This window comes from Streptococcus sp. S784/96/1, assembly GCF_902729355.1.
In the GTDB taxonomy this organism is placed as follows: Bacteria; Bacillota; Bacilli; order Lactobacillales; family Streptococcaceae; genus Streptococcus; species Streptococcus caledonicus.
Genome location: NZ_CACVCC010000012.1, coordinates 1 through 57,671, shown reverse-complemented (window position 1 = coordinate 57,671; position 57,671 = coordinate 1). Strand labels below are relative to the sequence as shown.

At 39.5% G+C, this 57,671-nt stretch carries 56 protein-coding genes and 2 pseudogenes (1 of these 58 running past the window's edge); 9 read left to right on the top strand and 49 right to left on the bottom strand.

Annotated elements, in window-relative coordinates:
* The 12 genes from GZ996_RS05840 to GZ996_RS05785 all read right to left on the bottom strand — a co-directional run.
* A protein-coding gene (locus GZ996_RS05840) for a YeiH family protein (protein ID WP_162011566.1) crosses the window boundary here: on the bottom strand, window positions 1–998 show its 5' portion. Its footprint begins 28 nt before the window's first position; the window shows 998 of its 1,026 coding nt (coding positions 1–998); its start codon is at window positions 996–998; its stop codon lies beyond the left edge, outside the window.
* Between the two features lie 104 nt (window positions 999–1,102).
* Window positions 1,103–1,810 (bottom strand): YjjG family noncanonical pyrimidine nucleotidase, encoded by a 708-nt coding sequence (locus tag GZ996_RS05835; RefSeq protein WP_162011565.1) that lies wholly within the window; start codon window positions 1,808–1,810, stop codon window positions 1,103–1,105.
* Between the two features lie 34 nt (window positions 1,811–1,844).
* Window positions 1,845–2,183 (bottom strand): type II toxin-antitoxin system RelE/ParE family toxin, encoded by a 339-nt coding sequence (locus tag GZ996_RS05830; protein WP_156805286.1) that lies wholly within the window; start codon window positions 2,181–2,183, stop codon window positions 1,845–1,847.
* A complete protein-coding gene (relB, locus tag GZ996_RS05825) occupies window positions 2,176–2,469 on the bottom strand; it encodes a type II toxin-antitoxin system RelB/ParD family antitoxin (protein ID WP_156805287.1) in 294 nt (97 codons plus the stop codon). Before relB ends, GZ996_RS05830 begins: the two co-directional genes overlap by 8 nt.
* Window positions 2,470–2,863: 394 nt before the next feature.
* Complete coding sequence (locus GZ996_RS05820; RefSeq protein WP_162011564.1) at window positions 2,864–4,078, bottom strand: MFS transporter; 1,215 nt, start codon at window positions 4,076–4,078, stop codon at window positions 2,864–2,866.
* 38 nt (window positions 4,079–4,116) lie between these two features.
* The gene (locus GZ996_RS05815; RefSeq protein WP_162011563.1) at window positions 4,117–5,406 is read right to left on the bottom strand and encodes a hypothetical protein; all 1,290 of its coding nucleotides are present in this window, start codon (window positions 5,404–5,406) and stop codon (window positions 4,117–4,119) included.
* Window positions 5,399–6,046, bottom strand: coding sequence for a class III lanthionine synthetase LanKC N-terminal domain-containing protein (locus GZ996_RS05810; RefSeq protein WP_162011562.1), 648 nt, complete (start codon window positions 6,044–6,046; stop codon window positions 5,399–5,401). Before GZ996_RS05810 ends, GZ996_RS05815 begins: the two co-directional genes overlap by 8 nt.
* Window positions 6,039–6,212 carry a hypothetical protein gene (locus tag GZ996_RS05805; RefSeq protein WP_162011561.1) on the bottom strand — a complete coding sequence of 58 codons (174 nt, stop codon included), beginning with the start codon at window positions 6,210–6,212 and terminating at the stop codon, window positions 6,039–6,041. The genes GZ996_RS05810 and GZ996_RS05805 overlap by 8 nt, the downstream gene beginning before the upstream one ends.
* A 285-nt stretch (window positions 6,213–6,497) precedes the next feature.
* On the bottom strand, window positions 6,498–7,358 hold the full coding sequence (locus tag GZ996_RS05800) for a helix-turn-helix domain-containing protein (RefSeq protein ID WP_162011560.1): 861 nt from the start codon (window positions 7,356–7,358) through the stop codon (window positions 6,498–6,500).
* Between the two features lie 513 nt (window positions 7,359–7,871).
* Window positions 7,872–12,548 carry an IdeS/Mac family cysteine endopeptidase gene (locus tag GZ996_RS05795; RefSeq protein ID WP_162011559.1) on the bottom strand — a complete coding sequence of 1,559 codons (4,677 nt, stop codon included), beginning with the start codon at window positions 12,546–12,548 and terminating at the stop codon, window positions 7,872–7,874.
* Between the two features lie 281 nt (window positions 12,549–12,829).
* Window positions 12,830–14,158: an NtaA/DmoA family FMN-dependent monooxygenase gene (locus tag GZ996_RS05790; RefSeq protein ID WP_162011558.1), complete on the bottom strand. Its 1,329-nt coding sequence runs from the start codon at window positions 14,156–14,158 to the stop codon at window positions 12,830–12,832.
* Between the two features lie 34 nt (window positions 14,159–14,192).
* Window positions 14,193–15,173: an NAD(P)H-dependent flavin oxidoreductase gene (locus GZ996_RS05785; RefSeq protein WP_162011557.1), complete on the bottom strand. Its 981-nt coding sequence runs from the start codon at window positions 15,171–15,173 to the stop codon at window positions 14,193–14,195.
* Between the two features lie 124 nt (window positions 15,174–15,297).
* On the opposite strand from GZ996_RS05785, the gene GZ996_RS05780 reads away from it, so the two are divergent.
* A complete protein-coding gene (locus GZ996_RS05780) occupies window positions 15,298–15,864 on the top strand; it encodes a TetR/AcrR family transcriptional regulator (protein WP_161978474.1) in 567 nt (188 codons plus the stop codon).
* Between the two features lie 17 nt (window positions 15,865–15,881).
* Here GZ996_RS05780 and GZ996_RS05775 read toward each other — a convergent pair whose 3' ends face one another.
* Window positions 15,882–16,862 (bottom strand): alpha/beta hydrolase, encoded by a 981-nt coding sequence (locus GZ996_RS05775; protein ID WP_162011556.1) that lies wholly within the window; start codon window positions 16,860–16,862, stop codon window positions 15,882–15,884.
* A gap of 148 nt (window positions 16,863–17,010) precedes the next feature.
* On the opposite strand from GZ996_RS05775, the gene GZ996_RS05770 reads away from it, so the two are divergent.
* Window positions 17,011–17,529, top strand: coding sequence for a TetR/AcrR family transcriptional regulator (locus GZ996_RS05770; RefSeq protein WP_162011555.1), 519 nt, complete (start codon window positions 17,011–17,013; stop codon window positions 17,527–17,529).
* A 164-nt stretch (window positions 17,530–17,693) separates the two neighbouring features.
* On the opposite strand, the gene GZ996_RS05765 is transcribed toward GZ996_RS05770, so the two are convergent.
* From GZ996_RS05765 to GZ996_RS05730, 8 genes are all read right to left on the bottom strand, one after another.
* Window positions 17,694–18,902, bottom strand: coding sequence for an ATP-binding protein (locus GZ996_RS05765; RefSeq protein ID WP_161980714.1), 1,209 nt, complete (start codon window positions 18,900–18,902; stop codon window positions 17,694–17,696).
* Between the two features lie 273 nt (window positions 18,903–19,175).
* A complete protein-coding gene (locus GZ996_RS05760) occupies window positions 19,176–20,015 on the bottom strand; it encodes an alpha/beta fold hydrolase (RefSeq protein ID WP_162011554.1) in 840 nt (279 codons plus the stop codon).
* Between the two features lie 3 nt (window positions 20,016–20,018).
* The gene (locus GZ996_RS05755; protein ID WP_162011553.1) at window positions 20,019–21,023 is read right to left on the bottom strand and encodes an NADP-dependent oxidoreductase; all 1,005 of its coding nucleotides are present in this window, start codon (window positions 21,021–21,023) and stop codon (window positions 20,019–20,021) included.
* A gap of 140 nt (window positions 21,024–21,163) precedes the next feature.
* Entirely contained in the window at window positions 21,164–21,592 is a 429-nt protein-coding gene (locus GZ996_RS05750; RefSeq protein ID WP_162011552.1) for an Rrf2 family transcriptional regulator, read from the bottom strand.
* A 183-nt stretch (window positions 21,593–21,775) separates the two neighbouring features.
* Window positions 21,776–22,618: an aldo/keto reductase gene (locus tag GZ996_RS05745; RefSeq protein WP_162011551.1), complete on the bottom strand. Its 843-nt coding sequence runs from the start codon at window positions 22,616–22,618 to the stop codon at window positions 21,776–21,778.
* A 546-nt stretch (window positions 22,619–23,164) separates the two neighbouring features.
* Window positions 23,165–23,749, bottom strand: a complete 585-nt coding sequence (locus tag GZ996_RS05740) for an NAD(P)H-binding protein (RefSeq protein WP_162011550.1) — start codon at window positions 23,747–23,749, stop codon at window positions 23,165–23,167.
* Between the two features lie 70 nt (window positions 23,750–23,819).
* Window positions 23,820–24,641, bottom strand: a complete 822-nt coding sequence (locus GZ996_RS05735; protein WP_162011549.1) for an SDR family oxidoreductase — start codon at window positions 24,639–24,641, stop codon at window positions 23,820–23,822.
* Window positions 24,642–24,657: 16 nt separating this feature from the next.
* On the bottom strand, window positions 24,658–25,164 hold the full coding sequence (locus GZ996_RS05730) for a nuclear transport factor 2 family protein (RefSeq protein WP_443255849.1): 507 nt from the start codon (window positions 25,162–25,164) through the stop codon (window positions 24,658–24,660).
* 106 nt (window positions 25,165–25,270) lie between these two features.
* Between GZ996_RS05730 and GZ996_RS05725 the strand changes: the two genes are divergently transcribed.
* A complete protein-coding gene (locus tag GZ996_RS05725; protein WP_162011548.1) occupies window positions 25,271–26,158 on the top strand; it encodes a LysR family transcriptional regulator in 888 nt (295 codons plus the stop codon).
* Window positions 26,159–26,439: 281 nt separating this feature from the next.
* Here the strand turns inward: GZ996_RS05725 and GZ996_RS05720 are convergent, their stop codons facing one another.
* The 4 genes from GZ996_RS05720 to GZ996_RS05705 are packed head-to-tail and all read right to left on the bottom strand — an operon-like array spanning window position 26,440 to window position 28,982.
* Window positions 26,440–27,447, bottom strand: coding sequence for an alpha/beta hydrolase (locus GZ996_RS05720; RefSeq protein WP_162011547.1), 1,008 nt, complete (start codon window positions 27,445–27,447; stop codon window positions 26,440–26,442).
* 21 nt (window positions 27,448–27,468) lie between these two features.
* Complete coding sequence (locus GZ996_RS05715) at window positions 27,469–28,038, bottom strand: DapH/DapD/GlmU-related protein (protein ID WP_162011546.1); 570 nt, start codon at window positions 28,036–28,038, stop codon at window positions 27,469–27,471.
* Complete coding sequence (locus GZ996_RS05710) at window positions 28,031–28,534, bottom strand: cyclophilin-like fold protein (RefSeq protein ID WP_238386405.1); 504 nt, start codon at window positions 28,532–28,534, stop codon at window positions 28,031–28,033. The genes GZ996_RS05715 and GZ996_RS05710 overlap by 8 nt, the downstream gene beginning before the upstream one ends.
* On the bottom strand, window positions 28,518–28,982 hold the full coding sequence (locus GZ996_RS05705) for a cyclophilin-like fold protein (protein WP_162011575.1): 465 nt from the start codon (window positions 28,980–28,982) through the stop codon (window positions 28,518–28,520). The genes GZ996_RS05710 and GZ996_RS05705 overlap by 17 nt, the downstream gene beginning before the upstream one ends.
* A 208-nt stretch (window positions 28,983–29,190) precedes the next feature.
* Here GZ996_RS05705 and GZ996_RS12135 point away from each other — a divergent pair.
* A pseudogene (locus GZ996_RS12135) lies at window positions 29,191–29,238 on the top strand (hypothetical protein); the annotation flags it as partial.
* 96 nt (window positions 29,239–29,334) lie between these two features.
* On the top strand, window positions 29,335–29,985 hold the full coding sequence (locus GZ996_RS05700; RefSeq protein WP_238386404.1) for a LysR family transcriptional regulator substrate-binding protein: 651 nt from the start codon (window positions 29,335–29,337) through the stop codon (window positions 29,983–29,985).
* Window positions 29,986–30,155: 170 nt separating this feature from the next.
* Here GZ996_RS05700 and GZ996_RS05695 read toward each other — a convergent pair whose 3' ends face one another.
* From GZ996_RS05695 to GZ996_RS05655, 9 genes are all read right to left on the bottom strand, one after another.
* On the bottom strand, window positions 30,156–30,470 hold the full coding sequence (locus GZ996_RS05695; RefSeq protein ID WP_018163693.1) for a carboxymuconolactone decarboxylase family protein: 315 nt from the start codon (window positions 30,468–30,470) through the stop codon (window positions 30,156–30,158).
* 1 nt (window position 30,471) lies between these two features.
* Entirely contained in the window at window positions 30,472–30,891 is a 420-nt protein-coding gene (locus tag GZ996_RS05690; protein WP_162011545.1) for a cupin domain-containing protein, read from the bottom strand.
* 134 nt (window positions 30,892–31,025) lie between these two features.
* Complete coding sequence (locus tag GZ996_RS05685; RefSeq protein ID WP_162011544.1) at window positions 31,026–31,658, bottom strand: putative quinol monooxygenase; 633 nt, start codon at window positions 31,656–31,658, stop codon at window positions 31,026–31,028.
* A gap of 2 nt (window positions 31,659–31,660) precedes the next feature.
* Window positions 31,661–32,581, bottom strand: coding sequence for an amidohydrolase family protein (locus GZ996_RS05680; RefSeq protein ID WP_162011543.1), 921 nt, complete (start codon window positions 32,579–32,581; stop codon window positions 31,661–31,663).
* Window positions 32,565–33,023: a MerR family transcriptional regulator gene (locus GZ996_RS05675; protein ID WP_156805313.1), complete on the bottom strand. Its 459-nt coding sequence runs from the start codon at window positions 33,021–33,023 to the stop codon at window positions 32,565–32,567. The genes GZ996_RS05680 and GZ996_RS05675 overlap by 17 nt, the downstream gene beginning before the upstream one ends.
* Before the next feature lie 51 nt (window positions 33,024–33,074).
* A complete protein-coding gene (locus tag GZ996_RS05670; RefSeq protein WP_156805314.1) occupies window positions 33,075–33,593 on the bottom strand; it encodes an NAD(P)H-dependent oxidoreductase in 519 nt (172 codons plus the stop codon).
* Between the two features lies 1 nt (window position 33,594).
* Window positions 33,595–33,885, bottom strand: a complete 291-nt coding sequence (locus tag GZ996_RS05665; protein WP_161978491.1) for a YciI family protein — start codon at window positions 33,883–33,885, stop codon at window positions 33,595–33,597.
* 10 nt (window positions 33,886–33,895) lie between these two features.
* Window positions 33,896–34,846: an aldo/keto reductase gene (locus tag GZ996_RS05660; RefSeq protein WP_162011542.1), complete on the bottom strand. Its 951-nt coding sequence runs from the start codon at window positions 34,844–34,846 to the stop codon at window positions 33,896–33,898.
* Between the two features lie 556 nt (window positions 34,847–35,402).
* Entirely contained in the window at window positions 35,403–35,696 is a 294-nt protein-coding gene (locus GZ996_RS05655; protein WP_161980738.1) for a GTP-binding protein, read from the bottom strand.
* Window positions 35,697–36,523: 827 nt separating this feature from the next.
* On the opposite strand from GZ996_RS05655, the gene GZ996_RS05650 reads away from it, so the two are divergent.
* From GZ996_RS05650 to GZ996_RS05640, 3 genes and pseudogenes are all read left to right on the top strand, one after another.
* On the top strand, window positions 36,524–38,686 hold the full coding sequence (locus tag GZ996_RS05650) for an ABC transporter substrate-binding protein/permease (protein WP_162011541.1): 2,163 nt from the start codon (window positions 36,524–36,526) through the stop codon (window positions 38,684–38,686).
* On the top strand, window positions 38,686–39,426 hold the full coding sequence (locus GZ996_RS05645; RefSeq protein WP_156805319.1) for an amino acid ABC transporter ATP-binding protein: 741 nt from the start codon (window positions 38,686–38,688) through the stop codon (window positions 39,424–39,426). The genes GZ996_RS05650 and GZ996_RS05645 overlap by 1 nt, the downstream gene beginning before the upstream one ends.
* A gap of 255 nt (window positions 39,427–39,681) precedes the next feature.
* Window positions 39,682–40,889, top strand: a pseudogene (locus GZ996_RS05640) (IS110 family transposase).
* 299 nt (window positions 40,890–41,188) lie between these two features.
* Here GZ996_RS05640 and recR read toward each other — a convergent pair.
* The 4 genes from recR to GZ996_RS05620 all read right to left on the bottom strand — a co-directional run bounded on the left by recR (window position 41,189) and on the right by GZ996_RS05620 (window position 45,830).
* A complete protein-coding gene (gene recR, locus GZ996_RS05635; RefSeq protein ID WP_156805320.1) occupies window positions 41,189–41,785 on the bottom strand; it encodes a recombination mediator RecR in 597 nt (198 codons plus the stop codon).
* Window positions 41,786–41,797: 12 nt separating this feature from the next.
* Window positions 41,798–43,873, bottom strand: coding sequence for a penicillin-binding protein PBP2B (pbp2b, locus tag GZ996_RS05630; protein ID WP_156805321.1), 2,076 nt, complete (start codon window positions 43,871–43,873; stop codon window positions 41,798–41,800).
* Window positions 43,874–43,962: 89 nt separating this feature from the next.
* Complete coding sequence (locus GZ996_RS05625; RefSeq protein ID WP_162011540.1) at window positions 43,963–44,727, bottom strand: formate/nitrite transporter family protein; 765 nt, start codon at window positions 44,725–44,727, stop codon at window positions 43,963–43,965.
* A gap of 407 nt (window positions 44,728–45,134) precedes the next feature.
* A complete protein-coding gene (locus GZ996_RS05620) occupies window positions 45,135–45,830 on the bottom strand; it encodes a phosphoglycerate mutase (RefSeq protein WP_156805323.1) in 696 nt (231 codons plus the stop codon).
* Window positions 45,831–46,508: 678 nt separating this feature from the next.
* Between GZ996_RS05620 and GZ996_RS05615 the strand changes: the two genes are divergently transcribed.
* On the top strand, window positions 46,509–47,444 hold the full coding sequence (locus GZ996_RS05615; protein ID WP_162011539.1) for a dihydroorotate oxidase: 936 nt from the start codon (window positions 46,509–46,511) through the stop codon (window positions 47,442–47,444).
* A 67-nt stretch (window positions 47,445–47,511) separates the two neighbouring features.
* Here GZ996_RS05615 and GZ996_RS05610 read toward each other — a convergent pair whose 3' ends face one another.
* From GZ996_RS05610 to GZ996_RS05560, 11 genes are all read right to left on the bottom strand, one after another.
* Window positions 47,512–48,348, bottom strand: a complete 837-nt coding sequence (locus GZ996_RS05610) for a DNA/RNA non-specific endonuclease (protein ID WP_156805325.1) — start codon at window positions 48,346–48,348, stop codon at window positions 47,512–47,514.
* 60 nt (window positions 48,349–48,408) lie between these two features.
* On the bottom strand, window positions 48,409–48,597 hold the full coding sequence (locus tag GZ996_RS05605; protein WP_156805326.1) for a DNA-directed RNA polymerase subunit beta: 189 nt from the start codon (window positions 48,595–48,597) through the stop codon (window positions 48,409–48,411).
* A 116-nt stretch (window positions 48,598–48,713) separates the two neighbouring features.
* Window positions 48,714–49,982 (bottom strand): UDP-N-acetylglucosamine 1-carboxyvinyltransferase, encoded by a 1,269-nt coding sequence (gene murA / locus GZ996_RS05600; RefSeq protein ID WP_156805327.1) that lies wholly within the window; start codon window positions 49,980–49,982, stop codon window positions 48,714–48,716.
* Window positions 49,983–50,321: 339 nt separating this feature from the next.
* Window positions 50,322–50,717: an SMI1/KNR4 family protein gene (locus tag GZ996_RS05595; RefSeq protein WP_162011538.1), complete on the bottom strand. Its 396-nt coding sequence runs from the start codon at window positions 50,715–50,717 to the stop codon at window positions 50,322–50,324.
* A 43-nt stretch (window positions 50,718–50,760) separates the two neighbouring features.
* The gene (locus GZ996_RS05590) at window positions 50,761–52,299 is read right to left on the bottom strand and encodes an ABC-F family ATP-binding cassette domain-containing protein (RefSeq protein ID WP_156805329.1); all 1,539 of its coding nucleotides are present in this window, start codon (window positions 52,297–52,299) and stop codon (window positions 50,761–50,763) included.
* A gap of 272 nt (window positions 52,300–52,571) precedes the next feature.
* On the bottom strand, window positions 52,572–53,012 hold the full coding sequence (locus tag GZ996_RS05585) for a GNAT family N-acetyltransferase (RefSeq protein WP_162011537.1): 441 nt from the start codon (window positions 53,010–53,012) through the stop codon (window positions 52,572–52,574).
* Window positions 53,013–53,018: 6 nt separating this feature from the next.
* Window positions 53,019–54,440, bottom strand: a complete 1,422-nt coding sequence (locus GZ996_RS05580; RefSeq protein ID WP_162011536.1) for a DUF2130 domain-containing protein — start codon at window positions 54,438–54,440, stop codon at window positions 53,019–53,021.
* 161 nt (window positions 54,441–54,601) lie between these two features.
* On the bottom strand, window positions 54,602–55,564 hold the full coding sequence (locus GZ996_RS05575; RefSeq protein WP_162011535.1) for an aromatic acid exporter family protein: 963 nt from the start codon (window positions 55,562–55,564) through the stop codon (window positions 54,602–54,604).
* Between the two features lie 69 nt (window positions 55,565–55,633).
* On the bottom strand, window positions 55,634–56,506 hold the full coding sequence (locus GZ996_RS05570) for a CPBP family glutamic-type intramembrane protease (RefSeq protein ID WP_162011534.1): 873 nt from the start codon (window positions 56,504–56,506) through the stop codon (window positions 55,634–55,636).
* A gap of 17 nt (window positions 56,507–56,523) precedes the next feature.
* Window positions 56,524–57,279 (bottom strand): HAD hydrolase family protein, encoded by a 756-nt coding sequence (locus GZ996_RS05565; protein WP_162011533.1) that lies wholly within the window; start codon window positions 57,277–57,279, stop codon window positions 56,524–56,526.
* 236 nt (window positions 57,280–57,515) lie between these two features.
* A partial coding sequence (locus GZ996_RS05560) for an IS3 family transposase (RefSeq protein WP_443255814.1) occupies window positions 57,516–57,671 on the bottom strand: 156 nt, incomplete at its 5' end.

The following is a 57,671-nucleotide window of genomic DNA, read 5'->3' as shown; positions in this document are numbered from 1 at the left end:
TACAAACTGGTAAAGGTTATGATAGTCCAGCAAGTGGCACCAACACCGATAGCTTGACCACCTGTTTTGACTAATGTGACGATGCCTGTATTTAAGCCAATAGCTCCCATGGCCATGACGATAAAGAATTTTGATAAGATTTTAAATTGGTCAAAGAATTCTACTGTCATTCCCAGACTACTAACTAGGGTTGTTAACAGCGAAGCAAATAGGAAATAAAGGAGAAACATCGGAAAAGCTCGCTTAAAGCTAAAAGTTGACTGAGCAGCTCCGCCATTTTTCAAAAACTGATAACTCCGATAAAAGGACAAGCCTAGTGTAATCGGAATAATGGCTAAGGTACGGGTTAATTTGACAATGGTTGCGCCATCTAGGGCGTTGCTACCGTGAATGGCGTCCCAAGCTGTCGCTGTCGCTGTTACAGAAGAGGTATCATTGACTGCCGTTCCCGCAAATAGGGCAAAACCTTCATTAGAGAGGCCAAACACCTCTCCCAACGTTGGAAAAGTAAGCGCAGCTAAGATATTGAACAGGAAGATGACGGAGATTGCCTTAGCAACTTCTTCATCTTTGGCTTCAATAACTGGCGCTGTCGCGGCAATAGCAGAGCCTCCGCAGATAGAAGACCCCACACCGACTAGAGTTGTGGTATTCACATCCAGTTTGAGCCACTTCTGCAAGATATAGGCAGTCAGTAGTGCAGTTACAATAGTGCTGATGATAATCGGTAACGACGTTAATCCAACAGCCCAGACTTGGGAAAGGTTCAAACCAAAGCCTAAGAGTACCACCGCTGTCTGTAACAGGTATTTTGATGTGAAAGTGATTCCTAAACGGGTTTTTTCACGATTTTGATGGAAACGTCCTGCTAACATACCAAGAAAAATCGCAAAAACAGGTGCCCCAACTAAAGGAAGCCACTTCCCAAGCAACCAAGCTGTTATAGCAAGTCCGATACAAAGTAACAAGCCAGGTAATTTTTTCTGTAGTCCAAACATATATTCTCCTTATCTTGTGACCATTATAGACTTTTTTAAAGGCGTTGTAAAACGACAAAAGAATGGAACTAATCCACTCTTTTTGATTGATGTGCCATTGGTGACTAGTGTGTTTTCGCTTCAGCAGCTTGTAAAATGTCCACGATTTGGTCATAAGTCTCAACAATATAGGTTGGAATGACTGTACTATCGTTGACTAACCGAAGTGGATTAAACCAAATCGTATCAATCCCAGCATTGCTACCGCCTTGAATATCTGCTGAAAGACTATCTCCAATCATGACGGCTTTTGATACTTCAAACCCGTCCACCTGCTCTGCTATGGTTTCAAAAAACGCTTTGTCAGGTTTATGATGGCCAACTTCATCAGAAATGAAAATCTTCTCAAAGTACGTGGCAAGTCCTGAGTGTGCTAAGCGACCTTTTTGGATAAAGGTCACCCCATTGGTTGCTCCAAAAAGGCGGTAGCCCTGCTGACATAAGATCTCCAAAAACTCTGGAACCCCATCAAACACCTGTCCCTGCTGACTGAGGTGGTGCTGGTAACGTTCTGCCATGTAAGCACCGTCCACCTCTTGATCGAAGTGGGCAAATAACTTAGCAAAGCGCGTGCGGATGAGTTCGGGCTTACTGATTTCCCCAGCAGCCAAATCCTCCCACATGGCCTTATTCATAGGCACATAGTAATCTTTATAAGCTTGAATGTCAGTCACTCCAGCTGCGACTAATAATGCTTCTAAAGCCACATCCTCAGCCGCATCAAAATCAAGAAGCGTGTGATCAAGGTCGAATAGTAGAAATTTGTAATACAATTTAGGGAGTTTCCTTTCTAGGGTAATACGACAGTCACTTATTAAATAACTTAGCCCAATTTTGCTTAGAACTTAGAATTCTAGCAACGTAGACATTATAGTTCTCAATATAGTAAAAGGCCAAGTAATGCTCAATTGGCATGTAACGATAGCGTTTACCATCATTTGTCAGTTCACCATAGCCTCGTCTAGAAACCAACGGACAGGCTTCTGGAAAAGATTCCAAGGTTTCAAGAGCTGTTAGAACAAGGTCAAGTTTCCCATCAGCCGATTGTTGACTATAAAAATTGAGTAGAATATAGTCGTGAACTTCTCGTAAATCTTTCTTTGCTTGATCTGTAAGAGAAACATGATAACGTTTATGATTAGTCAAGACCAAATTCCTTTCTCACATCCGCTAAAGCAGTCAGCTTACCTTGCTCGATTTCTTGATGACCAATCAGAATCTCCTTTTTCAAATCCTCAAAAGCAACTTGATACTGCGTCTCCTGAGAATCGCTGGTGACGAACTCTTTTGGATCAACTGCTCCAGTCGCAATTTTACGAAGGGCTGCATTGAGCACATCAGACATGGTCACGTTCTCATCCGCCAATATTTGTTTTGTTTGTTGGTAAAAAGCAGAATCTGCTCTGAAATTTACTGGTTGAGTGCTTGCCATAATAATCATCACCTCTTTGTAAAGATATTTCGTAAATACATTTTAACACACACTGTGCTACAAAACAATCAAAACTGACTATGCTATAGTACTAAAGTTCATCACATTACTAAAACATCAAACGATTTGAAACAATCCAAACGATTACCTATTTCAATCAAAATTGCTAATCTGTCATTATGCTAAGAACTACTTCCTCTAGATATTTATCTTTCAACCATATACGAAAAGCCCTTGAAACCAAGCACTTTCAAGAGTTTTAACTGCTTGGATGCATCGCTTACTTCAACTGATTTCAAAAAAGAGAAGACCAATTTGGTCCTCTCGAGATGTTAGCTGACATCTACCCACTACAGTTGACAATGAGCCGAAATTTCTAAAAATTTCTGTACTCTCAGTCCTGCGCTAGCTTTTTCTTCACAGAAAGTAATAATACACTCACTGCAGCTATTAACGTGTAAAGAATCCACGTAGCTGTTTCATTCCAGACCAGTAGCCCTGATAGGAGGAAGCCTCCAACAGGAATGGCTAATTGAGTAATGGTGGATATAAGCCCCATAACCTGACCAAAGTAATCTTCGGGTATCGCGATTAGCAATTCACTGGTTAGTTTAGGACTTGATTTGGCAAAAATATAGCCGGTCATAAACAAGAGAACCAGCAAAAAATAGCCTTGGTAATTCAAGAGACAGAGAAAACCAAAGAGAGCTACCAAAAGACCATTGCAGATGAGCAAGAAAGGATGGGTTTGCCGGCTAAACCAGTCATTTGGCGTCAAATCACCAGCAACGAGACCTGCTGTTGAGACGAGGTTGAGGGCTATCAAAATCTGCTCATAGCTTAAAATCCCTATGGGATGAGAGAGAAAGTACATGTTAAACATGACATTTTCAGCTCCAGCAAGGGTAAATTGTAAGGTCAAAGCTAAAAGAAGCCGCTTAACTGAAATACCACTGCCTACAGTTTCAAAAGCGCCTTGCAAAACTTTCCAAGCCCCTTTTAGAGACTGTTTCTTAGACTTTTCTGGCTCCTCTTGACTGTTCTGTGCTTCTTTTTCAACTAAGCTATCGTAGTCTTTGAAGATACCGATGAGTAACACTGTTGATAAGAAAAAGGTCAGAGCATTAAGAAAAGCAACCAAGCCATAGTTGTTATGACTAATCGTCAGTAGCCAAACTCCTAGGAATTGCCCTCCGATATTTGAAAGGATTCTAACAAAATGATTGAAAGAAAAGGCTTCGCGTAATTCCTCTTCTCCTAGAAATCGCTTAAAAAGTGGCAGACGTAAATTACTGCTGTAGAGGGCAAGCATATCGCTGATAACATTAATAAGACAGATAAGAGAAAAGGTGACAAAGGTAGCGTTTTGTGTCAACCATGCCACTCCGATAAAAAGCAGAGCTTGGACATAACCTGAAATCAAAAGAGCTCTTGACTTGTTTTTAGTCTTGTCCGATTGAAACCCTACAAAAATCTGGAAATAAATAGGCAACATCATGATGTTGTTAGCGATGAAAAGCATGGTTTTGGAATGGTAGACCTCCGCCACATAGATGACAAAAACCAGATTATAAATGGCACTACCAAGATTGTTTAAAAAGTTAGACATAACCATTCTTCGGAAGAAATGATTTTTTAAGACAAGTTTCATACGCTAGTTTTCTTTCTAAGTCTTTGATACTGATAGATAAAGTCAGCGACTTCCAATTGATCATGAGTTAAATAGATGGAGCAAATCGTCAGTTGCTTCTTGGCAAATTCCAGATACTTAGGATTAGCAGACCATTCATAAACATCTAGTAGTGCATCTATACAGCCAAGCATACCATCTAAAAATCTTGGTCCTTGGGCAAAGTCAAAGCAAAGTGCATCAGCCATCGCCAAGATTTCTTTATCAAATCTCTCACAGTCAATAGTCATCAAAACTTTTATGGCGCCAGCACTGCCATTTATCAGATAGGGTGAGCAGTAACCTGGCTTAAATTGTAAAGATTTTCCTCTATCTACTTCTCTGAGAGCAGCTAGCAATTTTGAAATAGCATACTCGCAGATCTCTTCACTAAAATAGTGTTTTTTTAATTGAAATAATAAACCTGCAATGCCGTCTAATCCAATATGTTTTTCTTTATCCAACAAACAATAAAGCATTTGCTTATTCTGAGCATTGGCTTGATATAAACTGAATTGTGGACACAAGTGCTCAATCAAATCAGATAAACCTTTGAAATGAACAATGTTTTCTTCTTGGATATCCTCCAGAGTTATTGAGTTATCATGGCTTTTTACTTGGACTTGTCTCAATAATTTTTGAGCAACTTTAATATCTGCATCTGGCCTTAGAAGATATAAAATAACATCTCCAATAGTTGATTCTATTCCAAAATAATAGGCAACCTCTTCCAAGATAGAAATATTACTTTCCCAATCTTTGGAAGTATGTAATTTACCAGCAAGATATAAAATCATATTAGCAACTTTATGGCAATCGGCAACTTTTCCATCTAATTTATTCCAAGACGGTAAAGCAATTTCTGATTGAATAGGAATATAAGATTCCCCATAGGGATAAATCATTTCTAAATCAATTAAGAAGGGTTCCCCTTTTTCGTCAAACCGAAAATTATCTGGATGGATATCATGAATCACATCATTTTTATCATGAAAATAAGACACCAAGTCAAAGATTTTTTCAATGATGTTTAAAAAGATTTTAAATTTTAGGACGTTATCACTCCTATCACTTGCTTCCATACCAAATAGGGAATATCGAGTAGAATGCTCATATAATTTATCGCCACCAATATAGTGGTAAATATAATAATCATTTATCCACTCAGACATCTTTTCTATCGGTTGCGGAATAAAACGCTCGAAGTGATGTGATCGTTGAAATTCCCTATTTCTTAGTTCCGCTTTGGTGATTTCTTTATTAAACATAATATGAGGTACAGCTTCTTTGACGATAATTTTTTGCGAGTCTGATAGAAGCTCTCCTTGATAGACATTGCCACCGTTCTGTTTTTTTCAAAACTTCTGTGACTTTCAAGCGCTTGGCGAGATGACTGGATGTTTTTATAAGTGGTTCTTGTATATCTTCTACGTCAATAGGCAAATCAAAATAAGATTTTTGGTAATCTTGCCAAATACTTCCGTCACCCCCTTTGATGGTCATTAATCCCTCTTCAGGATAATCTAAGGATTCTTTAAAAGTTCCATATCGGTAAAAAATCAGTTTTGAGTCTTTATAAGGGCGATCACTTAAAATGTAAATCCCATCCTCATCTCTTGGAAGATAGTCATAGAGTTCTTCTAACAAGGCTATGCACTCTACTCTAGTTTTTGGGTACAAGGTAAAGAGTTTTCCTGATTCTGCTGTGGTTTCTTCTGTAGAAAAATTAGTTAAAACATTTTTTGCCTCTTTTATGTATTTGTAAGTAATGTTCCTAGTGGACAAAAATTCTAGCATTAAAGCAGTTATGTTTTGATAATTACCCCATGTTGCGGAGATGTGAATTTTAAAACCAAAAATTGGCAGTTTATCAGTCGATCTGACATGAGTAAAAAATGTCTTATCCATGCCATTTTTCCTTTAAGTGAGACATTTTTTCTCTTAATTTTTTGAATTTCGCTTCCATTTCTTGGAGTTTTTCTTCATCAATCACTTCAAATAATTCCAAATCATCTCTACTGGAATCAAAATTTTCAACAGTTTTACCGTTAATCACACACGATTTAGTTTGCATCTTACTTAACCCTCCAATGTCCTAAAAGATATGGGACAGATATTATGCTATCCGTCCCACTCTCATAAATAATTACTGCTAGAAAACTATTCTAACAGTCAGCTAATTAACAAGAAATTGTAACAACATCACATTTTCTTGTTTCACACATTTTCTTGTTTCAATACTAGAAGTTGTATCAACAGATTTCTTGTTGAGTTCTTCGATAAAATCAGTCATGAGTCTTTCCTCCTTATTTTGATAGTTTAATGATAACAAAAAAGTCCTTTTCAGAACTTTTTTTGACTATTTGCAATTTTGAAGAATCTTGTCAATCTCCCTGCGATAATATTGAGCAAAATCGCTAGCGTCAAGCTTAATGAGTGTCTCAATCAAGTCATCAATCTCCTGCTTAGCTTCTGTGCCACCTTGACAATATTCCAAAGTGGCTTGTGCTAATTTAAGGACAATACGCAGATACAATTCTCTATCATCGTCAAAATACTGGTTAATCTGCTTTTCAAAATATTGAGCATCTGAAAATCGTCTTCTTTCAATGCTAATAAATAGGGCAGTCAAAAAAATAGAATGCATGAGTAAACGATTATTGTAATGCTTATCTAAAAAATCCATGCGGTGCAAGAGTTCACGGCAGTAGGTTACCATTAAATCAGATGGGAAAAGGTTGATACTTCTGACAAAAATGTAAAGCTCGTACTGTCCCCAGATACCGTTTTTGAACAGATAATCTTCCACCTCTTTTAACTCTGCCCTCGGCATTTTCTTTCCAAAATCTTCATCCAAAATCGTTGAAATTACCAACTGATTCAAGCGATGGTATTGCTTTTTGCCATCTTTAGTGATAGCCTGCGCTTCTTCCTCCTGAAGTCGGAGAAGAGCATCCATGTCCTTATTATCTCTGTATCTGTTAACTTGCATTTGAAAACGTTGAAAATCAGACATATGAAATCCTCGCAACAGGTGCAAAAATTCCTCGGGATCCAGATAAATATTGTCCAAGGCTTGAAAGAGTTTTTCAGCTGAAATATCCGTCTGCCCATTTTCAAAACGTGATAACATCGAAGTTGAAAATTGATTACCCGTCGCTTCTTTCAACGTAATTCCTCGTTCCTTTCGAAACATGGAAAAAAGTTCTCCAATATGCATGCTCTACTCCTCCATATTGCAAATATTCAATAATGCAAAAATTATTATAACAAAAAAGTACAGAAATTTATAAAAACTTCGAATAGTAGAAATTTATAATACAATTTAAGAATTTTCCTTTCTAGGTGATGAATCATTTAGCGGTTCTGTTCGTTACATTATACCACAATGAAAAAACAACATTAAGATAAGCCATATTTCTCTTTCAGATTATTTCTGTCTCCTTATGTTCCACCACGTCTAGTGTAAACTTCTCCTGTATCTTTACGTCTTGTCTTATAGGATAATTTCTGTCCTCAGGGTAGTCACGTGATGAATATAGAGAGACCTTCATCAATACTATTATTTTCATTTTCCCTAACTACGTTCTTTCTGTCACTTCCCAAACCTACACCAACAATTGACTTAGCTCTATCAACGAATCTAGGTAGCCCTGCTCCCACTGTTCTTTTTACCATATAGTTGGTGCATTTTATGAAACTGAATTTCTAGAATACATTTCATCAGTGATGTCTATCTATTCCTTTTATTGCCTCTTCTCAGATAAACCATGGTAAAGAGTAAAATACCTACCAAGATAGTTGGTATAATAAACCCAGCCGTTGACCCTTGCCCATTTCTAGTTTTCTTTTGGGAAAGTTTTTCGACTCTCTGAGAAACTCCTTGGGTAGATTTGGGTGTTTTCTCAGGTAATTTTTCTATCTGCTCGGTCTTCTTATCTGTCCCTTCCAGATTTTTATCACTTGTCTTGAGTGTCACCTCTTTTGGCTTATCCTCGGCCAAAGCTTGGGGAACAGCCGATTGCTGGCTTGTTATTACTGGCGCCACCAATAAAACTTGAGGCTCTTTTTGCTCACTTTCTGCTGTCAGTCGACTTTCAACATTAGACAGACTCTTCGCGTTAATTGAGCTTTCTAAGCGATCTATTACTCTATCGCCCTGGCGAGTAAGATTCTCATTTTGAACTTCTTGCAATCCATTATCTATTTCAGCTAGTTTCATGGGAGTATGCTTACGATTGACCTTCACTTTGGAGGCTACAGTTTGGTTTCTCTGTGCTTTCTCCTCTTTGGCTTTGCGGTCAGCTTCAGCCTGCTTCGCAATTTCTTCTTGCTTGCGTTTGGCTTCTTCTTGACGAGTTTTTTCTTCAGCAAGTGCACGGTCGCGTTGGGCTTGATCTTCCTGGGCTTTGCGCTTAGCTTCGGCTTGACGTTGGGCTTCCACTTGTTTCGCCTTTTCTTCTTGCTCACGCTTCACTTGTTCTTGACGCGCTTTTTCTTCAGCAAGTGCACGATCGCGTTGGACTTGCTCTTCTTGCGCTTGGCGCTCAGCTTCGGTTTGTTGAGCCTTTTCTTCTTGCTCACGCTTCGCTTGTTCTTCAGCAAGTGCACGCTCACGTTTTGCTTGTTCTTCTTGCGCTTTGCGGTCAACTTCAGCCTGACGTTGAGCTTCAGCTTGGCGCTCAGCCTCGGCTTTGCGTTCAGCTTCTGCTTTGCGTTCTGCTTCAGCTTGGCGTTGGGCTTCCACTTGTTTCGCCTTTTCTTCTTGCTCACGCTTCGCTTGTTCTTCAGCAAGTACACGGTCGCGTCTAGCTTGTTCTTCCTGAGCTTTACGTTCAGCTTCGCGTTTAGCTTGTTCTTCCTGAGCTTTACGTTCAGCTTCGCGTTTAGCTTGCTCTTCCTGAGCTTTACGTTCAGCCTCGCGTTTGGCTTGTTCCTCTTGGGCTTTACGCTCAGCTTCAGCTTTGCGTTCTGCTTCGGCACGAAGGATATCCATTTCTGAAAATTCCGGTTTAGCTGGTGCTTCTTCTGGCGCTACTAATTTTCCTGTTTTAATCTCTTCATTTTTGAAGTACTTTTTCCAGTCTTCCGTACCTTGAGATAAGGTGTTGATGAATCCAATATAAGAACCGAAACCTTCTTGCTTATGGCTAGTTAATCTGAGCTTACCTCCATGTTCCTCAACTCGATAGCGCCGGAGTCCTACCTGGCTCTTTTGGTCTCCTGGCACAGGCTCGCCACCATCATCCGAGTCTGAAACATAGATAGCTATAACTTTTCCAGATTCATCGAAATCTGCTCCCCATGCGGTTACGATATGGCCGGTAGCGTCAGGGTTATGATAATAAGCAACACCTATGGCTTTTCCTTGCTCTAAAGCTGTTTTGATGCTCTCGCTAAATTGACTATGACTATGGATGCTTTCGTAATGTGTCAGCGGTTTTCCTCCAAAAACCTTTCTGAAGAAATTGATTTGACTTGTTAATTTCTCCTTCTCTACAGGGGGGTTCTGCATGTAGGAACTTTGATTATAGCCATACCCATTTATGTATAGGTCCAATATTTTATTTGTCCATACAGAACTGTGAGGAAAGGCTTGTTTTACAATGTCAAAGAATCGACTTTGGTCACTATATCCTTTCTCACCTGTGTAGACCTGGCGAGCTTCCCGAAAATCAAACTTGGTATTTTGAACAGTATATGTGCCGTTGTCTTTATTTTCATTCAAATAGCGATCAATGTAATCTTTATTTCGGTCAACCCACCAGTGTAACATATTCGTTGCAACGGCACCGGCACAAAGGTCGCCATCATCATGACCGTTCTTATTGATGTCATACCATCCTTGTCCAGCGGACTGCTTAGTGACAAAGTATTCTACGTCCTTGTCCGTTTCTGTGATCTTAACAAACTCGTGGTCTTCAACATTGACACCCTGTACCCATTTTGTTTCTGTCACTTTTTCGGCAGCTTTTGCTTTAGCTAACTCATTGTTTTGCTTTTGCGCTTCTACTGTCTGTTGTTCAGACTCAGTGTGGCGTTTTTTGCGTGTTCTCTCTGTTTGCTTTGATTTATCTTCTTGAGCAAGATTTTTTTGTTCACGTTTCGCTTGTTGTTCTTCCGCTTTGCGTTGTATTTCCTGAGCTTTGGCTTGTTGTTTGGCTAGTGCTTCTTCTGTTTCAGCCACGCTGTTGGTTAAGTTTACTATCGTGATCTCAGAAGCTAAATAATTGGCATTTGCCTTAGTGCGAATCTCATATTCCCCGTTGACTAAGCCAGTGATATAGTTGCCCTGACAATCAAACCACTGGTTCGTGTTTTTTCGACGGTATTCCATAGATCTGTTAACACCGATTATTTTACCATCTTTTGAGCTTGCTTTAACATTGCTATTTTTTTGAACAATCAAGCGTTGTACAGGAGAGGCGTAGGTGTTTTTAGTTTCTGCAACTCGGACATCAATATCCGCCAATCCAATGTTATTTAATATAACGGAATTGCTGCCTATTTTTTCCCATGCCCCATAGTTCAAGCGATATTCCATGCTAGAGTCAACATGTATTAACATCCCTTCGTTCTCACCCGTTGCTTTAAATGATGCAGATGGGATTGACGCCCTGTTTACTTGAATTGCCACTTTGGATGGAGCTTGTTTTCTGTGATAGCCACGTTTATTAACAGAGATTTCAACATCTCCTCCGACTACAGTTCTAGGCGTATCTAATTTAAGCCTGTAGACTTTTCCGTCATTATCTACTTTTGTAACCTCAGAGAGTCTGGCACCAGTCACAGTAAAGTTAGACTTACTTAACTCAACAGATGTATTTAAAGTAACTAAAACGCTGGACATCTTTTCTGTATTATCAGGGGCCGTAGCTTTTAGACTATCAATTTTGAGTTCTGGTTCGCTCTTTCTATCATTCCAGCGAGGATATAGCTTTACATTAAAACGATAAAATATATAATCGCCATATGAAGTCTTTTGTGTTTCGAACCGAGAGTGAGTCAGGATATTTGCCAGCCTACTATGAATATTAGCCTCTGGTTCACTAGATGGGACCAACAGTTCTAAAACAGCAGATGTTTCCTTGAATGCAATTTTATGATATTGCCGCTCTAAAACTTCGGATACTTCTTCAATATTTTTGGCTAAAACCCCTTGTTTAACAACCTTGCCATCTTTGTCCTTGAGTACCCCTTCGTGTTCAAAACCATAAAATCGATAGTTTTCCCCCATATTGTCTTCGTGTGCTTTGTGATATTTGCGTTTTACAACTGTTGTGGGATTAAAGTCTTTATCACTGATAAGAAAATACTCGTAGCGATGGTAGTTTAGGTGCGTATGCCCCAAATCATCCCAAGTAGCGTCCACATGATACCATTTACCATCAAGTTCAATCATATTCCACAAATGATTCTGACTACCAACGATTCCACCTTGCTTGGTGTGACATGGGATTCCCATTTTATCCATGAGTAGTTTGAAGGCTTTTGCGTAACCAGCACAAACGGTTTTGTTTTCAACCAAGGCAGAATAAGCACTTTGATCTTTGCCTGGTCGGTCAACATATTGGACGTTATCAACTAGCCAATCATGAGCGGCTTTGGCCTTTTCAACATCTGATAAATTTTCGAATGCTTTGACGATTTCGTCTGCTTTTTTATTAGCCTCCTCATCTTGGCGAATAGCTTCCATCTCCATAGTTCCTGGCAATTTGACTAAGGCACGATACAGATGTTTATTGTGTTCAGCCCAAAGTTCTACTGCCTGTGACTTTTCATGTGTATTAAGTGAAGTGACTGTCCCATCCTTATCAAGACGAAGAAGCTCCTTTTTATCCTCCCCTATAATAGTCTCCTCAGAATTGTAGACCTCTGTTTGTGGATAATCAGTTCGAACATACCAATTGATTTCCTTAACTTCTTCGTTAGTTGTAATATTTGTCAATTTCAACTGTACTTTCTCGTCTTTTTTGACTAGTACTTCAGCCTGAGACAACTGATATCTTTCATCTTCGTAATAGTTCGGAGCAGGAGTTTCTAAAATAGCTTTTTTAACTTCTTCAGGAGATGTGCCAGTTACTTTAGGAGTTTCTTCAGCTGTCATCACACTATCAGCTACAAGAGGCTCATTAGAAACTTTTTCGTCTACTACCACTGGGTTCGTTTGGGGTGTTTCAATAAGCTGATCAATCTCTTCACTAGCCACTGTTTGGCCAAGGCCATCTTGATCTACTGTCGCATTTGAATGTGAGATAAGAGCGACTGTTTCAGGAGCGTTTTCTGCCGCCTGAACAGTCTGCATATTTCCAGCTAAAAAGAAAAAACCAATCAAAACTGATCCAACACAGGCACTCGTTTTTCTAATGGCATAGCGTCTCTGAGGGTCAGCTTTTTGATAAAAATTCATTGAATACTCCTAATCTACTTTCTATATCTTTGAGAATCAAAATTCCTTAATTATTATACCTCTTTTTAGTAAGTCCCAAGCCATCTATATCTATTTTTTATCTATTTTTTCTCCTCATCAAAAAAAACGATGAATTCAAACTAACCAACCTTTTCGCTTTCTGCCCTATCTTGTTTTTAGAGCAATGAAATTTCCTTAAATGACTCTGGTATTAATTTGTTCTTAGAAAATACTTTTTCCAAAAAACAGAGACACCTCTTAAGGCATCTCTGTGCATATCATTATACTTCTTCCCTCACCCCATACTGATAAGGAATTCCAAGGTTTTCACGGAGGGTCTCCCCTTCATAATCTGTATGAAAAATACCACGCTCTTGAAGGATCGGAACAACTTCCTCAACAAAACGTTTTAAATCTGATTCATAAACGTCTGGCATGACCCAGAAACCATCAGCTGCGCCGCTTTCAAACCATTCTGTCAAGTGATCTGCAATGTCCTCTGGTGTACCGACTGCGGCTGGGTGATAGTCAATGACTGAATGATAGACCACTTCTCGTAAGGTCCAACCTTCACGCGCTACTCGAATGATGTTTTCTGTCCGTGGGTCACTATATGGAGTAATCGTTACGCTGTCAAGAATTTCAGCAGCAATAGTTTTTTCAATATCCGCCATGGTAAATTGAACACCCAAAGCATAACCGATATGAGCTACCCGTTGATAAAAAGTATCTTCATCAATAAACCTTGCATGGCGCTCTAGGGCATCCTTTTTACTATCTCCAATGAGAGGCATGACACCAGCGATAAAGGCAACAGACCCTGGCTGACGACCATTTTTAACAGCTGCTTGACTAAGTGCTTGGCGCATGTCTTGTCCCTGCTCAATGGTCCAGACTTCACCGACATAGACATCTGCATGCTGACCAGCAAAGGCAACGCTATTACTTGAACCTCCTGAGTGGAAAATTGGCGGCTGACCTTGTTTTGATGGTGGAATTGGCAGAGTTCCTGACGTTTCAACATACTGACCTTTTACAGTAACAGACTTGACTTTCTCATAATCCGCAAAAATCTGGTTGTCATGATCAAGTTTAAGCGCCTCTTCTTCCCAAGTTGCCCATAAGGCTTGGACTGCTTGCGTAAATTCTGCCGCCTTGCCATAACGGTCAAAACTAGATGGGAGGTGCACGCCGTAAGCATTAGCACTGACTCCATTAGCACCAGTTACGGCATTCCAAGCCACACGGCCTTTACTAATCGCATCTAGCGTCTTGAATTGGCGAGCAACTTCGTAGGGATTGTTCCAAGACGTCGCTCTAGTAATCCCTAAACCAATATGCTTTGTCTGGCTAGCAATGACTGTCGCAATCAATAAAGGATCCAAGCCCATGGTCTGCATATCAGCATCTGCTACTGCTTTTGTTCCTGGAAAATCACCAAAGAACATGAATTGGAATTTTCCTTTTTCAGCTAGTTGTGCCGCTTTGACATCCACTGAAATATCTGGATACTCAGAAAGCCTAACTTCTGGAGCCAACCAAGATTTAAAATTTAAACCAGCGGCTCCAAACATGGCAAGACCGAGTTTCATTTGTTTCTTTTCTGTCATGATAGTTTCCTCATTTTCATCTATATTAAAGAGTTTAGATTAAATCTTCAATACCTGACATGAGTTTGTCCATGATTACTGAGACAGGCTCAATCTTGTCAATCATTGAAATGCCAAGACCAAATGAGGCAAAGCCCTTGCTGAGGTCTCCAAAAAGCATGCCGTTTCTCATACCATTAAATCCAGATTGAGCCTTATGAATTTCCTCAAGACTCGCGCCTTCATTACTAAGTTGCAATAATTTATTTGGCAACTCGCCGGGCAAAGAGCGGTAATAAACAGGTACTGCCCTGTAAAATAAAAGGTCTGAAGCATTTGCTTTAGTAGCCTCTTGCTTGATATTTTCTGCCAAAATTGACTCTTGACTCATCAAAAAAGCTGTACCAATAAAAAGACCTTCTGCACCGAGGGCGAAAGCTGCACGGGCAGTTCGTTCATCTGCGATACCACCAGCTGCCATTACAGGGACACGTCCCTTAGCTGCATCGACAATCATAGGGACAATAGAAAACGTTCCTATGATTTTTTCAGGGACAGAACCTCCTTCATCAAATCCAGTCGCGACAATAACATCTGCACCACCTTGGATAGCTTCTTCAGTATTTTCAACAGTTGGGGTATCTGCTCGAAAGACAACCTTTATTCCTTTGGCATGAAATTTCGCAGTCCATTCAGCTGAAAATTTCCCTACCATTATTGCCACTTGAACACCTTCTTCAACCATTAAATCCAACATTGGTTGCGTAAAACGGTCTGTTTGAGGATGACCAGGTGCTACGTTGATCCCCAGAGGTTTATCCGTAATCTCACGGGCAATGCGGATTTCACGACGCATATTTTCAATGGTATCTTCCACGGTTGTCGCTGCCTCTTTTTGCCCGGCACTAATCCCCAATACACCCAAACCACCAGCAGCGCTAACAGCACCTGCAAAATGCCCATCTGTTAACCACGCCATAGGTCCTTGGATAATTGGTTTCTCGATACCTAAGATTTCTGTTACACGATTTGCCATCTTTTTCTCGCTTTCTTTGTTTCACTATGTTATAGTATTTATATTACAAGTGTCACATAAAATCGTCAATTGACACTTAGCAAACCTTTGTCACTTATGTGACACATCAGGAAGGAATGTCATATTGAAACAGGATTTACGTTTTGAAAAAACCGAAAAAGCCCTCCAAGAGGCTTTTCTCAATTTACTACAAACCAAGGAACTGTCCAAAATATCGGTCAAAGAGCTCTGCGAACTGGCTCAGGTATCTCGTAATGCCTTTTACCAACACTACGAGACCAAGGAACACCTTTACGACAATATTCTCAATGAGCTTCTCCTTTCTATAGAAGATGCTTGCCGTCCCTTGGTTAAGGATGTGGCAACTATTACTGAAGTAGAAGGTCGGCTCTTTTTAGATAAAATCCTTTTAGCTGTTGACCAAAACCGCTTTGTCATCAATCAATTATTGACTAGTCAACCAGCTGTGTTCACTGCTGCTTTTCATGATATGCTAGTTTCAGCAAATATCCAATCTAGTCATTCTATTGGCACCACACCTAATATTGCTTATATCCACATTTTTTCCGGTGGGATTGTCGCCTTTGTCAAATACTGGCTGTTAGAGACTAAGTTAACCCTGGAAGAGGCTCAAGATAAGCTTTTTTCCATCGTTGGACAGATGAGGGTGGTGACTAATTCATTTGGTTAATTTTATTTCTAAAGTGCCTATTGATTGGTAAATACTGATAAATGGTCAATCACTTCTTGACTCTCCGACCACTCTGGATGTAGCGTTGCAAAAACATGCACCAGTTTGTTATGCTGGTCCTTTTCATAATTTTTCAATTGATAAGGAACATGATTTTCCTTTAACCGTTTTTCTAATTTTAAGGTATCTAATTGGATTAAATCCTCTTCACTTGTAATGAGATAAACGGGTGGTAGCTCTGCTTTTTCAATAATACTCGAAGGATTGAGAAGATAGGCAAGTGATGGACGTTTTTTATCTTCGTCAGTCACAATGTAGTCATTGATAAGCGACATGATATCTTGTCGCTGATTATCTAACATGATGGATATCAATCCAAGCCCCTTGATTGTCAATCTAGTCTGTGGCATATTAAAGGTTTCTTGCAATTCAGGACTACTATTAATAGCTGTTGACATCAGGCTCAGCAAAGCACCAGCTGAATCCCCCACAACATAAACCTGATCTAAGTTAAGATTCAAGCTATCTTGATGTGTCACCAGATAACGATAAGCTGTCATAATGTCATCAATCTGATGCCAAAACGTCGATTCAGGAATCAAGCGATAGCTGATATTCACTACTGTATGGCCTCTTTTGACAAATTCCAAATTGAACTTAAGATTCGTTTCTTTATAGGAAGCAAATAGTCCTCCTCCATGAATATTGATAATAAGAGGTTTCGTCGTAACCTCTTTTTTAGGACGATAAATATCTAGCAAATGCCCTTGATTTCCTGTTTGACGATAAGGAATATCCCTTTCTACATTGACATGAGAAAAATCAATCTTATTTTGTTCCAATTCTACCAAAGTTTGTCGTTCACTACTTTCAAAAACCCATTTAAAAGCCTGTAATTTTAAAGTAGGTGTAAACCAAATCACCATGACTGATAGACTGATAAGGAGAAGAATACTCACAATCCCTTTCCAAATCCATGTGAACCACCGTTTTTTCATAACTTATTTCCTCTCATCTTTCTTGATTAAAAACATTAACCGTGTTACAGTTGTAACAGCACATTCTATTTTAACAAATCATTTTCTCAACTGTTAATAATAACCTCTTAGCTGTAACATTTTGATATCATCTGTAACAGGAGGCACGATGAACCATACCAATTTATCTAACAAAGAAGCCAATCAACTCACTCGTGAGTGTATCGAGACAGCTCTGCTATTGCTTCTTGAACATAAATCATTTGAATCTATTAGCATTACGGAATTAACACAAAAAGCAGGCGTTTCAAGACCTGCTTTCTATCGAAATTATGACTCTAAAGAAGCTATTTTGCAACATATCGCTATCCCCATTTTAGAAGAAATTGTTGCGCTTTTCCAAGTGCCTAATTGCCATCACAATCCTAAACACTATTTACAATTTTTCGATATCATTAAAACGCATCAAACAAAGCTGAGGATTTACTTATCTCACATTGATAAAATCCCATTTTCCTTCTTTAATGAAAATGATGAGACTGTCTCTATCGAAGACTATTACTATTACCGAACAGGGACCATGATCTACTTTTCTATGGCAAAAGATTGGCTTGAAAAAGGCTGTCATCCTGATAGTGCGACCATGAGTCGTATATTGCATGGAATGATTAGGCGATTATTTCCCTAGAAACATCAATTTTCTACCCCAACCACCTTTCTCATTCACATCTTCTCAGGTGCTATTGTCGCCTTTGTCAAATACTGGCTGCTAGAAAGTGATTTGTCACTTACTGAGGTACAAGATAAGCTTTTTATCATCGTTGTCCCACTCACTCGCATTTTATTCTCTTATTACTCCAACAACCAGTCCACCAAATTTTGCTTAATGATGCCTTCGTAATTGGCAGTTGGTTGGATGCTGTCTAGCGTTAAAAGGTATTTTGGAAATTGATCCTTGATTGCTTTCAGAGGACGGAGTTCTCTGTCTAAGGTTTTAGGATCAAGGGTGGTTTGACTGACCTGGTAGTACTCATAGGCACCTTGGTCTGTGACAACCACAAAGTCCACCTCGTACTTTCCGATATTGCCGACGTAAACTTTGGAGTAGCGACGACGCAATTCTAGGTAAACTAGATTTTCAATCATGTGCCCTAGATCTTGCGGATGATCTGGTAAAAGGAGCTGACGGAACCCTAAATCAACCGTATAGTACTTTTCTAGTCGTTGCAAGAGTTTTCTTCCTTTTACATCAAATCGAGGGACCGCATAAAATAACAAACTGTCTATCAGTGTATTGAGGTAGCTTTCCAAAGAATGATGGGAAATCGCAACATGTTGACTGACTAGTGTATTGCGTAGCTTATTTGTCGATACTTGACTGCCAATGCTGCTTAAGAGTGTACGAATAATACGCTCCAGCATATCTGGATTAGCGACACCGACTCTGGCTACCACATCATTGAGGACAATTGAGTGATAGATCCCTTGCAAATACTCAATTCGTTCTTGATAAGATTGCGTCTGAAGCAAATACGGAAAACCACTAAACAGATAGTCATTAAAATATTCTAATCTGGTCTTAGTTTCTGCACCATGCTCCTGCCCTGCTAGAAACTCTTTGAAAGATAAGGGTAAAACCTCAATCTGAACATAGCGCCCAGTCAAATTAGTCGCCAATTGACTACTCATAAAGTAGGCATTGGAACCTGTCAAATACAGGTCAACATTTTCTTTGATGAAAAGACTGTCCGCTACAAGCTCAAACTTGTCGACATGCTGAACCTCATCCAAAAAAATATAGTGTTTATCATTAGAGGTTAGACGTTCTTCGAGATAGGTATTCAAAGCACGAAAATCCCGTAAGTCATAAAATGACAAATCTTCAAAGTTAATAGTTATAATCCGGCTTTCTTCAACACCAGAAGCCAATAATTCCTCACGGAAAAGTTGGAACAAAACAGATTTGCCTGCACGACGAACACCACTAATGACTTTTATTAATGGTTTATCTTTGTGGCGTCTCAAAAATTCTAAATAATATGGTCTCGAAATGATTTTCATAGCAATTACCTCATCTTTATTATATCACAAAACCGCCATTTATTTGCACGTTTTTAGAAATAACCATCAAGATAACCATTTATTTGCACAATTTTAAAAATAATCACAAAAGTCGGTAGCTATTTTCAAAAAAATGCAAATAGTAAAACCCCTCAACTACTCTGTAGTAGCTAAGGGGATAAGCTAGTTTACACAATGTCTTGTTAGCACTCTAATCGAGTAGAGTTTTTTAGATTCCACCTTGTTAACTTAGCGACAAATACTTTTTATGCCTTATTCTCCTATTAAGAAAGCATTAAGTTTTGATGTAAAATCTTCTGCATACTGAAAAATTGACCCATGGCCTGCATGAGGATAGATAATCAGTTGGCTATTTATAATCCTATCATGCATGATGTAGGAATTTTCTGTTGGTACCATCATGTCCTTGTCGCCATTAACAATTAGGGTTGGGGGTGTCATAAACTGTAAGTCATCTTCTGGGGATTTTCCCCAGGTTTTAATGGCTTTTAACTGGCGTAAAAAACTGGGCACAGCCATCTCTTTGTCCGCATAAGCTTTCTTGCGACTAGCTAGGCGACTGAGCACCTTATCTGCTTCTGCTCTGCCATTGTCATCATGACCATAAAAAATATAACGTTTAGGATCCACACGATGTAGAGCAGCCCGTGCCATGTAACGGAAGGTATTTGCTGTTACCTGATCAATACCAAGTCCGCCACGGTGACCAGTCCCTACTAAAATCAAGCGATTCACCAAAGTTGGAGTCAAACGCACCACTTCTTGAGCAATCATGCCACCCATAGACAGACCAAGAAGGTTGATTTTGCTGTAGCCTAGAACTTTGATAATATCTATCATCTGCTCTGCCATTTCTGGAATGGTACCTGCTACCTTACCGTCACTGGCACCAACACCAGGCAAATCAAGCAAAATGACATGCTGTGTTTGGGTCAAAAGGTCAATGAGTTTAGGGTCCCAATGATCCATGGTTGCTGCGAGATGGACTAACATCACCAAAGGATAGTCTGACTTTCCCTTACTAATTTCACGGTAGACAATGTTTTTCTCTTGAACAGTAAGGTATTGGTTTTTGGTTTCTAAATAAGCCATGTGTTATCCTTTCATGCTGAGAACAGTTTTACCGCGTGAGCGTCCATTTGCTACCTTATCCAGCGCAGCATTGACCTCTTGAAAGGGATAAACCGTATCAATAGATGGCTTAATCTCTAGTTTGGTAAAAGTATCTGCCACTTCTTGGAGTTGTTGACCATTGCTTTCGACAAAGATAAAGTGATAGTGAACGCCATATTTGTCAGCCATTTTGTCGAATTTGCGACCAACCAGTGTAAAGAGGACTTGTTTCCACTTAGGTAAATTCATGCGCTTAGCAAAGGCACCATTTGGCATAGCACGAAGGGAAACCATCTGACCGCCTTTTTTCATAATAGCCATTTGTTTCTCGGTCTCAGTGCCACCTAGAGTGTCCAAGACATAATCAACATTGCTGAGGATCTTGGTGTAATCCTGGGTCTTGTAATCTAGGAACTGATCGACCCCGAGCGCCACGACTCGGTCACGATTGCTGATGTCCCCATTAGTGATAACGGTTAATCCTTTGGCTTTAGCAAGGGGAATAGCCATGGCACCGACACCACCAGTCCCACCAGAAATAAAGAGGGTCTTGCCAGCTTTAGCATTCATAAGATCAAACGCCTGCATGATGGTTAGAGCCGTCAGAGGGACACCTGCCGCCTCCTCATCGGTTAAATAGTCAGGGACCTTAGCTAGAGCCGCCGCATCCACAGCCACGTACTCGGCAAAAGCGCCAATATTATCTAACGGCAAACGACCAAAAACACGATCCCCCACGGCAAACTGGCTCACGCCGGTACCTATCTTTTCCACCAGTCCCACCACTTCGTTTCCAGCGATGAGGGGTGTTTTGTAAGGAACAATCATCTTGACCTCACCACGAGTAATCATATTGTCTAACGGATTGACCCCAGCTGTCAGCACCTTGACCAAGACTTGCTTATCCTGTGGCTCAGGTTTTGGAACATCGACGAGTTTGAGGTTGAGATTGTTTTTGTTGTAGTCATTTAATTGTGCTGCTTTCATGATTTTTCTTCTTTCTTTTTTGGAAATAGCAGAGCTGGTCTGCAAGATTGGAACTTCAAACGACGTTTAGAGAATGTCGTGATATTTTTGTATTTGTTTTAGATACAGATACAAGGTTAATAAAGGAAATTACCAAACACTTACTTGGTAACTCCTGCTTGACGGTATAAATTCGCAATGACATCAGCAAGACTTTGCTTGGCAAGCTCTTTTTCCAGATGCTTTTCCGCCTGATGAAACATCGGATTGATAGCCCCTTCAATATGTTTACCGACAGGACATTCCAAATTGGCATGCTGATGCACTTGAAAGAGTTTTACCTGAGTCACTTCTTGCGTCGCATAGTAAATGTCTAAAAGACTGATTTCTGCTGGTGCTTTCGTTAAGGCATACCCGCTCTTGCCTTGATGTGACATCAATAAATCGGCATTTTTCAAGAGAGCAATGACTTTACGAATATAGCTGGCATTGGTACCCACACTTGTTGCCAATGCCTGAGAAGATAAGGTCTCCTTACTCTCCGAAATCATAGTTAAAATGTGGATGGCTACTGAAAATTTCGTATCCATAAGACTCCTTTTTAAACAAATGTTAGATAAAGCTATCTAACTTGTTCTTGTTTATGATACAAGTATAAGTTGTCTAAAACGAAAAGTCAAGGAAAATACTTTTGTTATTAACAATAATTTTAACAGTGGGATATTTTAACAGCACAGAAAATAACCCTCGGATGTTTATCCAAGGGACTATTTCTAATCTGCCGGTATAAAATTTTTGAAATTACGCTCCCGTTCTTCCAAGGTCATATTGAAATAGCGGAAGTTTTTATCAAGCGCATTGATTCTTGCCATTTCCTCATCGGTCAAGGCAAAATCAAAGATGGCAATATTCTCTTTTAAATGGTCTGGATTGGTCGTCTTTGGAAAAACAGCATGACCAGACTGAATATGCCAACGTAAGATAATCTGTGCATTGGTTTTGCCATATTTTTGAGCCAATTGTGTAAAGATGGGTTCATCGATTAGGGTAGCATCACCGTGTCCCAGTGGATACCAGCTTTCGATGATGGTACCAATACTTGCAATCCGTTCTTTTAACTCACGTTGTTGGAAATAGGGGTGACACTCTACTTGCAAGGCTGCTGGTTGGACGGTTGCCATCTCAAGAATTTCTTCCAAGCGACCAGACTCGAAATTGCTGAGACCGATTGAGTGTACTTTACCAGCCTGAACGGCTGCTTCTAACTGTTTCCAGCCTGCTTTGTAATCGCCTATTTCTTGGTGCAAAAGGACAAGGTCAATGTAGTCCATATCTAAACGCGCCAGCATTTTGTCAATAGCCTCAGAATCGGCGTAATCACTCGGCCAGAGTTTTGAAGTGATAAAGAGCTCGCTGCGTTCCAAGCCAGATGCCTTGACCGCTTGACCTACCTCACGCTCATTTTGATAAGCATGCGCTGTGTCCACATGACGATACCCAAGTTCAAAAGCCTCTAGTAAATTCTGTTTCGTATCAGTTGGGGCTACGAGGTACACGCCAATCCCAAATTGTGGCATGTTATATCCTGAGTTGAGTGTTAAATAGGTTTGTTCCATAATCGTTCTCCTCTAAAAATGTGGTGTATATGGTCTTTTCATCTTCATAGATAAAGACTTTCAATTACTGATACTTAAACAAATTCAAAAATTACTTTTTTGTTTCTTTCTTAAAAGTGCGGACGATCCAAAGGTCTGGGAGACCTTTGGAGGTGGGAAATAGAGTTGACAAAGTCAATATCAAAACCTCCTTTGGATTTTCATTGCTACTTTTTGAGCCTCTCTATCGCAGTAGATGATTGGCTGTACTTGTCGACTATTCGACAGCGTCCAACCTAATCATCCTTGCGGGGGAACTACTACGAAATTGATTCTCAATTTCTGTAGTTCTCCCAAAAATCCGTTCTTAGCAAGAGTTTACTCTGAGCTCTCGCGTTTCTAAGCTCAGACTGAAACTGTCCACTGGACAGTTTCACTTCTAAGAATACCACTATAGTGAAAGAAACAGTTTTTCTCGCTACGCTCGTTACTCTCTCAATGATATTAGAGGTTCTAAAATTCTAATTTTGATTTTGAATGAGTATGAAATATCTAAGCTGGCCTTGTTTAATCTCGTACCATTCCTAGATTTTCCTTAAGATAAAAATCTGGATGCAGTACAGCCTCTTTAACAAAATCTGCTATGGCTAACCGTGAGATGGTGTTCCCACTGATAACATCACCTTTTGGATAAAGGTGATAGCTAATATCACTACTATTGTCAAACCAACCTGGTCTCAAAATAGTGTAGTCTAAGTCAGTTTGCTCTAGCTTATCTGCCGCCTTTCGATAAGGTTTTAAGATACTATCGACACGACCATTTTGACCAGGCAATTCTCCATAAATCCCATAGGATGAGATAAATACAATACGTCTGACCTTGGACGTCTCCATCACATCAATAATAGCCTGAACCATCTTCGGTAAATCTCCAGAGAGTGCTACAAAAACAAGATCACTGCCGTTAATAGCTTCTTTTAAGGCCCTTGTGTCAAAAACGCTCGCTGAAATCTTGCTGACACGCGCATGGTCAGATAGCTTATGGGCTGATCGTGACAGTAACGTTAAGTCAACATCCGTTTGTTCTAATAATACATTGGCAGTCACACGCCCCAAGGAGCCTGTCGCTCCAATAATCGTTACTTTAGTCATCATCTCTCCTTCACGATTTCATTTATTTTAGTAGCTTATGACATTTAGCTGAGTTCTCACAGCTTTATTGTTATCCCATTTTGCCATTTTTCATAGCAGCAATCACACCACCATCAATCAGCAGGTCCGTACCAGTAATAAAGCTAGCCTCTTCACTCAACAAATAAGCTCCTGCGGTGGCTACTTCAGCAGTTGTCCCCACACGCTTGGTTGCTGAATTGTCAATCAAGGCTTGGTAACCTTCTGGATTAGCTTGTAGTTCGTGACGAGCTAATGGTGTGATAATAATGCCTGGACTAATGCTATTGAGACGTGCACCTCGTTTGGCCCAGTTGAGACTTTCTGCTTGCACGCGTAGAATATTGCCCTGCTTAGAAATTGCGTACGCCCCTCCAGGAATGTCCTCTTTCATAAAGTCAAGGGTTCCTAAATCATCAGCTGATGTTGTTGCCAAAGCCATGCGTTGCTCTACTGTTACCGTATCTGCAAACATGTGTCCAGCCATGCTTGAAACAACAAGCCCTGCCCCACCAGGTGCTACAAGCTTACCAAAAATCTCTAAGGCTATGGCTGTCCCAACTAAGTCCACGCGCAAGATGTCTTCAAAGGCAGCTTGGTTGGGGAAAAGGCCTGCTGTATGGATATATGATGTGATATTCCCTAGTTTCTCAGCCTGATCTGCAAAAGCTTGAATAGCATGACGGTCACCACCATCCACAATCGCAGTCTCTACTGTAAAACCAGCATTCTCTAACCCTTCCTTAGCCCGACTAAGATTATCTTGGTTAATATCGCCTAAAAAGATTGTTTTGTTCGTAGCGACACGCTTCACAATCTCTAAACCAATAGCTCCTGCTCCCAATAATACGACAACATCGTTTAAGTGTTTCATCCTTTTTCTCCTTCGTTTAATAAGTGCTTGCAACCTGCTTCATCACTTGCCACTGACCATCTCTTTTTTCAAAATACATTTTGACTTGCAGACGCCAAGTCGATGGACCAGAGCCCCAGATTCGTGCTTTCACCCGACTTTGGCCAATTAGGCTGGCGCTATTTCCAGAAATGACGACATCTTTTATCACGTCTTCTTTCCACGAATAATACGCCATGTCTTCAGACTCAATCTGCTCCAACCATTCAGCAACTGGCTGAGAATACCCTGTCATGTGAACTAAAACAGTATCAGCTCGTAACAGTTGAGACAAGGTATCAGTATCTTTCTCTACCATGGCTTGATTGATTTGGCGATATATGGTTTGTAAGGTTTCTTTTTCTGACATTTCCGATTTCCTTTCTGATATGACATCAGGTAACTGTAACGCTATAGTCTGCTTGTCACTAACGAAATAAGTACCAGTTAGCATTCCTAGAAAGAGACCTGCTAGAATACCGTATCGCATTTTTTTGCTCCGCATTTTACCCGTCTCCTTTTCACTTGATGACTTTAGTATAATGTCTTATAATAAAATTATCCAATACTTATTTTAGATTATTTATAAAATTATTTAATAAGGAGCTGGGATGAATACCAAACAAATGACCTATCTTATCGAAACCGCTAAAACGTTAAATTTGAGCCGAGCAGCTGAAAATCTCTTTATCTCTCAACCCTCACTATCTTATCAAATCAAGACAATCGAAGAAGAGGTGGGCTTTGCTATTTTTTATCGTATTGGGAAAAGCATCCGCTTAACTCCTGCAGGAAAAGAGTTAATTAGTTCCTTATCACGAATTTCTCAAGAGATACAGTTTGCCATTGAACAGGCTCAAAATATGGGAGAACGCTATCGTTCTGCTATTAAAATCGGCTTTCCCATGCGGACAATGCTCACTCATCTGCCAGAAGCTATCCCTATTTTTGAAGCCGAGCAGCCTACGGTTCAAATTGTGCCTGAAATGCAACCGACTATTGATGCCATCAGCTCTTTTATGAGACGGGACCTGGACATCATATTACTCCCTCGTGAAGAGGCTGAGAAACTCAGTGGGGTTACTATTACCCCGCTATTTACCAGTCACATCTATTTGTTATGTCAAACAACCGATCCACTAGCTAAAAAAAAGCGTATCACGATAGAAGATTTAGCCCATCGTACCCTTCTGGTCAATGGTGGCTCATCACAAACCTTGCGCCAGGTTCAACAACGTGTCGTTGATACTGTTCCTATACAGACTCTGAATAGTCCAACACATGATTTTACATTGATACAAGTAGCTGCTGGAAGAGCTATCTGCTTATCACCAGGATTCTTAAACGACCATTCTGGGCAATTTTCGTGGATTCCTTTTGACTGTCCAGAATCCTTTGACTTTGTACTTGTTCACCACCAGGATGTTCAAAATGACGGGCTCACTCAACTCATCACAATCCTCCAAGACCTTTATCAAAATTCACCTTATCACTTTTAGCTGAGAAATAATGATTATTTAAATCACTTCCATCAAATTGGGCTTCCAAATCGTGTGTTAGCTGTCAATCGTGCGCCTACCAGTCCTGTCGCTGCTACATCTACCTTGGTTTCTATATAAATAACACAAGAGATTATTTTAGTAATTGACACCACAAGTAAATTTACATGTAAAAAACCTTGAAAAATCAAGGTTTTTAATCATTTATAACTTCCAACTATCATAAGGATTACGATAATACTCTTACTCCTAAAACATTAAAGCTTTTCTAGTTCCTACGACTACTTCAAATTCTCAGTAAAGAAAGCAACTAATTGCTCAAACGGAATCTTATCTTTTTGGTCGTACAAGTCCACATGGTCTGCATTAGGAACAATGAGTAATTCTTTTGGTTCACTCGCTGCTTCGTAAGCTTCTTCTGAATGGTAGCGGGAATGGGCATTTTCACCAGCTACAAGAAGGATTGGGCGTGGTGAAATATCTTTGATGTTATGGTAAAGTGGAAACTCATAGAATGCCATTGGCGTTGTCGCTGTCCATGCTGCTGTTGAGTTAATAGAGCGCTCGTGATAACCACGCGGTGTGCAATAGTAATCAAAGAAAGCTTTTGAAACAGGGTCCGCACCTTTTGGAAGTTTTTCTGGGAATAGACTCTCACCCGTCACCACATTGCCATTTTCATCAAACCCTAGCTCATGATAGCCTAGACGGTATTTCCCAGTTTCTGAGGCACCATTGTCCACATCTACCCAGCGTTGTTGGCTGACGTGTTCACGCAGTTTTGCCTTCTGTTCATCGGTATAGCTGTTCATATAGCCCAAGTACATAGACTTGGACATATCATACATTGAGGTCGTAGCGACCGCCTTGATCCGAGTATCGGCTCCTGCTGCTGTCAAGGCCATCCCTGACAAACCACAAATGGCTTGGGCACCGATACGTTCACGGTCAACGTAAGGTAAGGTTCCAAGATAATCAACAGCTGCGCTATAGTCTTCGGTAAACATCACTGGCTCAGCGACATTACGCACTGCTCCACCTGATTCCCCTGTAAAAGATGGGTCAAAAGCTAGCGCTACAAAGCCATTCTTAGCAAATTCTTGTGCGTAAAGGCCTGAAACTTGTTCTTTGACCGCACCAAATGGTCCAGACACTACAATGGCAGGATTTTTCTGATTGTCATAGCCTTCTGGCAAGTACAAATCTCCTGCAACTTCGATACCGAAACGATTTTTAAAGCGAACGTTTTGTGATGCAATGTTTTCATAAATAGCAAATGTTTTTGTCATGATGTTTCTTCTTTCTATAGGTTATCCTTCAATGATTTTGATGACTTTTGCTGGAACACCAGCGACTACGGTATTAGCTGGGACATCCTTGGAAACAATGGCACCTGCAGCCACAACAGCATTTTCCCCTACAGTTACCCCAGGTAAAATCGTCGCGTCCGCTCCAATCCAAGCATTTTTCTTAATGGTAACGGACTTGAGTTCTAATTTATGACGGTCTGCTGGTTTCAAAGGATGATTCACGGAAATCAACTTAGCACGTGGGCCGATGAGGACGTCATCTTCAATGAAAATCCCACCCAAATCAACCATAAAGACATCCTTGTTCACATAGATATGTTTACCAAAGTGAATGTGGCGTCCAAAATCCGTTTGAAAAGGAACATTGATGGTGACGGTATCGTCAATTTTCTCCTTGGTCAACTGTTCAACAATTTGCCTCGTGTTGGTAACAGTTTGAACTTGAGTATTGAGTTCTTGCACAAGCGGCTGATTTTCAGTTTGAATATCTGAAATAAGCTGGCGCAGTCCATCTTGTTCGGGAACTAATTTTCCAGTATTTAAATAGGGTTCAAAAGCTGTATCAATCATTGCTTTCCTCCAGAGTAAGAGTCACTGTTACCTTGTCATTAGCCAGCTGGGATTTGGCATCCGTAGCCATGTGCCCCAGCTTGGTGTATGACCAACGATTCTGACCATAAAAGAGCACTAACTGGCTACTATCATAAAGCATGATATCCCCTGGCTGAGCGGTTTGCTGGGTATTTTGACTTGGTAGTGTCATACCAAGCTCTCCAACCTGTTCAAAACCACCATAAGCTGATAAGTCGATAGTCAATGGCTGTTTTTCTAACGCTTTTTTCAAGGTTGAAACAGCTTCGTTTTCTTCCCAAGTGACTGGAATATTTTGTCCATCTATGAACAAGGCGATGGTCATCGGTTTGTCTCCTTTTTCTTTGTGTTGTTTCCCTGTGGTGCTCTTCCCACTAGTAGGAATGGAGGAATTTGGTAAGGAACAGCTGGCTAAACTCAAACAACCAAGCAATAACCCAATCAGCAGGATATTTCTGCTATATGTTAATGTCACTTGTTTTATCCCCCTCTCTTTCACCTTCTTTGAGCGATAGGGTTAAAGGGATTTCATCACCATTTAGCTGACTGTTTACAAGCTTGATATCGTTAGCGTTAGCAAGCTGCCCTAAGAAAATTTCCCTAAGATGAGGCTTGGTATTTTCCCCACCTGTATAGATAGAAAACCAATCTCCACTTGGATCATAGCAGATATCTCCATTAAACCAACCGCCTTGTACGTCTGAAGCTTGGTAGGGAAGTGGCATGATTTGCCCACAAGCATCATTTATTCCTGTACAAGCCATGGTTGTGAGAGGTAGATGCGCGATCAGTGTTTTTGCGACCTGTGTATCCGTTAGATAAGCTGTTACCACCACCTTGCCCAATTGAATAGCAATCTCAGTAGGGGATAGTATCACTGTTTGACGGGTGTCACTTGGTCCTAATCGTTGACGAATACTCATTGCCACTTCACCTCCTTTTGATACTTTTATGATAATCCTCAGCTCATCAAATAGCAAATACTCATTTTAAATATTATAAAATACTCAAAAAGCATGATATAATAAAAGAAACAAAGGAGGAAATGATGGAAATTCGAGTGCTCCGCTATTTTCTAGCGATTATCAAAGAAGGAGGCATCACGCAGGCCAGGCTGCAAACAGCCTCCACCTGATACAACCCACTATCTCACGTCAAATCAAAGAATTAGAAGAAGAACTTGGAAAACAACTCTTCATTCGCCATAAGAAGGGTCAGATTGAGCTGACTCAGGAAGGGCTGCTTCTTCAAAATCGTGCTGAAGAAATCATTGCCATGGTTGATAAGACCGAAAATGATTTTCGCTATCTGACAGATATTATCGAGGGAGATGTCTATATTGGTGGTGCAGAATCCCATATTTTTAGGCATATTGCAATCATTGCCAAACAGCTCCAAGAGCAATATCCAAACGTTCGCTACCACCTGTCTTCAGGAAATGCCGAAGATATCACATCTTTGCTAGACAAAGGGTTATTAGACTTTGCCTTGATTGTCCATCCTCGTCAATTACCACATTATCATTATCAAAAATTGCCTTCTCAGGATATTTGGGGAGTCATTTTACCAACGACTGATCCATTGGCTAAAAAAGACAGTATTGCTCTAGAAGACATTCAGCACCTCCCCCTCATTCTTTCCCGTCAAGCAGTGACCAAGACTCAGTCAGACAACCAACTTCTTAATTGGCTTGGTGACTTAAACCAGCTAAATATTGTCAGCACCTTTAATCTCAGTTACAATGCCCTCTTCATGGTTGAAGAAAGTCTGGGTTATCTGATTGGATTTGACCAGTTGACTTACAACCCTAACTTGACCTTTAGACCACTTGAACCACTACTGACCTCAGACCACTACCTCGTCTGGAAAAAAGATAAGGTCTTCTCAGCAGCAGCCCAATTGTTTTTGGATAAATTACAAGGTTAAAAATCTTATTGTCTTAAAATTTCCACCTCTACACTTCTCTGTTATCATAAAAAACGCACAAGATTTTAGTGTCCTTCACGGTAATCTTATGCGCTTTTTAACTTCTAAACTATTAACTTTTATTTTCAAGTTATTCAATCAAAATGGAAATACGACATCACCTATCACTCTCACCAAATCTCTTTAGCTAGTCTAAATACCGCCCAGGCTTTTGGCCAGCCGACATAGAAGGCTAGATGGGTAATAATAGCAGATATTTCTTCCTTGGTGACACCATTTTTCTTGGCATTTTCCAAGTGATAGTTTAAAGAAGAATCGGTGATACCTGAGCTCATCAGAGCCGTCACAGTAATGATACAGCGTGTCTTCAGATCAATAGCCTCATTATTCCAGTTTTCACCGAACAAAACATCGTCATTAAAATGAGCAAATTCAGGCGCAAATTCGCCTAATTGATCACGCCCTGCTGTTTGTTTAATAGCCATATTATTCTTCCTCCTTATGAGCTGCTTGATAATCTTTGTCTGTCACTGGTTCGTAAAATTCACTAGCCCCAGCTGTGATCGCCACATGACTGAACCAAGAATCCTTAGTTGCCCCATGCCAGTGCTTCACTCCTTTGTCGGTCACAACGACATCACCAGCTTTTAAATGTCTAGCAGGTTTCCCAGCTTCCTGATAAAGACCTTCTCCTCCAGTAACAAGAAGAATTTGGTAGCCATCTAAATGCACATGCCAGTTATTACGACATCCCGGTTCAAAGGTCACATTTCCAACACTGGTATTGCCATCTGGCGCTTGTGCCAACATTGCTAGATAGGATTGTCCCGTAAAACTAGCACCGTACGGATTTTCTTCTCCAAAGGCAAATAAGGGATTGTTTTTAACATCTTCATGTTTAAACATGAGTCATCACTTCTTTCTATAATAATGTTAATCTCAATTATAGTATATCTCTAACTACTAACAGTGACAAATACCTATAATGAAAGTTAATAGATGCTTCAAAAGTATTTTAATTTATCATCAAGCTACTAAATCTATCCACGATTCACCAACATATCCCCATGCAACGTCTGAAGTTGTTTATCTAGGACCAATTTAGCACTTTGCTCAATATAGTCTTTAAAATGCGGTGTTTCTCTGTGTTGCTCATAAGCAGTTTCATTTTGATAGACCTCAAAGAAATACCAAGTATCCGGATTGTCCACATCTGTACCAGCATACATGACCAAGACGCCAGCTTCTTTTTCCATGCTGGTCTGCATTTCAGGTAAGACAATCTCTGAAAAGGCATTGCTATCACTAACCTTCACAGTAGCTAGTCGAACAGCTAACTGCTTATCATCAAAAATCCGCAAGGCGGTTGGTTTTTGAAGCAATAATTGTGGCACCAAGGTCACCACTTCACGGCTAGTCAGTGCTTTTTGTGCCAAATCTACAAAGGCCTTAAAATGAGGTGATTGAACATGTTCCTGATAAGCCTCTTCACTAGCATAACATTCCACAACGATCTGCTGACTAAAATCTTCTGAAAGATGACCACCATACATAGCCAAAGTCCCTGGTTCTAGTGCCATTGACTGGGTAAAGTTCGTATAGCCAATTTGCTTATAATCTTCTTCATAATCCAAGTCCAAACCAAGACGAAACATTCTAAAGATCTCTGTCATTTTCAACCTCCTAATCCAAAGAGCCTATTGGCATTCCCACGAAAAATCTTTTCTTTATCATTATCCGTTAAAGGTAATTTTTCGATAGCATTACTGATTACTTCTGTCGCTCCAGCTGGAAGAATCCCAAGCGGTGCATCAGTTCCAAAAAGAACATGGTCAACACCGTAATAGTCCACACAGAGTTCCAGAGCTTTGCTATTGCCTAAAAGGGCTGTATCCACATAGAATTTCTTGAAATCACTCGCCTGCTCCTCTGGTAAAATATGCTCAATCCGCTCTGCGAAGTATGGAACCATAGCCCCACCATGGTGAACCAATATGTTAAGATTTGGAAATGCTTTGAAATAGCCAGCCTGCACAATGTCTAGCATGGCTTGAGTCAATTCGTACTCCCAGCTAAAAATAATATTATTGTCTGGCTTTCGTGCATCAAAAACTGGGTGGAGCCAGATGGGAACATCTGCCTTAGATGCTGCTGCAAATACTGGCTTGAAACTCTCATCTGCTAGAGATTTTCCTAGGTGGCGTGTGAATAATTGAATCCCAAGTATTTCAGGATGGCTAGTACCAAAACTTTCTATCACGCGCACCGCTTCTGGAATATTGTTCATAGCCACCATGGCTACACCACCCGCAAAGATATCCGTATTCGCTTTAACTGTCACTAACAATTCCTCATTAGCAAGTTCTACCAATTGAGCAGCTCCAGCACTGTCCAGATAATCTTCTGGGTTGGCATTGACATAAGAAATAATTTGTTTAGTGTTAGCTGGCATCGTCTCGCGACGTTTTGTCATATCCGTCAAGACAGGGTTTTGGATAAAGGGCATTTTTGAGACTAAATTCTTATCCAGCGCTAGCATTTTTCCAAAAAACTCAGGGAGTAAGACATGGGCAAAGGCATCAATTTTCAAAGTCATCTAATCGCTCCTTCCAGCTGCCATCTTCATCAAAGATAATGCCATATTCTTCATAGTAAGTGTCCTTATTTAAAATCTCTCCAGATTCATAAAGACTAATTTTGCGTGTCAAGCGATCAATGGAACGTTGGAGATTTTTTTGTTTGTTTTCTAGCACTGCTAGTTGCTCACGCAACAAGGCTTCACGCGCTTCCACCGTTTGGTCACCCTGCATGAGTAGCTGACAATAATCAATCAAGGCTTCGATTGGAATGCCAGAATGACGTAGGCAAATAATCATTTCAAGCCACTTATTAAGATCATCTGTAAAATAGCGATTGCCATTAGACTGACGAGGTATCTCTGGTAAAAGCCCTATTCGTTCATAATAACGCAGGGTATTGGGATTGATATCATATTTTTGTGACACTTCCGTAATGGTGTATTTTTGTGTTTCTGTCATTAGTATTACCTTCTATCTAAACGTATCTTTTAACTCTAGTATACTAAAATTTCAAGCTTGACTCAAACGGGCAATATACGAGTTAGCAGCGTCACTTAAAGCTTCCTCAGATAGATTCAGCACTCCTGATACAACAAACGGTTCCTCAAAGACCAATCCTGTATGGTATTTTATGGTTTCAAGCGGTTTGAGCAATTCCTGAGTGGTCACATGAAAACGACCATCAGCTGTGTAATCTTCTGCACCAGCTCCCTGCGTCACCGCAAGAATAACTTTTTTCCCTTGAAGAGCATTCCCAGTCGAGCCATAGGCCCAGCCATATTCAAGAACTTGGTCTAACCATTCTTTCATCAAAGATGGCGTCGCATACCAGTACATTGGAAATTGAAAAACAATTCGATCTGTTGTTTCAAGAACGGCTTGCTCTTTCTTCACATCAATCTGCCCAGCTGGATATTGACTATAAATATCACGTACTTCAATTCCTGCTGCCTGAGCTGCTTTGGCTAAGACTTTATTGGCCCGAGAAGCATGTAAATCTGGGTGAAACAGTAAAATAGTTGTTTTCATTTTAATCTCCTGTGATATCATTTGCCACTAAGTTCGCCTTGAATTCAGCGACATCGTAGCTAGCTAGGTCTGGATAATAAGCGTCTTGTGCAATGATTTCATCTAAAGCTTCTCGTGACGCTACCTTAGCAATGACAATCCCTGCCATACCTTTGTCTTTCAAAGGGCCAACGATTTTAAAATGCCCTGCTTCAAATTGAGACGTAAACCATGCTCTGTGATTGGCAAGCAGTTCCTCAGCTTGCTCTGTTGGTACTTGTCCAGAATTAATGGTAATTGTGATTAAAAACATAAAAACCTCCTTAAGCTTGTCCTTCCCAGCCACCACAGGTATTGACACCAGCTTGTGAAGCCAATTCTTCTAACCTTGCCATTTCAGTTGCACTGAGATGAACCTTGCTAGCTTTAGCCGCATCTAGGACTTGTTCGACTTTAGTAACACCTAAAATTGGTGTGGTCCCACGTCCAATTGCCCAAGCTGTCGCAATTTGTGCTGGACTGACCTTGTACTTGTCTGCCAAAACTTTCAATTCAGAAAGTAAGTCGCCTAAGGCTGGAAACATAGGATTATAGGTTTTACCTCGATTGGAATCAGCTGGCATGGGATGTTGGCTATCATATTTACCAGACAAAGCGCCTTGCTCTAGAACCATGTAAGAGAAAAATTGGATATTATTTTCCTTGCAATAGTCAAGCAATCCATCCTCAATAGAATTGCGGTAAAGCAAGCTAAAATGGTTTTGAACAGCCGAAATTTGTACCCCAGCAGGTTTCAAGATTTCTTGAACACGTTTCACTTGTTCAAGACTGTGGTTCGATACACCTATCCGTTTCACACGCCCTGATTTGACTAAGTCTGTTAAAAATGGTGTCCAACGTTCAACGTCAGCTGCGTTATGAATCCAATAAATGTCAATATCGTCTGTTCCCAGACGCTTAAGACTACCTTCTAACATATCTGCTACTGGATTTTCTTTGGTATCATCCTGCATTCCCGGTGTAAATTTGTCAGATATGATGACTTCTGACCGATCATATTGGCTCACTAACTCACCCAAAATTCTCTCAGATTCTCCATTAGCATAGGCAAAGGCAGTGTCAAAGGTGTTGAGACCATTTTCCATAGCAACCGAAAAAACGTCTTTCAAGTCAGTCGTATCAAGATGATTGCCAAAAACCACATTACCACCAGCAAATCCGCCAGTTCCCCAAGACCATGTTCCAAGTACGATTGATGCTGTATGTTTTGTCATTTTCTTTCTCCTTTTTTGTTGATGGTGATAGTGTACCACTTATAGTCAACTATAGGTCAAGTGTTTTTTTCATTTTTTCTTTTTATAATGAATTGAAAATAAATTAGGACAAATCATAGAATAACTAATAGTATTGGCATCTATCAAAATGATTCATCTATGTCCTATTCTTAATTCAAATAACTATACATGTAAAAATCCCTCCATGCAAAAATAAGAAAGTATCACCAATGAACTCCAATCCTTTTCCGTCTAGATTTTCATCAGTGGTAATACGCCATTTCTGCATGGGCTCAAGCAAAGTCATACCGGCATTCTGTAGACCATCTATTAAAGCTAGAGGAGCTGCTTAGAAAAATCTAATGGATGTGTGTGCATACGGTGATGTTCTTCAGCAATCAAGATAACTTTAATATCTGTTACTTACCAAGTATAAAGACCCTATTTGAGAGCCCGTGGTAATTCCCCGCAATGTGGGATTAGTATTTATAATTCAAATCATCTGATACAATTGATTCAAACACAATTCCAGAACCTATTGGTAGAGGTTCAATTTTCAAATTAACAATAGCCAACAAGGTTTTGGCACGGTGGAGGCTTCATGGCCATAACCAATTCCTGTATCATGAATAGAAAAAGCACGCTCAACTTCAGATACGAAATCAACATATCCAGACGTATCCAACAAATTGAGACGAACATCATTATGAATAAAACTAATCGATGGCGCTTTGACAGAGATTTCTCTTTCTTTTTCCATTTGTAAATTATCAGTCAAGTCAGTATCTTCAGCAACTTTTCCTAATTGTCGATTTACACCTGCATGATATAAGAGACTTTCAGTTAAGATTGTCTAACCCGCATCGACGTGAGCATCTAGACCAACATTCAAAATAGAGTCTGAATTGGGTAGTGAACTCCACCTTTATTTTAGTTTGATTTCCTCATACGTGTTTGATACAACGTTTTGCTTTTAACTTCTTTTGGGAATATGTTAGTCATTTCTCGTTAAATTTTCTTTGAGTATTAAATAGTCGTATTTAGCACAAAACTATCATCATGACTAATTCCAAGATACAGAAAAATTACTATCGCCCCCTATCGGTTCAAAGGTAATTGATTTTTCCTTAGAAATAAGAAGTTAAATGACTGTTCCATCAACAACCTGAATTTGCACAGCTAAATGCACAATTGTTTCCTGTCAGCAAAATCATAGACATCATTCAACATTAAATCAGCAGAATTTTTATCTAAAGCTTTACTCACCCAAACTCAGTAAATGAGCGTTCATCATGACCATTAGTATCTGATTTCTTTACAACCAACTATCTCTCATCATACCAAAATCCTACGTTGTATATCTAATACCAGCCTAAAAAATGATGCAAGGTACGTTCAATTTCTGGAAACATCTTTATAGCCGTAAGCACTAATAAAGCCACTGTTAACAACGTTAATAATATTTTTTTCATAATGGCATTATAGCCAAAAAATAACTGGGATACAATTAACAGCTTTATTAGATTTCTTATCATTTACCAAACCAAAACTTCATATCATAATCAAAATAGATACACACAATGTTATAAAACCTAACATGTAAAAGAAAAGAAATTTGCTTTCACTGCCCTTTTTTGATATAATAAATCTTAATTTATAAAAAAAGGAGTTCTCTGTATGATAAAAAAACTGCAAATAATGATGGCAACTTTTCTGTCATCGTTCATTCTATTCGGAAGAACAAACACCTCTGCAGATACTATTGATATAGTATCTGATACTGCCTATGCCCCATTTGAGTTCCGAGATTCTGATCAAGTTTACAAGGGAATTGATGTTGATATCATTACCGAAGTTGCCAAACGCTCAAATTGGGATTTTAATATATCCTATCCAGGATTTGATGCTGCGGTAAATGCAGTTCAAGCTGGTCAAGCTGACGCGTTAATGGCTGGTACAACAATTACCGAGGCACGGCAAAAAGTGTTTACTTTCTCTGATCCTTACTATGACACTAAAATTGTTGTTTATACACGCGCCGACCAAAAAGTTTCTTCTTATAAGGAGCTTTCAGGAAAAGTCGTTGGGGTTAAGAATGGCACTGCAGCGCAAGCTTTTCTTGAAAAAAATAAAGATAAGTACAACTTCACCACTAAAACCTTTGATACCAGTGATTTGATGAACAACAGCCTTGATACTGGCTTTATAGTCGCAGCAATGGATGATCAGCCAGTCGTTGAATATGCCATTAAGCAAGGTAAAAACTATGCTATTAATATCGCTGGTGAACCTATCGGTTCCTTTGGTTTTGCGGTAAAAAAAGGCTCTGAGTATGAGTATCTCATTAAAGATTTCAATACTGCTCTTGCTGAGATGAAAAAAGACGGCACTTATGATATTATTATGAATAAATGGCTTGGGGCTGATACTTCTAAACTAACTTCAACAGGAGATAGTTCAGCTAAGGCAACACCCGTAAAATCAACTTATAAAATTGTTGCCGATTCTTCCTTTGCTCCATTTGAATTTCAAGATGATTCTGGAAAATATGTCGGTATTGACATGGAACTCATCAAAGCTATCGCGAAAGTGCAAAATTTCAACATCAAAATTTCTAATCCTGGTTTTGACGCTGCCTTAAATGCTGTTCAAGCTGGACAAGCTGACGCAGTTATTGCTGGCATGTCTATTACTGAAGAACGTCAAAAAATCTTTGACTTCTCAGATCCTTACTACACTTCTAATATTCTTCTTGCCGTTAAAAAAGGAACGAATGTGACAGATTATTCCGATCTAGCAGGAAAAACTGTTGCTGCCAAAAATGGAACAGCCTCTTACAGTTTCTTAGAAAAAAATGAAAAGCAATACGGCTATACTTTAAAAGCTTTCGATGAAGCATCAACCATGTATGATAGCTTGAATTCTGGTTCAATTGATGCTCTCATGGATGATGAAGCTGTGCTCAAATATGCCATCCAACAAGGACGCCAATTTGAAACTCCTATTGCGGGAGAAAAATCTGGTGAATATGGTTTTGCTGTCAAAGCTGGAACAAATCCAGAACTAATCACCATGTTTAATAACGGCCTTGCTGCTCTAAAAGAATCTGGTGAGTACGATAACATCGTCAATAAATACCTTGGTTCAACAAATAGCACCACTGCTGTCGATGAGACAACCATCTCAGGTCTCCTCTCAAATAACTATAGCCAGCTGTTGTCTGGACTTTGGACAACCCTTAGTTTAACCCTCATTTCCTTTGCTATCGCTACCCTTATTGGTGTCCTATTTGGTATGATGAGTGTTGCTCCAAGCAAGGTTTTGAGAACCATTGCGAGCATTTTCGTTGATGTCGTCCGCGGTATTCCTCTCATGATTGTGGCTGCCTTCATTTTCTGGGGGATTCCTAACCTTATTCAAAGCCTCACGGGCCAACAATCCCCTATCAATGACTTCTTTGCTGCTACGATTGCCCTTTCGTTAAATGGCGGAGCTTATATTGCCGAAATCGTTCGAGGCGGTATCGAAGCCGTTGATAAAGGTCAAATGGAGGCCAGCCGAAGCCTTGGTATTCCATATAAAACAACCATGCGTAAAGTCATTTTACCTCAAGCTGTCAAATTGATGTTACCAAACTTCATCAACCAGTTTGTTATCTCACTCAAAGATACTACTATTGTCTCTGCAATCGGGCTTGTTGAACTCTTCCAAACAGGTAAAATTATCATCGCTAGAAACTACCAATCTTTCCGTATGTATGCTATCCTAGCAGTAATGTATCTAGTGATCATTACACTGCTCACCCGCTTAGCAAAACACTTAGAAAAGAGGACTAAATAATGGCTGAATTAAAAATTGATGTACAAGACCTCCACAAATATTATGGGAAAAATGAGGTTCTAAAAGGCATTGATGCCAAATTCTATGAAGGCGATGTGGTTTGCATCATTGGTCCTTCTGGTTCTGGTAAATCAACTTTCTTACGGACACTAAACCTACTTGAAACGATTACATCAGGGAAAGTTGTTGTAGACGGATTCGAACTATCTGATCCTAAAACAAATATTGACCGTGCACGTGAAAATATCGGAATGGTATTCCAACACTTTAACCTCTTCCCGCACATGACTGTTCTAGAAAATATTACTTTCGCTCCTGTTGAATTAGGGAAGCAAACAAAGACAGATGCTGAAAAACTAGGAATGGAACTCTTAGAAAAAGTCGGCTTAGCCGATAAAGCTAATGCCATGCCCACTAGTTTATCTGGTGGTCAAAAACAACGTGTTGCGATTGCTCGTTCCCTCGCTATGAATCCAGATATCATGCTCTTTGATGAACCAACGTCTGCCCTTGACCCAGAGATGGTTGGGGACGTTTTAAATGTTATGAAAGACCTCGCTGAACAAGGAATGACCATGCTCATCGTAACTCACGAAATGGGATTTGCTCGTAAAGTTGCTAACCGCGTCATCTTTACCGACGGTGGTCAATTCCTAGAAGATGGGACACCAGAAGAAATCTTCGACAATCCAAAACACCCACGACTTATCGAATTTTTGGATAAAGTCTTGAATGTATAACATAATATAGCAAACATACTAAGATTAGTAGTGAGGAAATCTCAGACGGGAGAAAGTCCTCACTACTTTTTCATTATGTTAAAGTAGAGGTGTCCTGTTAAGTCGTACTCTTTTTAGGCGCTAGACGTCGCATATCAAACTGGCAAGACACCTGTTTTAGGGTGAATGTTATCAAAGTATGTGTGACGCTTGACGTCGTGTATTGAAAATGAAATCACTAAAACAAGGAATCATTCAAGACAAAGAGGTAATACCATGCGAGTTGTATTTGGGATTGAGGTGAATAAAGCAAGTTCGGAAGTGGCTATGTTAGTCAATGGTGATAAGGTTCATGGCTACACTATGCCTAATGATTCTATCGGATTCAATAGACTACTTGGTGACTTGAAAACCGTCCAAAATCCTGAGATTGTCTTCGAAGCAACAGGCGTCTATTCTCGTCGTCTTCAAGCCTTTCTTGAGGACAATGGCTACGCTTATACACGGCTAAATCCTCTCGAAGCTAAAAAGCAACTAGACAGCTTACGTGTCTGTAAAACTGACAAAATTGACGCTGAAAAATTGGCTCAGTCTCAGTTTGTGCTGAATCGTAAACCAACTTACGTCCAAGAGGAACTCTATCAAGAGTTACGTGATTTAAGCCGATTCTATCAGAACCTAACAGAAGATATCGTTCGAACTAAGAACCGTCTCCACAAGGTCTTGCAAGTCACTTTCCCAGAGTTGGAAAGCCTCTTGTCAACACCAACTGGTAAACAATACTGGAACTTAGTCACAGCTTTTCCTTGTAAGGAAATGGTGCTTGAGTTGAGTAGTGATGAGTTATCACATGTCATTTGAAACTCGACATCAAAACGTATCTCTGACAAGCGTGTGACTTATTTGGCTGAGAAGCTTACTGAACTCGCTAAACAGTCCTACTGTGCTGTCAAGAAAACCTCTCCTGTCATTGAAGAGGTTCGTTATTATGCGCAAGAACTGCTAAGATTATCTGGACGCAGACAAGTGGTTTTAGACATTATGGTATCCCTAGCTCAGCCTTTACCTGAATACGATATCTTACTGTATATCCCTGGTATCGCAGAAACAACAGCGACTTCTATCATTGGCGAATTGGGAGGGGAGATATTCGTCGGTTTCAATCTGCCAATCAAATCAATGCTTTTATCGGGATTGATCTCAGACACTATGAGTCTGGGAACTTCCTTGCCAAGGAACACATCACCAAACGTGGGAATCCTTATGCCAGAAAGATTCTCTTCAAGTGTATTCACAACATCGCTTCAGCTAGCCACACTAATCCTTGTCACATCGCAGACTTCTATGAGAAACGAAAAAGACAACCGCAAATAGCTTCAACTAAGCCACATACGATTACCTCTATACATCGCCTCATAAGGACAATGTATTACCTCATAACGCATAACAAACTTTACGATTACACTTTGACCCAAAATCAATAAAGTTGTTTATGCCATACTATTCTAACACCTTATTTTTAAAAAGACTAGATAAGGTGTTCCTTTGGTGTACACTTTTATCGCTGCTTAGCACAGAAAAAGAGGACAATAACTGATCATTAGCTGCTGTCCTCAAATTATTTTTGCTTTAAACCCTTGGTAGGCTTGACAAATGGTAGAAAAAGAGGTTGGGAAATTAACGTCATTAAAAAACGTTGATTCTAAGCCATTTTATATTGTTCAATGTTTAAGAGAAAGGTTAAAATTTGAGTTTTTTCCCAACCTCTTTTTGACTACTATTCTTATAATTCTGTACGGTTTTCAATTGCCCTAAGAAGGGTTACTTCGTCTGCATATTCAATATCTGATCCTACTGCAAGGCCTCGTGCTAGTCGTGTCACTTTGATACCTGCTGGTTTTAGCACTCGTGAAATATACATTGATGTCGCTTCCCCATCTGCTGTGGCACTGGTTGCAATAATGACCTCTGTCACCTCTCCATCCATTAAACGCGTAATCAAAGTCTTCAGATTGATATCATCAGGACTAACTCCGTTCATTGGAGAAATTAAACCATGTAACACATGATATTTTCCTCGATACTCTTGAATTTTCTCCATAGCAGAGACATCTTTGGACTCTTCAACTACAAGAATAACAGACGAATCTCTTGTCTCATCTTGACAAATACTGCATGGATCGTCATCTGTGAGATTACCACAAATGCTACAATAAGTTAAATCTCTCTTTGCAGATAATAAATTTTTAGCAAATTCATTGACGTCTTCGTCACTCATACCAATCGTATAAAATGCCAGCCTCGTTGCTGTTTTTATACCGATACCTGGTAATTTCGAAAAGCTATCAATCAATTTTGCTATGGGAGTTGGATAAAGCACTTCAAACCTCTCTTAATTCATTGGATATAAATTGTGATATAAATTGATAATGTCACGTGTCATTAAGTGACTTGCCTTACTATTAAAATTCGTCTCATGCGGTAACACAACTGCAACTGCAATTTTGGGATTGTGACTTGGAGCGTAAGCAACAACATTCATATTAGTGGTGTAAATTGAGTCGCCAGACTTATTAGTGACATAAGATTCGGCCGTACCCGTCTTAGCAGAAATAGAAACTGCAGCTCCCTCACCAATTGCTTTACCAGTAGCATAGCCTGAGCTACTATTAACCACATCATAAAAACCTTCTTGAATGATTTCCAACTCGTCAGTAGAAATCTTAATCGTATTCAAGGTATTTGGCCCTTTCTCTTCAATCATATTTCCCAGATTTCCAGATTCATCAGTATCATAAAAACCTTGTACCAAACGTGGTGCAATACGATTGCCTCCATTAGCGACTGTCGCAACGTATTGAGCCAATTGCATTGTTGTGTAATTATCAAACTGACCGAAAGATTCTGTTAATATGGCTGCAGAATCAAATTTTTCTGGAATATATCCAGTTGATTCTCCTGGAACGTCTAAGCCAGTTGATACTCCCAAGCCGAAATCAGCATAGGTAGCTCGTAATTTAGCCATTGCTGAGTCTAAACCACTTGTGCTTAAAATCATTCCTGGACTATATTCTTGCCCCATCATTTTCATGGCAATTTGAACCATATAGGTATTGGAAGAGTATGCCAATGCTTGAGTAGCTGTAATAGGCAGACTACCTAAAGTAAACCAAGATTTAATTGGACTTGAACCTGCAAATTGAATCGCTTGATCATATAAAATCTGATTTCCTGAAATAATGCCATTTTCATATCCAGAAGCAATTGTAGCTCCCTTTATAACAGAACCAGGAGTAAATACTAACGTCATCGCTCCAAGAGCATTTTGAACAATTTCTCCTGTCTCCGTATCATGGGAGAGGCCCGCCATTGCAAGAACAGCTCCTGTATGAGGATTAAGAGCTACAGCGTAAGCTCCTTCTGAAAGTTCGACATTTCCCTCAGCTTTCTCCGCAAGAAAGTACTGGTTAATAATCTTTTCAACACCTTCTTGAAACTTTAAATCAATGGTTAATTTTATATTTTTTCCTCTGCTACCAGATTGTGTTTCATTATCATCAACAATAGTTCCTTTTTTGTCAACTGTGATTTGGCGTACTTTAGGAGTTCCTTTTAAAGTATCTTCATAGGCTTTTTCTAAATAACTCGTTCCAACGCGGTCATTTAAAGAATACCCCTTAGCAAGATACTCCTTAACCTCCTCTGCTGGCAGCCCTGCTTTTTCACTTGAAACTTTTCCGATAATTGGTGATAAAGATTGGGCAATATTTTTCCGTTCCCAATCAGAACGTACAGAAATACCAGGTAAGTCTTTATTCGCTGAAATAATGGCAATCTGTTCAGCCGTTAGCTCAACTGTTTTTAAAGAAGTCGTTCCAAATGTTGGTGTAGCATTCATTTGACTAAAAATATAAGCCACTTTTAGCTCTTCATCTGAAAAATTAATTTGCTCATCCGTTACAGCTTCAACTGCATTCGCATAGACATCGCTCTCAGCCAAGCGATTGCCAAACTTGTCAAACTTCTTGCTCTTGTCAAGCCTATCTAAAACAGCTTGATAATTCGCACTATCAGCCAAATAATAATCTTTCTTTTCTCGCGTTGTAACATTCGTCTCTGTATAAGAAACAAGTGCAGAAAGTGCCCAGGCTGTTTTCTTCATTTCTTCAGCGGTGGCAAAATTGCTGCGCGTAAAAGAAACAACTTCCTTGATGTCATTATCAACTAATAATGTCCCTTGAGCATCATAAATTTTACCTCTCGGACTTGAATTCTTTACCGTATAACTCGTGGTTGCAGTTAATTTCTCAGTATAGAACGTTTTATCAAGAAGTTGCATTTGAGCTAATCGCAATAATAATATAATAAAAAGTACAACAATAACAGCAAAAATCAAATTGATACGGCTAGACATCTGATTCCCTAGCCGTTTTTGTTGCTGTAACTGTTTTCTATTTCTACTCGCCATCTAATCCTCACATTGAAAAACTTTGCTCTTTATTTTATCACAATTACAGTAAAAAAACTTGCTAAAATGATAGCAAGTGTAACTTTTTTCTAATGTTTTTTACCATAAACAAGGAAATAAAAGAGTGACACAAATACTGCTCCACCGACAATATTTCCAAGATAAACAAAGGTGAAATTATGTAGAAAATCAAACCAAGTAGCACCACCTTCAAATATGGCTGCTGGAATGATAAAAGCATTGGCAACACTGTGCTGAAATCCAATCGCGACGAAGGTCATGACTGGAAACCAAGTCCCTAGAAGCTTTCCTGCACTATCCTTTGCTCCATAGCAGAGCCACAAAGACAAGCCAACAAACCAATTACAACCGATTCCAGAAACAAAAGCTTGTGCTGGACTTGCTGCTAACTTAGCATGCGCAACTTCCAAGGCCTCTTCAAGAAAATGTCCCGAACTTGTTAGACCAACAAAATGCCCAAAAAAATAAGCAACAAAGATAGCACCAATCACATTAAATACAGTTATGACAATCCAGTTTTTTAGCAAATCTACTAAAGAAATTCTCTTTGCAAAAAAACTAGCGGCTACTGCCATCATATTGCCAGTAATCAATTCACCACCAGCTAAGAGAATAACAATCAATCCAATTGGAAAAGCTGCTGCACCTACAACCGAAGCAAAATGGCCTAAAGTCTCCATCCCATTAGCCGTAATTCGGACATAAAGAAGGTAACCTAAACTAATCATGGCACCGCCAATAAAACCTAAAATTGCTTTTTGTAAAAACGTTTTATGAATTTTATGTTCTCCTGTATGAATTGTAATCTCTAATATCTCTTCTGGTGAATGCATGCTTCTCCCTTTCTGCAATCGTTTTCTAACATTAGCATTATAACAAAATAATAAAAGATTGCAATACTTTTCACAAATAAAGCCAATAAAAAAGCAAAAGTTTAATTTCTTCTGCTTCTAAGTTGTCTCAAATACTGTAAAACATCGCAATAGCCAATAAAAATAAAAGAATACTGACTAGCACACTTACAAAAAGCCAGTTCGGGCACTACTAGTTTTAAGAGGACAATTAGCTGACCAAACAATCCATAAAATCAGCCCACAATCGGAAATAGAAAACTGAGAATAGCAATCCCTAAATGTTTACACCATCACGAGTATTCGAAAAGTCACCTCTTTTTCATCTGTTATACACTAGAAACATGAAATACCAAATAAAACAGAGACAAAAGCCTCTGTTTCAGATTTTATTTAACTTCCAAGTAGTATTCTTTAACAATATTCAATTTTTCATCCAATTCGAATACAAGTGGAGGGAAGTTTGGAATTTCAACATCCATGATTTCATCATCAGACAATTGTTTGATGTGTTTAACAAGGGCACGGATTGAGTTACCATGCGCTCCAACGAAAACATTTTTACCATCTTTAAGTGCTGGAGCAATTTTATCTTCCCAGAATGGAAGAGCACGCTCAAGCGTTACTTTCAAGTTTTCAGCATCAGGAATAACTGAACCATCAAGGTGTGCGTAACGACGGTCTGTGTGAGCTGAATGCTCATGATCTTTTGCCATTTCTGGTGGCAATACATCATATGAACGGCGCCAGATATGAACTTGATCATCACCAAATTCAGCAGCAGCTTCTGCTTTGTTCAAACCAGTCAAACCACCGTAGTGACGTTCGTTCAAGCGCCATGATTTTTCAACTGGAACCCAAAGTTGATCAGCTGCTTCAAGCGCAAGGTTAGTTGTTTTGATAGCACGTTTCAAAACTGATGTGAAGGCAAGGTCAAATTCGATACCAGCTTCTTTAATCAATTTACCAGCGTCAATCGCTTGTTGTGTACCTTTATCTGACAAATCAACGTCAGCCCAACCAGTGAAAAGGTTGGCTTTGTTCCATTCTGACTCACCGTGGCGAGCGAAAACCAATTTTACCATTAGTATGTCTCCAATTTATTATTTGGCAAATGCCATTACCCTCTTATTTTACAAAAAAAACAGGAAAAAAGCTAGTCTGAGATTGTAAATTTGTGAATGTTTTACCAATGGTAATTTCCAAAAGTCAGTTCCACCGTAGTTGTCGAAGTAGCCGAGTCTTTAATCCGTATCATCTTTTTATTAACACACTTCTTATGGAGATAAAGGTATCGGAAACTTTTTGAACTGTAAGAATTGAGGCTGTCTGAACTTAAGATGAGGTAGCAAGAAGAAATTAAATCTCTGAAACCATACCTCTGTCCTTCACTTTTTCACCACTTCGGAAGATTCCAAAAGTGGCACTCTTGTTAGCCATAACTATTATACAGTTAGTAACAGTAGTTCCTGATTGAATCATCATACACATTGATAGATGATGGGTAACTGCAACAATACACTCTTTTTAGATAACAGAACTCAGTGAAATATAATATATTAACTAGGCTGAATAATTGCTAAATTCTGTTTTTTAGGAGGGTTTTTAACATCTTGAAACGGTAAAAATCATACCTTAAATATTATTTCATCAAAAATGCTCTTTAATTTACGAACGTTTATTTCTAAATTCCAATTATATCTTGCAAATAACCTATCTCAATGATAAAATGGAAAAAATTTATCTAAAAGGAGTTTTCCAAAATGGTTTCCACTACGACTAAAATAGGTAACTTTTCATTCACTAATTGCTTGATGAATGCTGCTGGGGTTTATTGTATGACACGTGAGGAATTAGCTAAGATTGACTCTTCTGCTGCTGGTTCATTCGTGACCAAAACGGGTACCCTTGAGGCACGTCCTGGCAATCCAGAGCCTCGCTATGTCGACGTTCCTCTTGGCTCTATTAACTCAATGGGACTGCCTAATAATGGCTTCCAGTATTACCTTGATTATGTGACAGAATTGCAAGAAAATCCAACAAGCAAGCCTCATTTCCTATCATTAGTCGGTTTATCGCCAGAGGAAACTCACCTTATTTTGAAGAAGGTTCAAGAAAGTGATTACGAAGGTCTTGTTGAACTTAATTTATCTTGTCCAAATGTACCAGGGAAACCTCAAATTGCCTACGATTTTGAAACTACTGAAACCATTCTAACAGAGGTCTTTACCCACTTCACAAAACCACTAGGTATCAAATTGCCTCCATACTTTGATATTGTCCATTTTGATCAAGCTTCCGCTATTTTCAATCAATTTCCACTTACATTTGTCAATTGTGTTAATTCGATTGGTAATGGTTTGCTCATTAATGACGAAACTGTCCTAATCAAACCTAAAAATGGATTTGGTGGTATCGGTGGTGACTATATTAAACCAACAGCTCTTGCCAATGTTCACGCCTTCTACCAGCGTTTAAAACCTGAAATTCAGATTATCGGTACTGGTGGCGTTAAAAACGGGCGAGATGCTTTTGAACATATCCTCTGCGGAGCTAGTATGGTCCAAATTGGCACAGCCTTACAACAGGAAGGACCTAACATTTTTGATCGTATCACTAAAGAACTCAAAGCGATTATGACTGAAAAAGGTTATCACACGATTGAAGACTTCCGAGGAAAATTAAACTATATCCATTAATGTTAAACTGTGACTACCTTAAAAAGCATCCAATCGAGTGAAAAAACTCGACCAGATGCTTTTTTCTTTACTCAGTTGTGGTAATTTTCCCACTATAGTAATCAATCGTTAAACCATCTTGAACATTTGGAACAAAGACATTAAACTCTAACTCACCATCTGAGGACTTAGCCTCTAGATGAGTACCTGAAGCAATGAGGTTATCACCTTCATAGATCAAGGTCACACGATAACGAACGCGTTTATTATTATCTAAAGCTTTACGAACTAATGATTCATAATAATTTTGACCTGTTGAATTTTCTAAATTCGCTTGATTTGACCATGCTGTTTGGACAGCGATGTTTTCAGGATTACTTGTTGACGCATCAAATCCTGACAAACCACCGACAAGGGCATACCCAATCAAATGACCTCTATCAATGGCATGATCAAACTCACCTTTCAAATCATGAATTTGATACCAGCCAGCAGGACGAAAGTCCGTCCTTCCCTGCCCTGTCTGCTCTCGATTTTTATATTGACGCGTACTTTTTGCCAAGAGGGCATTACCATTTACTGGTACTACTTTCCCCTGTACACGTTTTGTCTGATTTGTAGCATACGGAAGACTTGATACATCAGCATTAAGTGACGTTTTATTGTCATTTATGATAAATGCTCCCGCACCGTTCCATTCAATCGTGCCAAGCTGTTTTTGGACATCGCCAGATAAAACTGACTCAGCTAAAGTTTGAGAAGGTGTACCAGCTGCTGCAATCGTATTATTTTGATGATGGTCACCTGTTAAGGAAATCCCTAATTGGTCAAAAAGTCCCGTAGAACTACCACCAAATAATCCAACAACTACTGTAGCAATAAGTGCTAAAAGAGATACTACTGTTTTTTCTTGTTTTTTCTTCATATGTTATTTTTAAGAGAAGCATGAGATAAAAGCCGAGAAACTTATTTCTCAGCCTCTACCTTAATGTCCTGTAAATTTACTAATGATACTCTGCCATTTTTCAAGTGAAAGAATAGAAAATGGTTTTGCGCCATCACCAAAAAATCCATAGCCTAAAACCAAACCAAGCCCAAAGCAAACAATACAAAGAACTAGGATGATAAAGATAAGTAAGAACTGCTTACCAATGTATTTCCAACCAATATCCATAGTTTTGATCTAAAGGGAGATGATAAAATAACCAATGTCTAAGACTGTTATTTTTACGCTAAAACAATTCTCAAACTTGATTTGAAATCAACGTTGTTGACTCCCTTCTCCTTTCCTTAAGCATTTACACGACTGATATTTGCACCCAAGTTAGCTAATTTTTCATGGAATTTGTAATAGCCACGGTCTAAGTGAGTTAACTTGCCAACGGTTGTTGTTCCCTCTGCTACCATCCCTGTCAAGATAAGGGCAGCGCTAGCACGAAGGTCGGTTGACATCACAGGAGCCCCTTGAAGTTTTTCACCACCGTGAATCAATGCTGTATCACGCATAATTTCAGAATGAAGCCCCATACGACGCATTTCTTCCAAGTGTTGGAAACGATTTTCAAAAACTGTTTCAATCATCGTAGACTCACCTTTGATAACCGACATCAACGCTGTCATTTGTGCCTGCATATCTGTAGGAAAACCTGGATGTGGTAAGGTTTTAACAGCAACAGGTTTAAGATTTGTCACATCAGAACGCACACGAATACCATTATCTTCCTCAGTGACCTCTACTCCCATTTCCTTGAGTTTTGAAATAAGGGGACGGTTATGCTCCCAAACAGCATCTCTGATAAGCACGTCACCTGATGTCATTGCCGCTGCAACCATAAAGGTACCAGCTTCAATGCGATCTTGAACAACATCGTGTTCTGCACCATGCATTTTATCAACTCCATCAATGGTTAGTGTCTCAGTACCTGCTCCTTTTACTTTTGCTCCCATTTTATTCAACAACAAGGCCAAGTCAACAATTTCTGGTTCACGCGCAGCATTTTCAATAACTGTCCGACCTTCTGCTAAGGTTGCGGCCATCATCAGATTTTGAGTAGCTCCAACACTTGGGAAATCTAAATAGATATGGGTACCTTTTAATTTTTCAGCAATCGCAGTAATGTCACCACCAACTTGAGTGATTTTTGCTCCCATTGCCTCTAACCCCTTGAGATGAAGGTCAATTGGTCGACTTCCGATTGTGCAGCCACCAGGCATAGAAACCTTAGCATGTCCACAACGTGCCAAGATTGGTCCTAATACAACAATTGAAGCACGCATTTGGCTGACATACTCATATGGCGCAGCATCCAAAATCCAGCCAGTAGCATCAACCGTTACACGATTTTGCTCTTCTTCAAAATTAACGTCAATATCTAGTCCACGCACGACATTATTCATTGTGAAAACATCCGATAAGATAGGCACATTATTAAGAATAGTCTTGCCTTCTTTTGCCAAAATAGTAGCTGCCAAAAGTGGCAAAACTGCATTTTTAGCACCTTCAATAGTGACTTCGCCTTTTAGACGTGTTTTGCCACCTTCAATAATTATTTTATCCATACTAAATCTTAGGGAATCTCTATCAAATATCCCAAATTCAATTAGAAACTCTAATTGAATTATCCTTTCTTTTCATAAAACTGACAATACTTGTCAAAAATAAGTAGGTATATTATACCATAAAAGAGGAGCATAGAAAACAGTTTATAACTTTCTTAAACCGTATTGGAAGGGAGAGGCAAGAAGGTTATAAAAAGTCCAACCTTCAATGTTATACTTTCTATATCTATCTCTGTAAATGATAGGCTATACTTGCTATAAAACAATAATTCAGAACCTTCTGAACGTTTCTTAGCTAGTTAAAACGAATATTTTTAATTTCTTGAGCATCAGAAGATGTTATTCAATCACTTCTGTCAAAACGTACTTTTCAAATGACGAGTAAAGTTTTTCTGGTTTAACCGTATCATTTGGAATCGTTTGAAAAATCTCTCCCTTGGTATTCTGCCAGATGACAATACCGTCAAAGCCTAGTTCCTCAATCACATACATAGACTGCGTATCTGAATGAGTATATTGCCTGTTATCAAGTGTTGTGATAACAATATTCAAGAAATTATCAAATTCAACGCCAGTAAATTCATGTGATGATATTTCAAAATTCCCAAAAACTGAGATTAACTGGCGATACTCATCAGCAAATGTTACCTCCAAATCCTTCTCCGCTTCAGTAACTTCAAAACTGTAATCTTCAATTTTATACCCTTGAGAGGTTAAAAATTCAAAAACTGTCATCATTTTCTCCCTATTGTTACTAGGACTACCTATAGCTCACCTTTTAAATCATCTGATTGAAGTCCCAAACTTCTGTCCAGCCTTCATAGAATTCTGGTTCGTGGCAAACCATCAGAATTGTTCCCTTATAGGCTTGGAGAGAGCGTTTTAATTCATCTTTAGCATCAACATCCAAGTGGTTCGTAGGCTCGTCAAGAACAAGAACATTATTTTCACGGTTCATCAGTAAGCAAAAACGCACTTTAGCTTGTTCACCACCTGACAATACTTGAATTTGACTTTCGATGTGTTTGGAAGTTAATCCGCAACGTGCCAAGGCTGCGCGTACTTCTGCCTGATTAAGGGCTGGAAAAGCATCCCATACAGCTTCTAGTGGGGTTTGACGAGAACCAGCTGTCTCTTGTTCAAAATAACCAATTTCAAGGAAATCACCACGTTCCACTTCACCATCAAGCGCTTTGATTTCTCCTAGTAGACTCTTCAAGAGCGTTGTCTTACCAATCCCATTAGCCCCAACGATAGCAACCTTTTGGTTACGTTCAAGTGTCAAATTAAGCGGTGCTTTGGTCAATGGGCGATCGTACCCAATGACTAAATCGGTTGTTTGGAAAATAAAGCGGCCAGGTGTCCGTGATTCTTTAAATTCAAATGATGGTTTTGGTTTTTCAGCTTGGAGCTCAATAATTTCCATTTTGTCCAATTTCTTCTGGCGAGACATGGCCATATTACGTGTTGCGACACGTGCCTTGTTGCGGTTAACAAAATCTTGTAAATCTGCTATCTCTTTCTGCTGGCGCTCATAAGCAGCTTCCAGCTGTGCTTTTTTCATGGCATAAACAGACTGGAAGTTATCGTAATCCCCAACATAACGAACTAAGTCAAGGCTTTCCACATGATAGACAATATTGATAACATCGTTAAGGAATGGAATATCATGAGAGATAAGGACAAAGGCATTTTCATATTCCTGCAAGTAACGTTTAAGCCAAGCAATATGCTCCGCATCAAGGTGGTTAGTTGGCTCATCGAGAAGAAGAATATCTGGTTTTTCAAGCAAGAGTTTTGCCAATAACACCTTCGTACGTTGGCCACCTGAAAGTTCGGTAACATCAGAATCCATGCCAAATTCCATAACACCAAGGGCACGTGCCACTTCATCAATTTTGGCATCTAAGACATAAAAATCACGAGATTCAAGACGATCTTGAAGTTCACCAACCTCTTCCATGAGGGCATCGATGTCAGCACCTTCTTCAGCCATCGACATGTAAATGTCGTTGATGCGTGCCTCTGTTTTAAAGAGTTCATCAAAAGCTGTGCGCAAGACATCACGAACAGTCATGCCTTTTTCAAGGATAGCATGCTGATCAAGGTAGCCAACACTCACATACTTTGACCACTCTACCTTCCCTTCATCAGGTTGCAAAGCACCTGTTACGATAGACATAAAGGTAGATTTTCCTTCACCATTAGCACCTACAAGTCCAATGTGCTCTCCTTTGAGCAAACGGAAAGAGACATTTTCAAAGATAGCACGGTCTCCAAAACCGTGGCTGAGATTTTTTACTTCTAAGATTGACATTTAAAGTTCCTTTTTATTCGTTAAAAGAGGTTGGGAAAAGTATCCCAACCTATTAAATTTTTAGTGTAGAGATTATTTAAGGCCGTGGTTGATTGGAAGTCTATAACTAAATTTCTTCATTTTTAAGTTTCCACTTAAAGATAGTCTAGTAGACTGTTTCAACCTAAGCTTAGAAAACAAAGAGCATGAAAAAGTCAAAGCTTCGAAATCATGACTTCAGTTCCACTTTCTGATACTAATTTTATTATCACAGAATATAAGAGAAAAGTCAATCAGCCAATTTCAGGCAGTTCTAATGCAAATCCATAACTCTTCTTTCTAAAACCATAACGTTCATAAAACTGATGTGCCTTTCCTCTCTCATCTGTTATACCGCTATTTAAAGCCAACGCTAAGGCACCTGATTGACAAGCTTCTTCTTTAATCTTATCAATCATGCAACTTGCGATTCCTTGACGACGATAATCTTTTCCAACCACCAAAGCAAGTATACGATAATAAAAACCATCTCGTTCAAAGAAATGTAGTTTTGAACAACCAATAAAACCAACGACCTTTTCATCCAGAACTGCAACTTTCAACTGATAATTGGACTGTGCCAATATGTGACTTAAACGCTGTTCTAAATCAATCTTATTGGTTGGATACCCTAAATCGGCATACAATGGTAATAGATCGTCAATATCTGTTGTTTGATAATTTCTAATTTCCATAGAATTTTATTCCTTCAACGCTTCAAATTTTGCTTTCATTGTTGGATTTTTACGTGTTAATTTTTGGACGGAGACATCATCTAATTTATTGTTTGCTAGGCGTAATTGGTTCTCCGAAGTGGTTAGAGCTACTTTGACAGCTTCCATTCGCTTGATACTCTTATCAATTTCTTCAATAGCTTTTTTGAAATTATTGCTTGCGGAGTTGTAATTCTTAGCAAAAGCTGACTTGAAAATTTCCAAGTCTTCCTCAAAATGGGTAATGTCTAGATTTTGTTCCTTAACGAGTTCTAGCTCCTGCTTATATTTAAGGCTATTCAGCGCAGCATTTCTCAAAAGCGTGATAATAGGGATGAAGAATTGAGGTCGAACCACATACATTTTCTCATAGGTATAGGAAACATCGACAATCCCATTGTTGTAAAGCTCATTATCGGCTTCTAAGAGAGACACTAAAATCGCATACTCACACTTCTTCTCACGACGATCCTTGTCTAATTCCTTGAAAAAATGTTCATTCTTTTTCTTTGTCGCTGTTTCATCACCTTCGTTTTTCATTTCAAACATAATGGAGATGATTTCAACACCGTTTTCATCGTACTCGCGATAGATATAATCCCCTTTAGATCCTGACGTCGCATCGTTATCCTTACCAAATTCAGCTCGTGGAAAGGCTGTCATGCGCAAGCGATTAAACTCGTACTCACAGTGTTGCTCTAGGCTCTCCCCAATCATTTTAGTAGATTGTTTAGCCTTGAAATCCTTATAGTAAGCAATCAAATCATCCTTCTGCGCCAACTCGAGCTGATGCTGATTAATCAAGGCTTGGCGGGATAACTCACCTTGCTGCTCTTGCAAGACTAACTGATTTTGAACTGTGTCACGTTCTTTTTCAAGAGCCTGTAACGCCTGTTGCATCTCGTGAGCTTTTTCGAGCTCTAGGCGCTCTAGACGGGCTTTAAGCTCAGCAATTTCCTGATCTTTTGGAGCAATGGCAGAGCGGACTTCAAGTTCTTGTTCTGTTGATTTCGCTGCTAGTTGACCTTGCAGTTTTTCCAACTCCAAGTCTTTTTCAGCTAGCGCCGTTTTCAATTCATGTTGCTTCTCACTCGCTAAACTGTCAAAACGGGCTTGCAACTCCACTAAAGCTTTATCTTTTAAAGCAATTGCAGCATTAACTTCCTGCTCCTGTTCCACTGCTCTGGTTTCGAGTTGGCCTTTCAATTGTTCTAACTCTAAATCTTTTTGAGCAAGGGCTGACTGAAGCTGATTTTTTGACTGTTCTTTTAATAAAGCTGTCTCCTTTTCTAGTCGCTCATTCACTTCTTTCTCAAAGGCGCCACTGCGTACTTGTGCCAGAAGTTGGGCATATTCACTTTCATTGATTGTAAAAACTGTCTGACAATGTGGGCATTTGATTTCGTTCATTAGGTACCTCTTTTCTAAAGCATCATTCTCTATTTGATTATACCAAAAAACGCCTCTTTAGGCGTTAAGAAAGTAGGCAATGTCTGTTGAGACATCTCATTAAGCATTTTTACGATGACAACTATTTTCAAATCTAAAACCTCTTAATGGGTTCGCTACAGTTAAGCAACCTGTTTCCTATACTGATTGTAAAAATCAACTTTGAGTTGAATGAACCGCTCAAGGTCATTTAACAACTGAAAAAGCACTGCTCTGGTCTCAAATTCATCGCGTGTTTGTGGGAGAGGCCGTTTTCGGAATAACTCGCGAAACTCAGCAATATCATCTAAGAGTAAATTAGCTGGATTTTCTTGACTAAGTTGCGCGGCTGTTTCATAGAAAAGATGCGCCAAAATCACACTTTCTCGACTCTCTAATTGGCAAGAGTTGACGTTAACTGCCATCTGGCGAAGAAGTTTGGATTGATCCATCCGCATGTCAAAATAGTGTACCTGATAATTGGTTTGCTGGAAAATCTGATTGTTATGTTCTAAGTAAACCAATCGCTGCGCTTCCAATAAAAGCTGATCTAACTCACCAATGAGAACTGCTTCATTTGTCCCATCTCCTTTCAGTAAAAAGCCATTAAAGCGCATAAGAATAGCTTTGAGTTTCTCTTCAACTTTCAGATGATAGTTCTCAATATCTGCCTGCTTTGATGGCATATAGAGATTGAGGAGCAGTGCCACTCCTGCTCCAATGAGAAAAATGGCCATTTCATTCCACAACCAGCTGATTGCTACGCTTTGTTCCAAATACAAATGCAGAACCAAAACGGTAATTGGTGGAATACCGACGGAAACATCTAACACGTAGGCTAACGGCACATAGAGAGCCATGTATAGGCCAACAACCATAAGATTATAGCCAAATAAAGTGAAGAGGACAATCGCAATGCCTAGTGCTAAAAGCGCTGAGATAAAGCGCTGTCCAGCAATTTTAAAAGAGCTTCGGCGCGTGTCTAAAACACTTAGAATGGCAATAATCCCGGATGATGTGGTGTAGGCTAATCCTAAGCTATCAGCAAGCCAAATGGCAATAACGGTCGCCAAAACGAGCTTTATCGTTCGATGTGCTACAGACATATTATCCTCCTTAGTTAGTGTTCGTTTTGATTGTTCCATTTTATCAAAAAGAATTGAGACTGACCATTCTCAATTCTTCCAAGAAACCTTTTTTAAAGCTAAATAGCCGCAAAGAACAATAAGAACCATTGTTAACCAAACTGAACCTCCCACGCCCAGTTCACCTCCTAACCAGAGACCGGATGGTTTATTTACCTGAAAAAGACTTGCCCATTGCACACCCAAAGGAGCATAGAGGTGATAGATGGTCACAGACCAGATCGCTTGTAACCCCGTTGCTAGCCACAGATTTTTTCGCCAAAGGACTAGGATTCCTGACAAAAGACTAAATAAAAAGTTATTGACTAACAAAGGGATGGGTAAAGTGGGGGAGCGCATCCAACTACCTAGAATTGCTACTAAACAACTCCCTGCCAAGGCAAAGGGGCGGTTGAACCTTGCTAAAACAGGTAAAAGATAACCTTGGTAAATGAGAATATCTCCCATTGCGACTACATGATAAGCTATAAAATAAATGACAAATAATATAACTGGATGATTACTCATAGGTCCAATCACTGAAACCTCAAACCAAATTGACGGTAAAAAACACACCAAACTGATAAGGCCAAAACCTAGTAACCAACCTAAAAGTAGCTCTCTTAATGACTTTTCTTTGAAATAACCCAACGTTTCCACAGATCGATATTCAACAAGTTGAGTAACTAAAGATACTGCTGGAAAAACACCAATATAGGATAAAAGTTGAGCAATTACAGTAACATCAACAGATGGAACATAGTCAATCGTTCCCCAAATAAAAGCAGAAATGAGTATGATAAAAGACTTTAACCAAGCAGCGATCAATTCAGTTAAGAACATCATGCCAAAAGCCACCAAAGGACCTATCCACCAGCGTTTGGACACATGACCAAACTTAACTTCTTCAAACACATCGCGCATCTCACCTTCTCCTTTTCCTAAAATTGCTGATAAAGTTCCTTTAATTTTTGGGCAATGGCAGAGCTGTCAGCTGGAAGGATGACATCAGCATAGGTCATCAAAGGACTGTAATAGCCAACTTGAACTCCGTACAAAGAAGCTTTAAAAAGAGCCATATCATTTTTATCATTTCCAAAAGCGATAAAATCCTTACCAATTAAGTCTGTGACTGCTGTCACCTTAGTTGTCTCATAAGGGTTGATATAGAGGCATTTTTCTTCCTCATGATAGCTAATATCTAAACACTCCAATGTTTCTAAATCACGGCACATATCCTCTACCAAATCTTCATGTCGGCTCATCTCAATCACTACTTTTATGGGATGGCTCAACTCTTCCACTGAAACACGAGTCGCTAGTTCCAAGGGATCAACGTATCTGGCAAAAGGAATTCGTTCCATCTCTTGACTGGCATAATTAAAATCATCATCTACAAAAAAAGGCAGGTTGTAACGGTGACACCAAGACAATACTTCTTGATAGGCAACCTTGTCTAATTGACGGTGATAAATCAGTTCTCCCTCTTTGTAAGCTAGTCCACCATTTAAACCAATCACCAACTCCTGCGCCAGCTCCTGCCCCAAAACCCCAATACAATCACGGTAAGAACGTGCTGAGGCAAAGATAATTTGATGACCATGCTGAGCTGCCATACCAAGGGCGCTTTTAAGCTCATCAGCTATTGTTTCCCCATCAAAACTAAGAGTCCCATCCAAATCAAAGACAAAATGCATCTCCAATCCTCCCAACAAATGAGTATACCGTCATCGCAACTGGTGATAGTTAATTTCTAAGCTAGTGTATTCGTTTATAGACAATTGAATAAAGGTTAAGACATCGTTAAGTAGCTTTGATGAACTCTAGTATTACCAGCAGATTTTTGTCCTGTCTTATTCCTTTCTCAATCCACTATATCTTATATCATAAGCTCTAGAACATAAAAAAGCAAGCCATTTTTGTCAAGCCCCGTCTAAAATAGACAGTGTAAAAAAGAATATAAGTTAGTAAGGTATGACTCCCTGAATTCCATAGGGGTCATACCTTTTAATATTTCTTGTGGTCTATCATAGTTATACCAGTCCATGTATTCTTTAATTTGTTGGATGAGTTCATCTCTGTTATTAGG

Excerpts from the sequence above, each read along its gene's own strand:
- relB (WP_156805287.1), bottom strand. The coding sequence starts at position 2,469 with ATGGCAAGCACTCAACCAGTAAATTTCAGAGCAGATTCTGCTTTTTAC.
- GZ996_RS05820 (WP_162011564.1), bottom strand. The coding sequence starts at position 4,078 with ATGTCTAACTTTTTAAACAATCTTGGTAGTGCCATTTATAATCTGGTT.
- GZ996_RS05815 (WP_162011563.1), bottom strand. The coding sequence starts at position 5,406 with ATGTTTAATAAAGAAATCACCAAAGCGGAACTAAGAAATAGGGAATTT.
- GZ996_RS05810 (WP_162011562.1), bottom strand. The coding sequence starts at position 6,046 with ATGGATAAGACATTTTTTACTCATGTCAGATCGACTGATAAACTGCCA.
- GZ996_RS05805 (WP_162011561.1), bottom strand. The coding sequence starts at position 6,212 with ATGCAAACTAAATCGTGTGTGATTAACGGTAAAACTGTTGAAAATTTT.
- GZ996_RS05800 (WP_162011560.1), bottom strand. The coding sequence starts at position 7,358 with ATGCATATTGGAGAACTTTTTTCCATGTTTCGAAAGGAACGAGGAATT.
- GZ996_RS05795 (WP_162011559.1), bottom strand. The coding sequence starts at position 12,548 with ATGAATTTTTATCAAAAAGCTGACCCTCAGAGACGCTATGCCATTAGA.
- GZ996_RS05790 (WP_162011558.1), bottom strand. The coding sequence starts at position 14,158 with ATGACAGAAAAGAAACAAATGAAACTCGGTCTTGCCATGTTTGGAGCC.
- GZ996_RS05785 (WP_162011557.1), bottom strand. The coding sequence starts at position 15,173 with ATGGCAAATCGTGTAACAGAAATCTTAGGTATCGAGAAACCAATTATC.
- GZ996_RS05775 (WP_162011556.1), bottom strand. The coding sequence starts at position 16,862 with ATGAAAAAACGGTGGTTCACATGGATTTGGAAAGGGATTGTGAGTATT.
- GZ996_RS05770 (WP_162011555.1), top strand. The coding sequence starts at position 17,011 with ATGAACCATACCAATTTATCTAACAAAGAAGCCAATCAACTCACTCGT.
- GZ996_RS05765 (WP_161980714.1), bottom strand. The coding sequence starts at position 18,902 with ATGAAAATCATTTCGAGACCATATTATTTAGAATTTTTGAGACGCCAC.
- GZ996_RS05760 (WP_162011554.1), bottom strand. The coding sequence starts at position 20,015 with ATGGCTTATTTAGAAACCAAAAACCAATACCTTACTGTTCAAGAGAAA.
- GZ996_RS05755 (WP_162011553.1), bottom strand. The coding sequence starts at position 21,023 with ATGAAAGCAGCACAATTAAATGACTACAACAAAAACAATCTCAACCTC.
- GZ996_RS05750 (WP_162011552.1), bottom strand. The coding sequence starts at position 21,592 with ATGGATACGAAATTTTCAGTAGCCATCCACATTTTAACTATGATTTCG.
- GZ996_RS05745 (WP_162011551.1), bottom strand. The coding sequence starts at position 22,618 with ATGGAACAAACCTATTTAACACTCAACTCAGGATATAACATGCCACAA.
- GZ996_RS05740 (WP_162011550.1), bottom strand. The coding sequence starts at position 23,749 with ATGACTAAAGTAACGATTATTGGAGCGACAGGCTCCTTGGGGCGTGTG.
- GZ996_RS05735 (WP_162011549.1), bottom strand. The coding sequence starts at position 24,641 with ATGAAACACTTAAACGATGTTGTCGTATTATTGGGAGCAGGAGCTATT.
- GZ996_RS05730 (WP_443255849.1), bottom strand. The coding sequence starts at position 25,164 with ATGCGGAGCAAAAAAATGCGATACGGTATTCTAGCAGGTCTCTTTCTA.
- GZ996_RS05725 (WP_162011548.1), top strand. The coding sequence starts at position 25,271 with ATGAATACCAAACAAATGACCTATCTTATCGAAACCGCTAAAACGTTA.
- GZ996_RS05720 (WP_162011547.1), bottom strand. The coding sequence starts at position 27,447 with ATGACAAAAACATTTGCTATTTATGAAAACATTGCATCACAAAACGTT.
- GZ996_RS05715 (WP_162011546.1), bottom strand. The coding sequence starts at position 28,038 with ATGATTGATACAGCTTTTGAACCCTATTTAAATACTGGAAAATTAGTT.
- GZ996_RS05705 (WP_162011575.1), bottom strand. The coding sequence starts at position 28,982 with ATGAGTATTCGTCAACGATTAGGACCAAGTGACACCCGTCAAACAGTG.
- GZ996_RS05700 (WP_238386404.1), top strand. The coding sequence starts at position 29,335 with ATGGTTGATAAGACCGAAAATGATTTTCGCTATCTGACAGATATTATC.
- GZ996_RS05695 (WP_018163693.1), bottom strand. The coding sequence starts at position 30,470 with ATGGCTATTAAACAAACAGCAGGGCGTGATCAATTAGGCGAATTTGCG.
- GZ996_RS05690 (WP_162011545.1), bottom strand. The coding sequence starts at position 30,891 with ATGTTTAAACATGAAGATGTTAAAAACAATCCCTTATTTGCCTTTGGA.
- GZ996_RS05685 (WP_162011544.1), bottom strand. The coding sequence starts at position 31,658 with ATGACAGAGATCTTTAGAATGTTTCGTCTTGGTTTGGACTTGGATTAT.
- GZ996_RS05680 (WP_162011543.1), bottom strand. The coding sequence starts at position 32,581 with ATGACTTTGAAAATTGATGCCTTTGCCCATGTCTTACTCCCTGAGTTT.
- GZ996_RS05675 (WP_156805313.1), bottom strand. The coding sequence starts at position 33,023 with ATGACAGAAACACAAAAATACACCATTACGGAAGTGTCACAAAAATAT.
- GZ996_RS05670 (WP_156805314.1), bottom strand. The coding sequence starts at position 33,593 with ATGAAAACAACTATTTTACTGTTTCACCCAGATTTACATGCTTCTCGG.
- GZ996_RS05665 (WP_161978491.1), bottom strand. The coding sequence starts at position 33,885 with ATGTTTTTAATCACAATTACCATTAATTCTGGACAAGTACCAACAGAG.
- GZ996_RS05660 (WP_162011542.1), bottom strand. The coding sequence starts at position 34,846 with ATGACAAAACATACAGCATCAATCGTACTTGGAACATGGTCTTGGGGA.
- GZ996_RS05650 (WP_162011541.1), top strand. The coding sequence starts at position 36,524 with ATGATAAAAAAACTGCAAATAATGATGGCAACTTTTCTGTCATCGTTC.
- GZ996_RS05645 (WP_156805319.1), top strand. The coding sequence starts at position 38,686 with ATGGCTGAATTAAAAATTGATGTACAAGACCTCCACAAATATTATGGG.
- pbp2b (WP_156805321.1), bottom strand. The coding sequence starts at position 43,873 with ATGGCGAGTAGAAATAGAAAACAGTTACAGCAACAAAAACGGCTAGGG.
- GZ996_RS05625 (WP_162011540.1), bottom strand. The coding sequence starts at position 44,727 with ATGCATTCACCAGAAGAGATATTAGAGATTACAATTCATACAGGAGAA.
- GZ996_RS05620 (WP_156805323.1), bottom strand. The coding sequence starts at position 45,830 with ATGGTAAAATTGGTTTTCGCTCGCCACGGTGAGTCAGAATGGAACAAA.
- GZ996_RS05615 (WP_162011539.1), top strand. The coding sequence starts at position 46,509 with ATGGTTTCCACTACGACTAAAATAGGTAACTTTTCATTCACTAATTGC.
- GZ996_RS05610 (WP_156805325.1), bottom strand. The coding sequence starts at position 48,348 with ATGAAGAAAAAACAAGAAAAAACAGTAGTATCTCTTTTAGCACTTATT.
- GZ996_RS05605 (WP_156805326.1), bottom strand. The coding sequence starts at position 48,597 with ATGGATATTGGTTGGAAATACATTGGTAAGCAGTTCTTACTTATCTTT.
- murA (WP_156805327.1), bottom strand. The coding sequence starts at position 49,982 with ATGGATAAAATAATTATTGAAGGTGGCAAAACACGTCTAAAAGGCGAA.
- GZ996_RS05595 (WP_162011538.1), bottom strand. The coding sequence starts at position 50,717 with ATGACAGTTTTTGAATTTTTAACCTCTCAAGGGTATAAAATTGAAGAT.
- GZ996_RS05590 (WP_156805329.1), bottom strand. The coding sequence starts at position 52,299 with ATGTCAATCTTAGAAGTAAAAAATCTCAGCCACGGTTTTGGAGACCGT.
- GZ996_RS05585 (WP_162011537.1), bottom strand. The coding sequence starts at position 53,012 with ATGGAAATTAGAAATTATCAAACAACAGATATTGACGATCTATTACCA.
- GZ996_RS05580 (WP_162011536.1), bottom strand. The coding sequence starts at position 54,440 with ATGAACGAAATCAAATGCCCACATTGTCAGACAGTTTTTACAATCAAT.
- GZ996_RS05575 (WP_162011535.1), bottom strand. The coding sequence starts at position 55,564 with ATGTCTGTAGCACATCGAACGATAAAGCTCGTTTTGGCGACCGTTATT.
- GZ996_RS05570 (WP_162011534.1), bottom strand. The coding sequence starts at position 56,506 with ATGCGCGATGTGTTTGAAGAAGTTAAGTTTGGTCATGTGTCCAAACGC.
- GZ996_RS05565 (WP_162011533.1), bottom strand. The coding sequence starts at position 57,279 with ATGCATTTTGTCTTTGATTTGGATGGGACTCTTAGTTTTGATGGGGAA.